Here is a 55,236-nt window from a genome sequence, read left to right as displayed (position 1 = left end):
CGCAGTGCGGAACCCTGCTGTCGGAGAATATGATCAACGGTCGGCCTATCTGCTTGTTTAAACTGGCGGAGCCGGTCTACGTGGCGCACTGGCGCTTTCATATCGTAGAGCTGCCGTGGCCGGGTGAAAAGCGTTATCCCCATGAAGGCTGGGAGCATATCGAAATTGTCCTACCCGGCGATCCGGCTACCTTAAATGCCCGCGCTCTGGCGCTGCTGGCCGATGACGGACTCAGCCAGCCGGGGATCGTCGTCAAAACCAGCTCGCCGAAAGGGGAACATGAGCGTCTGCCGAATCCCACCCTGGCGGTCACCGACGGCAGCGTGACGGTCAAATTTCACCCATGGTCTATTGAACAAATCGTCGCCAGCGAGCAAGCCGATACATAACAGTGTGAAGCCGCGCGGCGTCTGCCGCGTGAAATCATGACATGCTGAGAAGGTTGTCTGGATCAGGGAGTGAGCAATGGCGGTACTGGAAGTTTGTTGTTACAGCATGGCGTGCGCCCGGGAGGCTGAGCGCTGCGGCGCCGATCGTATTGAACTCTGCGCCGCGCCGCAGGAAGGGGGACTAACGCCTTCTTACGGGGTGCTGGTCTCGGTCCGCGAGGCGATTACCCTCCCGGTGCATCCGATTATCCGCCCGCGCGGCGGCGATTTCTGCTACACCGAAGAGGAGTTCGCCGCGATGCTTGGCGATATCCGCATGGTGCGGGAGCTCGGCTTTCCCGGGCTGGTGACCGGCGTGCTGAATGCCGATGGTCAGGTCGATATCCCGCGGATGAAAAAAATAATGGCCGCGGCCGGGCCGCTGGCGGTGACCTTTCATCGCGCGTTCGATCTGTGCGCCGACCCGCTTCAGGCCTGGGAGACGCTGGGTGAGCTGGGGGTTAAACGTATCCTGACTTCCGGTCAGCAATCCTCGGCGGAGAAAGGTATTTCATTAATTACGGAACTTATTGCCGCAGGGGATACTCCAATCATTATGGCCGGTGCGGGAGTGCGCGCCGCGAACCTGCCGCTGTTTCTGCAGGCGGGGGTGAAAGAGGTTCATAGCTCTGCAGGCCAGTGGTTGCCATCGGAAATGCGCTTTCGGCATCCAGGCGTTTCGATGTCAGCCGATCCCGATGCGGACGAATACAGGCGCTACGCCGTCAATGGCGCAGCGGTGGCGGAGATGAAAAAGATAATTTCCGCTGACAGAAGTTAAACGGTTTTTGCTGCACATCATGTCGCCCAATATGATGATTGCCCGTACCAGGCCCCTGCCCATTAAACAGGGGCCTTTTTTTATCTCGCTTTCTTCGCCAGCGACTGCTGCGTTTCCGGTTTGGTGGCGATAATCACCGCGCGCAGCGGCGCCGGATAGCCTTCCACGGTTTTGCGCTGATCCTGTGGGTCGAGGAAATCGGCCAGCGATTCGCTGGTCATCCATTCGGTGCGCCGCTGCTCTTCCGTCGAGGTGACGCAGGCGTCGACGATGCGCACATCGATAAACCCGCACTTCTCCAGCCACATTTTCAGGGCCGCCGCTGAGGGAATAAAATAGACGTTGCGCATCTGCGCATAGCGGTCGCCCGGAACCAGCACCGTATTTTCATCGCCTTCGACCACCAGCGTCTCCAGTACCAGCTCGCCACCCGGCGCCAGCTGATCTTTCAGCTGCCACAGGTGGTCCAGCGGCGAGCGGCGATGGTAGAGCACGCCCATCGAGAACACGGTGTCAAAGGCCTCCAGCGCCGGGAGCTGCTCGATGCCCAGCGGCAGGAGATGCGCCCGCTGGTCGTTGCCAAGCAGCTTACGCACCGCTTCAAACTGGCACAGGAACAGCTGGGTGGGATCGATGCCGACCGCCAGATGCGCGCCCGCGCCGATCATCCGCCACATGTGATAGCCGCTGCCGCAGCCCACGTCGAGGATGGTCCGTCCGCTAAGATCGGACAGATGCGGCAGGACGCGCTCCCATTTCCAGTCGGAGCGCCATTCGGTATCGATGTTGATGCCATACAGCGAATAAGGGCCTTTGCGCCATGGCATCAGGTTTTTAAGCAGGTTTTCTACCCGCAGCCGATGGCCTTCGCTGAGCGGCGTTTCGCTTTCGGCGGTGACGCTGTGCAGGAGGTCCAGACGCCAGGGCGTTAATTCCGGAAGAAACTCAACGGCGCGCTCCCATTCGCGAAACTTGCCGTGCAGGGCCTCGCGCTGCCAGGCGGCTACCCGGGCAGGCAGCGTCTCCAGCCAGTGAGACAGCGGGCTTTTGGCGATCAGCTGATAAAAGTTACTGAAGTCGATCATGCCTGCTCCCCGGATTTTACTGCCACCAGCGAGCCAAAGTTAAAGCACTGGAACCACAGTTCAGCATGTTCGAACCCCGCCTGACGCAGGCGTTTTTTATGGGTTTCCACAGAGTCGGTCAGCATCACGTTTTCCAGCATGCTGCGTTTCTGGCTAATCTCCAGCTCGCTGTAGCCGTTCGCGCGCTTAAAGTCATGATGCATATTGAACAGCAGCTCACCGACGTGGGCGTCTTCGAAGCTGAATTTCTCCGAAAGCACCAGCGCGCCGCCGGGATTCAGCCCCTGATAGACTTTATTCAGGATCGCCTGACGATCGCCCGGCTCAAGGAACTGAATGGTAAAGTTCAGGATCACCAGCGAGGCGTTTTCAATGGCCACATCGCGGATATCCCCTTCAATCACCTCGACCGGCGTCGGCGCTTTATAGGCGTCAATATGGCGACGGCAGCGCTCCACCATCGCCGGGGAGTTGTCGATGGCGATAATGCGACATCCCGGATGGCTAATATTGCGGCGCACGGAGAGGGTGGCGGCGCCCAGCGAACAGCCAAGATCGTAAACCTGGGTGTAGGGCTGAACGAAGCGCTCGGCCAGCATGCCGATCATCGAGATGATATTGGAGTAGCCAGGCACAGAACGCTGGATCATATCGGGGAAGACTTCAGCAACCCGTTCATCAAAGGTCCAGTCGCCAAGGCTGGCAATCGGCGCGGAAAAAAGCGTATCGCGGTGAGACATAACGTTAAACCCGAAAAAACGAAAACGGCGTATTGTGCGCTAACGGAGGGAGAAAACCAACTCCCAGGGCATATACCAGAGATTGGCCAGCACCATCAGCAACAACGCGCACCAGGTGGCGCTCATGCCGGAGCGGCGCCAGTGGTAGACGCGGTGATGAAAACCCCAGGAGTGCATCAGTCGTCCGACGATCAATAAAATGCCGCAAACGTGCACCATCCAGGTCTGGGCGCCGTTCATCTCCATAAATAACAGTAAAATGAGGCCAATCGGCACATATTCGACGGCATTGCCGTGAACGCGGATGGCGACCTGCAGCTCGCTGAAGCCGCCGTCGCCGTAGCCTACATGGTATTGGGTGCGCAAACGCACCACGTCAAATGAGAACTTCACTAACAATAACGCACCTAAAACGGCATACAGCGCGCTGACCATACGAAAACTCCCTTTAACTCTGGCAGATGGCTCCGGATATGATAGCAGGATATCAGAAAAGAGAAGATTGCTGCGGAATCGACGGCGCATTTCCTGCCGCCGGCAGGGCGGCGCGCAGATCGCCCCACAGGGTATCGACCAGCGCCGGCGCGTAGGCAATATCGGGAGTATGCAGGAACAGCCACGGAGTCCCTGTCTGATGCCATTTCGGCAGCGTCTGCAGCCAGACGCGAAACAGTTCCCGGTTATGGACCATATCGTCGCCGCCGATAAAGCGCACCATTGGCTGCCGGGCGGTCATCACCGCATGCACCGGCACCTTCGGTTTCTTTTGTTGCGCGTCGATCATCGCCGGACTGGTGGCCGCGGCGCTATGGACCGGGCGGCTGTCGAGGATCACGCGGTTGACGTTGCGCTGGTGCAGCCCACGGTTGAGCTGCTGTTCCGCTTCCCCTTTGGCGAAGAACTCGGGGTGACGAACTTCGACGCCGTAGGTGAAATCCTTCGGCAGTGCGTCGAGAAAATGCCATAGCGCCGGGAGATCGCGAGGGCCGAAGGTCGCCGGCAGCTGCAGCCAGTACTGGCCGATGCGCGAGGCCAGCGGCGCCAGGCGGGTGAAGAATTCACGGCTTAAATCGTCGCAGTGGCGCAGGGCGGCCTGGTGCGAGATAGTCGCCGGGAATTTAAAGCAGAAGCGGAAGTCATCGTGGGTCTGCTCGTACCAGCGGGCGACAATCTCCGGCTTCGGTAGCGCATACAGGGTGGTGTTGCCCTCGACGCAATTGAAGTGGCGGGCGTACTCTTCAAGGCTGGTGATGCCAAGGCGCACCCATTTCGGGTGCGACCACTGGGGAAGCCCAATATAAATCATAACGCGGCGAGGATCTCCTCGGTGCTGCGCACGCGGCCGATGCGCGGGAAAATATGCGTCATGCTGCCCTGATGCTGCTCGGCGGAGCCGGCGCTGCAGGCATCTTCGGCAATGACCAGGTTAAAACCCAGCTCCCAGGCGTTGCGGGCGGTGGATTCGACGCCGATGTTGGTGGCGATGCCGCAGAGAATAATGGTGTCGATACCGCGGCGACGCAGCTGTAGCTCAAGGTCGGTGCCATAGAACGCGCCCCACTGGCGTTTGGTCACTTCGATATCGCTCTCCTGCTTACCCAGCGTGGCCGGATAGGTCCACCAGTTCTCAGGCAGCGTATGCGCCCCGGCCTGCGCGTCGACAGGCTGTTTCAGCGCTTCGGCGAAATCGGCCGACCAGCCGACGCGGACCATGATGACCGGCGAACCCTGTTGTCGGCACTTGTCTGCCAGGCGCGCGGCGCGCGCCACCACCTCGTCAGCCCGATGTGGGCCGCCGGCAAAAGGCAAAATGCCTTCCTGCAGATCGATCACCACCAGCGCCGTGTTTTTCGCATTGAGTTCTAACATGGTATCCCCGTATCTTCATCTGTTGTCAGGCGGCTACAATACCTTTGCGGCTTCAGCAAAAGGGTAACAAATTTTGTTAATTTATGTGAGTGTGGACGTTAAGCGCGCAGCAAAGCAGCGTACATCGTGCGTCGGACTTATCGAACGACAGAATTTCCAGTATAATAGCCGCCTTTTTTCATTCAGTTGTGACATCAGCTAAAGCTGCGACCTCGTCGCCTGCAGGGCAGACGACAATCCGCCGACGGCTAAGTTAAGGGATATCTCATGCGTACAGAATATTGCGGACAGCTTCGACAGTCCCACGTTGGGCAGCAGGTGACTCTGTGTGGTTGGGTCAACCGCCGTCGCGATCTCGGTAGCCTCATTTTTATCGATATGCGCGACCGCGAAGGCATCGTTCAGGTGTTTTTCGATCCGGATCGTGCGGATGCGTTGAAGTTAGCCTCTGAACTGCGTAATGAGTTCTGCATTCAGGTCACTGGCACCGTTCGCGCGCGTGAAGAGAAAAACATCAACGCGGACATGGCCACCGGCGCTATCGAAGTGCTGGCTTCCGATCTGACGATCATTAACCGCTCAGAATCGCTGCCGCTGGACTCCAATCACGTCAACACCGAAGAAGCGCGTCTGAAATACCGCTACCTCGACCTGCGTCGTCCGGAAATGGCGCAGCGTCTGAAAACCCGCGCGAAAATCACCAGCTTTGTGCGCCGCTTTATGGATGACCATGGCTTCCTCGACATCGAAACCCCGATGCTGACCAAAGCCACCCCGGAAGGCGCCCGCGATTACCTCGTGCCTTCCCGCGTGCATAAAGGCAAATTCTACGCGCTGCCGCAGTCGCCGCAGCTGTTCAAACAGCTGCTGATGATGTCCGGCTTCGACCGCTACTATCAGATCGTCAAATGCTTCCGCGATGAAGACCTGCGTGCCGACCGTCAGCCTGAATTTACCCAGATCGACGTGGAAACCTCCTTTATGACCGCGCCGCAGGTGCGTGAGATCATGGAAGCGATGGTGCGTCAGCTGTGGCTGGAGATTAAAGGCGTCGATCTGGGCGATTTCCCGATCATGACCTTCGCCGAAGCCGAACGTCGCTACGGCTCCGATAAACCGGACCTGCGTAACCCGATGGAGCTGGTGGACGTCGCTGACCTGCTGAAATCAGTGGAGTTCGCGGTCTTTGCCGGCCCGGCCAACGATCCGAAAGGGCGCGTGGCGGCGCTGCGCGTGCCGGGCGGGGCTTCTCTGACCCGCAAGCTGATCGACGAATACGGCAACTTTGTCAAGATCTACGGCGCGAAAGGGCTGGCCTATATTAAAGTGACCGAACGTGCCAAAGGCATGGACGGGATCAACAGCCCGGTGGCCAAGTTCCTGACCGCTGAAATCGTGGAAGCGATCCTCGACCGCACCGGCGCGCAGGACGGAGACATGATCTTCTTCGGCGCCGACAACAAGAAAGTGGTGGCCGACGCGCTGGGCGCGCTGCGTCTGAAGCTGGGCAAAGATCTGAGCCTGACTGACGAGAGCAAATGGGCGCCGCTGTGGGTGATCGACTTCCCGATGTTCGAAGACGACGGCGAAGGCGGCCTGACGGCGATGCACCATCCGTTCACCTCGCCGAAGGATATGACGGCGGACGAGCTGAAAGCTGCGCCGGAAGAGGCCGTGGCCAACGCCTACGATATGGTCATTAACGGTTATGAAGTCGGCGGCGGTTCGGTGCGTATCCACCGCGGCGACATGCAGCAGACGGTATTTGGTATTCTGGGCATTAACGAACAGGAACAGCGTGAGAAATTCGGCTTCCTGCTCGATGCGCTGAAATACGGTACCCCGCCGCATGCGGGCCTGGCGTTCGGTCTTGACCGTCTGACCATGCTGCTGACCGGCACCGATAACATCCGCGACGTTATCGCTTTCCCGAAAACCACCGCGGCCGCCTGCCTGATGACCGAAGCGCCAAGCTTCGCCAATCCGGCGGCGCTCAGTGAACTGGGTATTCAGGTTGTGGAGAAAGAGGCAAAAGCGTCTCTGGAGAACAAGTAATATGTCATTTAAGCTGCCCGTTTCGGTGCTGGTGGTGATTTACGCCGAAGATACCAAACGGGTGCTGATGTTGCAGCGGCGCGACGATCCCGCGTTCTGGCAGTCGGTCACCGGCAGCCTGGAAGCAGGAGAGACCGCGCTGCAGGCCGCCGCGCGTGAAGTAAAGGAAGAGGTCGCCATTGACGTTGCCTGCGAGCAACTGACCTTAATCGACTGTCAGCGCACGGTGGAGTTCGAGATATTTTCTCATTTGCGTCATCGCTATGCGCCGGGAGTGGAGCGTAATACGGAATTTTGGTTCTGTCTTGCGCTGCCTCATGAGCGGGAAATTACCTTTACCGAACATCTGGCCTACCGCTGGGTCAGCGCGACGGAAGCCGCTGCGCTAACCAAGTCGTGGAGCAACCGGCAGGCGATTGAAGAATTTGTAATTAACGCCGCCTGAAAGGGCGCGCTTTTTGGAGAGTTTTTTATGGCAGGTCATAGTAAATGGGCCAACACCAAACACCGCAAAGCGGCACAGGATGCCAAGCGCGGTAAAATCTTTACGAAAATCATTCGCGAACTGGTTACCGCAGCGCGTCTGGGCGGCGGCGATCCGGCGTCCAACCCGCGTCTGCGTGCGGCGGTGGATAAAGCGCTGTCTAACAACATGACCCGCGACACCCTGAACCGCGCCATCGCGCGCGGCGTCGGCGGCGATGAAGACGCGAACATGGAAACCATCATTTATGAAGGCTATGGCCCTGGCGGCACCGCGGTGATGGTGGAATGTCTGTCCGACAACCGTAACCGTACCGTTGCGGAAGTGCGTCACGCCTTCACTAAAACCGGTGGTAACCTCGGCACCGACGGTTCCGTCTCCTACCTGTTCAGCAAAAAAGGCGTCATCTCCTTCGAGAAAGGCGATGAAGACACCATCATGGAAGCGGCGCTGGAAGCTGGCGCTGAAGACGTGGTGACCTATGACGACGGCGCGATCGACGTCTACACCGCCTGGGAAGAGATGGGCGCCGTGCGCGACGCGCTGGAAGCCGCTGGCCTGAAAGCCGACGCTGCCGAAGTCTCGATGATCCCGTCCACCAAAGCGGATATGGATGCCGAGACGGCGCCGAAGCTGCTGCGTCTGATCGATATGCTCGAAGACTGCGACGACGTGCAGGAAGTGTACCATAACGGCGAGATCTCCGACGAGGTCGCAGCCACCCTGTGATGCAGTCGCATCCACGGTTAACCGGAGGCGCGTGATGGCTATTATTCTCGGCATTGACCCGGGGTCGCGCGTTACCGGTTATGGCGTGATTCGTCAGGTTGGCCGGCAGCTGAGCTACCTTGGCAGCGGCTGTATCCGCACCAAAGTGGACGATTTGCCGTCGCGGCTGAAGCTGATCTACGCCGGAGTGACGGAGATCATCACCCAGTTCCAGCCTGACTTTTTCGCCATTGAGCAGGTCTTTATGGCCAAGAATGCCGACTCGGCGTTAAAGCTCGGGCAGGCGCGCGGGGTGGCGATCGTGGCGGCGACCAATCAGTCGTTACCGGTGTTTGAATATGCCGCCCGCCAGGTTAAGCAGACGGTTGTCGGCATCGGCAGCGCTGAAAAGAGTCAGGTCCAGCACATGGTGCGCACCCTGCTCAAGCTGCCTGCCAATCCGCAGGCGGATGCGGCGGATGCGCTGGCGATCGCCATCACCCATTGCCATGTCAGCCAGAATGCCGCGCAGATCAGCGAGACCCGGCTCAATCTGGCGCGAGGGCGCTTACGATAATCGCAAATCAGGCTGGATATCTATCCAGCCTTTTTTTATGATACCGCCAGATACTTAGACCATAATGCAGGAGCCCCACGTGATAGGCAGACTCAGAGGCATCATTCTCGAAAAACAACCCCCGCTGGTGTTGCTGGAAACGGCGGGCGTCGGCTATGAAGTGCACATGCCAATGACCTGCTTCTATGAGCTGCCGGAGGCCGGGCAGGAGGCGATTGTCTTCACCCACTTTGTGGTGCGTGAAGATGCCCAGCTGCTGTATGGGTTTAACAACAAACAGGAGCGTACCCTGTTTAAAGAACTGATCAAAACCAACGGCGTAGGGCCAAAGCTGGCGCTGGCGATCCTCTCCGGCATGTCGGCGCAGCAGTTCGTCAACGCCGTTGAGCGGGAAGAGGTCGCCTCGCTGGTGAAGCTGCCGGGGATTGGCAAAAAAACCGCTGAACGCCTGATCGTTGAGATGAAAGACCGCTTCAAAGGGCTGCACGGCGATCTGTTCACCCCGGCCGCCGATCTGGTACTGACCTCACCGGCAGGCCCGACGGCGGACGATGCCGAGCAGGAAGCGGTTGCCGCGCTGGTCGCGCTGGGCTATAAACCGCAGGAGGCCAGCCGGATGGTCAGCAAGATCGCGCGTCCGGACGCCAACAGTGAAACGCTAATCCGCGAAGCGCTGCGCGCCGCGTTGTGAGGTAAGGGATGATTGAAGCAGACCGGCTGGTATCGGCAGACAGCAGCGGCTTCGAAGAGGCCGCTGACCGCGCCATCCGCCCAAAATTGCTGGCAGAGTATGTCGGCCAGCCGCAGGTGCGTTCGCAGATGGAGATTTTTATCCAGGCGGCGAAGCTGCGCGGCGACGCCCTCGATCACCTGCTGATTTTTGGCCCGCCAGGGTTGGGGAAAACCACCCTGGCCAATATCGTCGCCAATGAAATGGGGGTGAATCTGCGTACCACCTCCGGCCCGGTGCTGGAGAAAGCGGGCGATCTCGCCGCGATGCTCACCAACCTTGAACCGCATGATGTGCTGTTTATCGATGAGATCCATCGCCTCTCGCCGGTGGTGGAAGAGGTGCTCTATCCGGCAATGGAAGATTACCAGCTGGATATCATGATTGGCGAAGGTCCGGCGGCGCGCTCGATTAAAATCGACCTGCCGCCGTTTACCCTGATCGGCGCCACCACCCGGGCCGGTTCATTGACTTCGCCGCTGCGCGACCGCTTTGGCATCGTGCAGCGTCTGGAGTTCTATCAGATCCCCGATCTGCAGCATATTGTCAGCCGCAGCGCCCGCCATATGGGGCTGGAGATGAGCGACGAGGGCGCGCTGGAAGTGGCCCGCCGTTCACGCGGCACGCCGCGTATTGCCAACCGTCTGCTGCGTAGGGTGCGTGACTTCGCGGAAGTGCGCCACGACGGCACCATCTCCGCCGACATTGCCGCCCAGGCGCTGGATATGCTCAACGTCGATGCGGAAGGGTTCGACTATATGGACCGCAAGCTGCTGCTGGCGGTGATAGATAAGTTCTTCGGCGGACCGGTGGGGCTGGATAACCTCGCCGCCGCGATTGGCGAAGAGCGGGAAACCATTGAAGATGTGCTGGAGCCCTACTTAATTCAGCAGGGTTTTCTGCAGCGTACGCCGCGGGGAAGAATGGCGACGGTGCGCGCCTGGAATCATTTCGGGATTACGCCGCCGGAGATGCCGTAGTTCGCTACGGATGTGTCGTTCATCGGGAGACCCGGTCAGCAGCGCGACCGGGTTTTTCATTTTTAGCTGGCGGCTTTTTTCGTCATGCTGAGAATAAACAGCACCGCGGCGCACAGCACCACCGATGGACCGGCCGGCGTGTCGTAGAAAGCCGAGAAGGTTAACCCGCCGGTGACGGCCAGCATGCCCACGCCCACCGCCACGGCGGCCATCTGCTCCGGCGTGCGGGCAAAACGGCGGGCGGTGGCGGCCGGGATAATCAGCAGGGAAGTGATGATCAGCGCCCCGACGAACTTCATCGCCACGCCGATAGTCAGGGCGGTGACCAGCATCAACAGCAGCTTGACCCGCTGCAGCTTCACGCCATCGACAAACGCCAGGTCCGGACTGATGGTCATCGCCAGCAGATTCCGCCACTGCCAGAGCAGAGTGCCAATCACAATCACCACGCCCATGGCAATGGCGATCAGGTCCTGCGGGGTGACCGCCAGCAGATCGCCGAACAGGTACGCCATCAGATCGACGCGGACGTTAGACATCAGACTGACCACCACCAGCCCCAGAGAGAGCGCGCTGTGCGCCATGATGCCCAGCAGGGTATCGATCGCCAGATGCGGCCGTTTTTCCAGCCATACCAGCCCGCCGGCCAGCAGCAGGGTGACGGCGATCACCGCATAAAACGGATTGACGTTCAGCAGTAAACCGAAAGCGACGCCGAGCAGCGAGGCATGCGCCAGCGTGTCGCCGAAATAGGACATACGGCGCCAGACCACAAAGGAGCCCAGCGGGCCAGCGGCGCAGGCCAGCATCATCCCGGCCAGCCAGCCAGGTAACAAAAGTTCAATCATTAGCGGCTGTTTCCCCGACGCAGTACAATTCGCCCCTGAAGATCGTGGCGGTGATTATGGTGATGGCGGTAGATCCCCAGCTGTTCCGCGCCGCGCGGGCCGAACATGGAGATAAACTCCGGATGCATTGAGACGACCTCTGGTGCGCCGGAGCAGCAGATATGCTGGTTCAGGCACAATACCTCGTCGGTTTTGGCCATGACCAGATGCAGGTCGTGGGAGACCATCAGCACCGCGCAGTCCAGCTCATGGCGCAGCTGGTCGATAAGATCGTAGAGCGCAACCTGACCATTGACGTCGACGCCCTGGGTCGGTTCATCCAGCACCAGCAGTTGCGGGCGATTGAGCAGGGCGCGGGCCAGCAGCACGCGCTGGGTTTCTCCGCCGGAAAGTTTTTGCATCGGGGCGTCGATCAGATGCCCGGCCTGCACGCGCTTCAGCGCCGGCAGGATGTCGTCTTTGCGGGTGCCAGGACGCAAACGCAGGAAGCGGCTGACGGTCAGCGGCAGCGTGGCGTCGAGATGCAGTTTCTGCGGCACATAGCCGATCCGCAGGCGTTCTTCGCGCTTGATAACACCCTCTGTCGGTGCTACCAGCCCCAGAACCACCCGCACAAGCGTCGATTTGCCGGCGCCGTTGGGGCCCAGCAGGGTCAATATTTTGCCTGGCGTGAGAGCCAGCGAGATGTCAGACAGCACGCGGCGTTGGCCAAAGGCCACCGAGACATTTTCCAGCGTTACAAGGTTTGTCATAATCATTTAGGGGTTGCACAAGCTAGTGAATGTTATAATATCACATCACACTCACTCGTTTCGATGACTAGACGCATTATGTTACATAAAAATACGCTTCTTTGCGCTGGACTTGGCGCTGTTTTTTTGTTCGCACAGGTACCGCAGGCCAGTGCCGCCGTGGTGACTTCCATGAAACCGCTGGGCTTTATCGCGGCGGCTATCGCTGATGGGGTTACCGACACCCAGGTGCTGCTGCCCGATGGCGCCTCCGAGCATGATTATTCTCTCCGTCCTTCCGATGTAAAACGCTTACAGAACGCAGACTTAGTGGTGTGGATCGGTCCGGAAATGGAAGCCTTTATGGATAAGTCGACGCAAAGCATTGCGGCGAATAAAAAGGTGACTATCGCAGAGCTGGATGGGGTCAAACCGCTGCTGATGACCGGCGCTGACGACGATGACGATCATCATGGTCATGACCATGGCGCAGCGGAAAAAAGTGACGGCGATCACCATCACGGTATCTACAATATGCATCTGTGGTTATCCCCAGAGATAGCGCGGCTTTCGGCGGTTGCAATCCACGATAAATTATTGGAACTTATGCCGCAGAGTCGAGCCAAACTCGACAGCAACCTGCAGCAGTTCGAGGCCGCGCTGGCGGCGACCGACAAGCAGGTTAGCAATGAGCTGGCACCGCTGAAAGGAAAGGGCTATTTCGTTTTTCATGACGCCTACGGTTACTTTGAAAAACACTACGGTTTGACCTCGCTGGGGCATTTTACCGTCAACCCTGAAATACAGCCCGGTGCGCAGCGTTTACACGAAATCAGAACACAACTGGTTGAGCAGAAAGCCACTTGCGTTTTTGCTGAGCCACAGTTCAGGCCAGCGGTTATCGAAGCTGTTGCCCGGGGCACGTCTGTGCGCATGGGGACCCTGGATCCACTGGGTAGCGGAATTAAGCTGGGTAAAGCGAGTTACCCGCAATTCCTCACCCAGCTGGCGAATCAGTATTCGAGCTGCCTGAAAGGAGATTAACGAGGAAGTGAATACGTGCAACAGATAGCCCGCGCTGTCACTCAGGCATTTAACAATCTGCCACGACCTCATCGCGTCATGCTGGGGTCGCTTAGCGTTCTTACCTTAGCGGTCGCCGTCTGGCGACCCTACATTTACCACCCGGAATCCGCCCCCATCGTCAGAACCATTGAACTGGAAAAAAGCGAGATCCGCTCCCTGCTGCCGGAAGCCTCCGAGCCGATCGACCAGGCCCCGCAGGAAGAAGAAGCCATTCCTCAGGATGAACTCGACGAAAAAGCCGATAGCGATGCCGGCGGGCACGAATACGTGGTGTCAACCGGCGATACCCTCAGCAGCATCCTGAACCAGTACGGTATCGATATGGGTGATATCGCCCAGCTCTCCTCCGCCGATAAAGAGTTGCGTAATCTGAAGATTGGCCAGCAGCTCTCCTGGACCCTGACCGCCGACGGCGATCTGCAGAGTCTGACCTGGGAGATGTCCCGTCGCGAAACCCGCACCTACACCCGCGTGGCTAACGGCTTTAAAATGAGCAGCGAGCTGCAGAAAGGCGACTGGGTCAACAGTGTGCTGAAAGGCACCGTCGGCGCCAGCTTTGTCTCCAGCGCGCGCGATGCCGGGCTGACCAGCACGGAAATCAGCGCGGTGATCAAGGCCATGCAGTGGCAGATGGATTTCCGTAAGCTGAAGAAAGGCGATGAGTTCTCGGTATTGATGTCGCGCGAAATGCTTGATGGCAAACGCGAGCAAAGCCAGCTGCTTGGCGTGCGTCTGCGTTCTGACGGGAAGGACTACTTTGCCATCCGTGCCGAAGACGGAAAATTCTACGACCGCAACGGGACGGGGCTGGCGAAAGGCTTTATGCGCTTCCCGACGGCGCGTCAGTTCCGCGTCTCCTCTAACTTTAACCCGCGTCGTCTGAACCCGGTCACCGGGCGCGTCGCGCCGCACCGTGGCGTCGATTTCGCGATGCCGCAGGGGACGCCGGTGCTGGCGGTGGGTGATGGCGAAGTGGTGGTGGCCAAGCGTAGCGGCGCCGCCGGGTATTACGTGGCCATCCGCCACGGCCGTACCTATACCACTCGCTACATGCACCTGCGTAAGCTGCTGGTGAAGCCGGGGCAGAAAGTGAAGCGCGGGGATCGTATTGCGCTGTCGGGGAATACCGGACGCTCAACCGGGCCGCACCTGCACTACGAAGTGTGGATCAACCAGCAGGCGGTCAACCCGCTGACGGCGAAACTGCCGCGTACTGAAGGGCTGAGCGGTTCCGACCGTACCGATTATCTGGCGCAGGTCAAAGAGGTCGTTCCGCAGCTGCGGTTTGACTAACCACCGGTCAGTGGAAAGCCGGTGCCCCAGGGCGCCGGCTTTTTATTTTGTAGGATACCCAACGTCTCGCTACACTATCCCATTATCTTGATTAAGCAGTCGATCTGCGGATTGGGCATGGAAACGAAAAAAAATAATATTGAGTTTATCCCTAAGTTTGAAAAATCTTTTTTACTGCCGCGCTACTGGGGCGCCTGGCTGGGGGTCTTTGCCTTCGCCGGTATTGCGCTGACGCCGCCTTCCTTTCGCGATCCGCTCCTCGGCAAACTCGGTCGTCTGGTCGGGCGTCTGGCGAAAAGCTCGCGCCGCCGGGCGCAGATTAATTTGCTGTATTGCTTCCCGGATAAAAGCGAGCACGAGCGGGAAGCGATCATCGACGCCATGTACGCCTCGGCGCCGCAGGCGATGGTGATGATGGCCGAGCTGGGCCTGCGCGATCCGCAGAAAATTCTCGCCCGCGTCGACTGGCAGGGTAAAGCGATCATCGACGAGCTGCAGCGTAATAATGAAAAGGTGATTTTCCTCGTCCCGCACGCTTGGGGCGTGGATATCCCGGCGATGCTGATGGCCTCCGGCGGGCAGAAGATGGCGGCGATGTTCCACAACCAGGGTAACCCGGTCTTCGATTACGTGTGGAATACCGTACGTCGTCGTTTTGGCGGAAGGATGCACGCGCGCAACGACGGGATCAAACCGTTTATTCAGTCGGTGCGCCAGGGTTACTGGGGCTACTATCTCCCCGATCAGGATCACGGCGCCGAGCACAGCGAGTTTGTGGATTTCTTCGCGACCTATAAGGCCACGCTGCCGGCGATTGGCCGTTTAATGAAGGTATGCCGCGCCCGCGTCGTTCCGCTGTTCCCGGTCTACGATGGCAAAACGCATCGCCTGACGGTGCTGGTGCGCCCGCCGATGGACGATCTGCTGGACGCTGACGATACAACGATCGCCCGGCGGATGAACGAAGAGGTGGAGGTGTTTGTTACGCCGCACACCGAGCAGTACACCTGGATCCTGAAGCTGCTGAAGACGCGCAAGCCGGGTGAAATCGAGCCCTACAAACGCAAAGAGCTGTACCCTAAGAAGTAGTCTGCAAGCGCCAGTGGGCATTCCCGGCTCACTGGCTATATTGCGTCAGCAACATCATGTTCTCAGCCGCAAGCCGGTAACGATACTCCGGTCGGCCGGTGATACCGTAGTGATTGCTGGTGAAGAGCACGTTGATCTGCTCCAGCCAAATCAGGTATTTGCGGCATGAAACTCTGGAGATCTGCAGTGCCGCCGCCAGCTCATTGGTTGAAAAATCTCGCGCCTGATGAGCGATTATCCACCGGCACACCAGGCGAAGCGTTTGCGGCGTCAGCCCTTTCGGCAAGCGGCGGGGGCCGTCCTGTTGTTGAACCCCGCGGCGTAGCAGGGTGTCGATATCCGCCTGGGCGTAGCAGGATTTCGCTTGCTTCGCATCGCGTTTATTGCGCCAGGTTCGCAGGGCTTCCTCAAAGCGCGGAAACTGAAACGGTTTAATCAGGTAATCAACCACGCCATAGCGCAGCGCCGTCTGCACGGTGAGCGCATCGGCGGCGGACGTCATCATGATGACATCAATATTCCGCCCATCAGCGCGAAGCGCCGGCAGCAGGTCCAGGCCGCTCTCCTGTTGCATATAGACATCCAGCAGCAGCAGATCGATCGGCGCCAGATGGCTCAGCATCGCGTTAGCATCGGCGATCGTCGCCGCGACTCCGCAGCAGTGAAAATCAGCTACCTGGCTGATAAACAACCGGTTCAGTTCGGCCACCATAGGATCATCATCGACAATCAGCACATTGAACATGGGTGGTTCCCCCGAGTGGCGGGAAGCCAGCCGGCTTCCCGCGAGATGAGCGATCACAATGACGAACGTTTATACGCGGTGTAGCGCGCTCGCCAAAAGGTTTTATCGATATTCGCCGCCAGCTGCGCCTCGTCAATCTGCGGCGCTACGCCGTCGAGTTGAGCCGCGCGGGCGACCTCTGCGGCAATAGCCCGTGAGATCATCTCGATCTCTTCCACCGGCGGCAGTAAACCGCCGGTTTCGCGGGTCGCCAGAGGCGAGTGGGCGGCCAGCGTTTTACTGCAGGTGATAAGCATTGCTTCGGTGACGCGCTCGGCTTTACTGGCAAGGATCCCCAGCCCCAGACCGGGGAAAATATAGGCGTTGTTGCACTGGGCAATGTCGTAGGTTTTGCCGTCATAGAAGACAGGGTCGAACGGGCTGCCGGTGGCGATGAGCGCGCTACCCCGGGTCCACGCCAGCAGATCCTTCGGCTGGGCCTCGGCTCGGGAGGTGGGGTTAGAGAGCGGCATAATAATCGGACGCGGGCAGTGCCGATGCATCTCTTTCACTATCTCTTCGCTAAACAGCCCCGGCTGGCCTGACACGCCGATCAGCACGGTAGGGTGGACGTTGCGTACGACATCCATCAGCGACAGCTGGGCCGCCTCGGTATCCCAGTGGGCAATACTGGCTCGGGGGGTGACCAGCTCGCGCTGAAAATTGAGCAGATTAGGCATCTCATCAGTCAGCAGACCAAAGCGGTCAACCATAAAGATGCGGCGACGTGCTTCCGTTTCTGAGAGCCCATCATCCACCATCAGCGCAATGATTTTTTCCGCAATGCCGCATCCGGCCGAACCGCCGCCAAGGAAAACCACCCGCTGGTCGCGGAGCGACGTCCCGGCGGCGGCAGCGGCGGCGATCAGGGTTCCCGAGGTCACGGCGGCGGTTCCCTGAATATCATCGTTAAAACAGCACAGCTGGTGTCGATAGCGGTTGAGCAGTCGCGTGGCATTCTTTTGGGCAAAATCTTCAAACTGGAGCAAGACAGTCGGCCAGCGCTGCTGAATGGCATGGACAAACATGTCCATAAACTCCAGGTACTGCTCATCGCTGATGCGCGGATGTCGCCAGCCCATATACAGCGGATCCTCCAGATGCTGCGGATTGTTGGTCCCGACATCTAACATAATGGGCAGCGTTGATGCCGGGTGAATGCCCCCGCAGGCGGTATATAACGAGAGTTTGCCAATGGGGATCCCCATACCGCCGATCCCCTGGTCGCCCAGCCCCAGAATACGCTCGCCATCGGTTACCACGATGACTTTGATATCGTTGCGGGAAAACCCCTGCAGCATCTCGTCAATATGGTGACGGTTGGGCCAGGAGATGAACAGGCCGCGTCCCCGGCGATATATTTCTGAAAAGTGTTCGCACGCTTCACCCACCGTCGGGGTATAAATAATGGGCAGCGTCTCTTTCATATGGCTGCGCAGCAGGTTATAGAATAACGTCTCGTTTGTGTCCTGAATATTTCTGAGATAAATATGGCGCGAAATGCTTTTTTTGAACTGACAAAACTGACCCCATGCGCGCTCGGTTTGTTCCTCAATGGTTTCCACATTGTGCGGTAACAGTCCCTGAAGATTAAACGCTGTGCGTTCGCTTTCCGTAAACGCGAGGCCTTTATTTAATAACGGGTTTTCCAGCAGGACAGCACCGTTATAGGGGGTGTATAAGGTTTCTGTGGCTAACATTACGTGACTCCTGAATATCAAATTAAAACATTGCCTGATGTCTTGGTGTTTTATTTCTGTGATTACGAAATGAGATAAATCATGACGCCTTCGGTGACCACGCCGATGGCGGTGCCCAGCAAAATAGAAGATGAGGCGGGTTCAATATAGGTATCGCTGCGCAGGGCAAACATCCCCGCCGCGATAGCGGAAGGCGTGGCGCCAATGATAATAACCTGTTGCATCAGGGTATGACTGAGCCCAAAGGCCAGCCCGGCCAGCGCCATCATGGCCGGCTGGATCAGGTTTTTAATACTAATGTTGGTGCAGGTTTGAATATTGACCGTCGGACGTTCACCGTAAAACAGCAGCCCAAGGGCGAACAGTGACAGACCGCCGGCGATTTTACCCACCATTTCGACGGGCACGCTGAGCAGAGGCGGCAGCTGGATCCCGGCCAGGCTGAGCAGCACCCCGGAAATGGGGATCCAGACAATGGGATTTCGCACGGCGTTAAGCAGGTTTTGCAGGATCAACTGCCCGGCGTGGAGCTGGGGAGCCTCAGCGTCTCCGGGCTGGTCTCCCATGCGGATCAGGATGATGGTCAGAGGGATCATCAACACGCTGGTCACCAGGTTTCCGATAAGCACCCCGAGAAAGCCCTCCGGACCTATCAGCACCGCCAGCACGGGGGCGCCAAAGTAGGCCATATCGGGGAAGGCGCAAACCAGCGACTGAATCGCGCTGGTTTTAATATCATGACGAAAAACGTAGCGCGAGATCAGTAGCGTAAGAAAATACGACCCCATCAGACCAATAACCAGCACCGCCATAAAGGTGAAGTTTTTTATTTTATCCGGGCTGGTATGTAATGCGCCGATAAAAAGATGAAAAGGAAGGGCAAAGCGGATAACCACCGTGGCAAGAACGGAGGCGTCCTCACGGCGGGTATAGCCGAGTTTGCCGCTAAGCCATCCGAGCAGCATGATAAATACCAACGGGAAAAGAGATTGCAAGAGCAGTGAAGGCATAAAATGTCCTGACATATATTATCGGATTGTTGTGCTGCCAATCTAACGATCCCCTAATATTTAAAAGGTGATAGCCATCACAGTCATCTGGCTTTAAATAATTTCGCCTTGGCTACTTTACTTACAAATAGAGAAAAGAGGATTAAATCATAGCGTTGTATTAACAGAGTTCATTATTTTAGCTGGCGATAACTTTAGCTTCGCGATAATAAATTAAATTACTTAAAATAAACTTTATGGCTCAGTCACAAAGCCGGCAGCGTGAATACGGTTGTCGTTTTTAGTTTTAAAGTCCTGTGCTACCGTTTCGGTGTATTTAGTTGATACGGCGTTTAGTGCTTTTTAGTTCATAGTGCTGCGAGATTTTAATATTGCATCCTGACCCTACGTGACCTCCTTATTATTCAGGTAAAAATATGAAAAATAATTCACTCAACCACCCGATAGATAAAACGTTGCCGAACGGGCAAGCGACACGACTTTTCGCCAATATCGAAGTCGGCGCCGTGCCGTTAACGCTGTTTATAGGTATCGCCGCGATAGTGGCGCTCTCCGCTGGCGCGGGGTTGTTGCCAAAAAACATGATTGGCGGACTGGCGGTCATCATGACCCTCGGGTTCGCACTGGCGAAAATTGGCCGCATGGTGCCGGTGTTAAAAGATATTGGCGGTCCGGCGATTTTGTGTCTGATGACGCCCTCAGTGCTGGTCTACTTTGGCGTATTTGAAGCGCATACGCTCGATACCGTGCATTTGCTGATGAAGGAGGCCAATCTCCTCTATTTCGTCATCGCCTGCCTGGTGGTCGGCAGTATCCTGGGCATGAACCGCACGATCCTGATCCAGGGGATGGTGCGCATGTTTGTCCCGTTGGTGGTCGGAACCGGCGCGGCAATCGTAACCGGCCTGCTGGTGGGCAGCTTATTCGGCTACAGTATGTATCACACCTTCTTCTTTATCATTGTGCCGATTATCGGCGGCGGCATCGGCGAAGGGATCCTGCCGTTGTCGCTGGCTTATTCGGCGATCCTCGGACAGGCGCCAGATGTCTACGTGGCCCAACTGGCGCCGGCGGCGGTGGTGGGTAACATCTTCGCCATTATCTGCGCCGGCTTTCTGGCCCGCATGGGCGCCCGTCGCCCGGCGCTGTCCGGCAACGGGATGCTGATCCGCAGCCATGAAGATAATAGCGTCTTTGCGCAGAATCAGAGTACGCAGCCCACTGATTTTCAGCTCATGGGCGCCGGGTTGCTGATGATTTGCGCCTTTTTCATCATCGGCGGTCTGCTGGAGAAGGTGGTGCATATTCCGGGGCCGGTTCTGATGATTCTGGCGGCGGTATTCTGCAAATATACAAAAGTTATCCCGGCGGCGATGGAGCTGGGGGCGCACAGTTGCTACAAGTTCGTCTCCGCCGCGCTGGTGTGGCCGCTGATGATCGGCCTGGGCATGCTGTATGTACCGCTGGAGAGCGTGGTCTCGGTCTTCTCCGTTGGCTACGTCGTGGTGTGCGGCTCCATTGTCATTGCCATGGCGCTGAGCGGGTTCTTTATCGCTTCACGTCTTAATATGTATCCTGTGGAAGCCGCCATCGTTACCAGCTGCCACAGCGGGCTGGGCGGAACGGGGGATGTCGCCATTCTCTCGGCCTCAAACCGCATGGGATTGATGCCGTTTGCACAGATTGCGACGCGTATCGGTGGGGCGTCGACGGTGATCGCTGCGACGCTATTGCTGAGCTGGATGGTGTAGCCTGCCGGGCGTTGGGCAAAAAAATACCTGCCAGCCGTAGCGCTGGCAGGTAGAGACCGAGGCTTACTCGACGGTGAGGATACGCGTGGTATTGGTGCTGCCGATGGTGCTCATCACGTCACCCTGGGTAACGACCACCAGATCGCCGGAGACCAGGTAGCCTTTGTCCCGCAGCAGATTGACGGCATCGTGCGCAGCGGCCACCCCGTCATTCTGGCTGTCGAAGAACACCGGCGTCACCCCGCGGTAGAGGGCGGTCAGGTTCAGGGTGCGCTCGTGGCGGGACAGGGCGAAAATCGGCAGACCGGAGCTGATGCGCGAGGTCATCAGCGCGGTGCGGCCCGATTCGGTCATGGTGATGATGGCCGTGATGCCTTTCAGATGGTTGGCGGCATACATCGCCGACATGGCAATCGCTTCTTCCACGTTGTCGAACTGGACGTCCAGACGGTGTTTGGAGACGTTGAGGCTCGGGATTTTTTCAGCTCCCAGACAGACGCGCGCCATCGCGGCCACGGTTTCCGACGGGTACTGACCGGCAGCGGTTTCCGCGGAGAGCATCACCGCATCGGTACCATCCAGCACGGCGTTGGCCACGTCCATGACTTCCGCACGGGTCGGCATCGGGTTGGTGATCATCGACTCCATCATCTGGGTGGCGGTGATGACGGAACGGTTCAGCTGACGCGCACGACGAATCAGCGCTTTCTGGATGCCCACCAGCTCCGGATCGCCGATTTCGACGCCGAGGTCACCGCGGGCAACCATCACCACATCGGAGGCGAGGATCACGTCGTCCATGGCGTCCTGGTCGCAGACGGCTTCCGCACGCTCGACTTTGGCGACGATTTTCGCATCGCAACCGGCATCGCGCGCCAGGCGACGGGCGTAGTTCAGGTCTTCGCCGCAGCGCGGGAAGGAGACGGCGAGATAGTCGACGCCGATTTTAGCGGCGGTGACGATATCGGCCTTGTCTTTGTCAGTCAGCGCTTCGGCAGACAGGCCGCCGCCCAGCTTGTTAATCCCTTTGTTGTTGGACAACGGGCCGCCGACGGTCACTTCGGTGAACACTTTCATCCCCTGAACTTCGAGGACCTTCAGCTGCACGCGACCATCGTCGAGCAGCAGGATATCGCCGGGCACGACGTCCGCCGGCAGGCCTTTATAGTCGATTCCGACTTTCTCTTTGTCGCCTTCGCCCTTGCCGAGGTTGGCGTCGAGCAGGAATTTGTCGCCGACGTTGAGGAAAATTTTGCCTTCTTTAAAGGTCGATACGCGAATTTTTGGTCCCTGGAGGTCGCCGAGGATGGCTACGTGACGGCCCAGTTTTGCCGCAATCTCACGCACTTTATCGGCACGGAGCTGATGATCTTCCGGGGTGCCGTGAGAGAAGTTCATACGCACTACGTTTGCGCCCGCGGCGATAACTTTTTCCAGGTTGTTATCGCGGTCAGTTGCCGGGCCTAAGGTAGTAACGATTTTGGTTCTGCGAAGCCTTCTGGACATGTAATACTCCGTTGACTGATACAACTTTGGTGTTGCGTGAACATGGATTCGGTAGCGCCAGCCTGCAACGTCGCACAGCCGGATCGTTATCGAAGGTGTAATGGGGTACTGCTTGTTATCAACTTTTATTGATTATCACTGGGTACGAACGGTTCTTTATCAAAACGCGATTCCTTCAGCGCTTCCTTGACCCTCTTCAAGTTATCTCTGAATTTTGCTCCCCGGCGCAGGGTAAAGCCAGTCGCCAGCACGTCAATGACGGTCAACTGGGCCAGACGCGAGACCATTGGCATATAGATGTCGGTATCTTCCGGCACATCCAGGGTAATGGCCAGCGTGGCTTCCCGGGCCAGCGGCGAGCCGGGGGAGGTGAGGGCGATCACCATGGCATCGTTTTCACGGGCCAGCTGCGCCAGCTCCACCAGGCTCTTGGTCCTTCCGGTATGCGAGATAATCACCACCACATCATCGTCATCGCAATTCATACAGCTCATGCGTTGCAGGACAATGTCGTCGGAATAGATGACCGGCACGTTAAAGCGGAAAAATTTGTTCATCGCGTCATGAGCGACCGCCGCCGAAGAGCCCAGGCCGAAAAAGGCGATTTTTTTGGCCTGAGTCAGGAGATCCACCGCGCGATTCACTGCCGACATGTCGAGAGAATGATGGACCTGATCTAAACTCGCCATGGCCGATTCAAATATTTTTCCCGTGTATGACTCAACGCTGTCGTCTTCATCAACATTGCGGTTAACATAGAGTGTGCCGTGCGCAAGGCTCTGGGCGAGATGCAGTTTGAAATCAGGAAAGCCACGGGTTTCGAGACTGCGGCAAAAGCGATTGACGGTCGGTTCGCTCACCCCGGCCTCAAGGGCGAGGGCGGCGATGCTCGAATGAATAGCCTGCGCGGGGGTGGCAAGGATCACTTCCGCCACTTTGCGTTCAGATTTGCTAAGGTGTTCCAGTCGGGACTGGATTTTTTCCAGCATGTTCATTAGTAACAGGGCGCTCATCAATGGAAACGATTTCATTAATGGGTGAAATCATCGGGCGTTTTAGCAAGAATATACCCCTCCGCAAGCGCAAGCGGTGAGGAATGACGGGAAAAAATGTTGTTTTTTTTCATTACATGATCAGAGTCGTATTTTACTGACCTGAAACAGGTACAAACAACGAACAATATCAGCCAGATGCCCAAATCATCGCCGAATGTTTTCACCCTGTGCGGTTTTCCCGCCGCAAACGGAGGGGAAGGCTTTCGGGAAATACGTAAACACAGTACAGTGCAGTGTAAGAAAATTACAAATATAGCCTGGCAAAAGCACCAGACTATCAACTGAGGAGAATGACATGGCGGTAACGCAAACGGCCCAGGCATGCGACCTGGTCATTTTCGGCGCGAAGGGCGACCTGGCGCGGCGTAAATTGTTGCCTTCCCTGTATCAGCTTGAAAAGGCGGGCCAGATCCACGCCGACACCCGGATCATTGGCGTCGGCCGTGCCGACTGGGATAAAGCGGCTTACACCAAAGTGGTGCGCGAAGCGCTGGAAACCTTCATGAAGGAAAAAATTGATGAAGGTTTGTGGGATTCCCTGAGCGGACGCCTGGAGTTCTGTAATCTTGACGTCAATGACACCAGCGGCTTCACCCGCCTGGGCGACATGCTGGACCAAAAGAATCGCGTCACCATCAACTATTTCGCCATGCCGCCGAGCACCTTTGGCGCCATCTGTAAAGGTCTGGGCGAAGCGAAGCTCAATGCCAAGCCTGCGCGCGTGGTCATGGAAAAACCGCTGGGCACCTCGCTGGAAACCTCGCGGGAAATCAACGATCAGGTCGGCGAGTTTTTTGAAGAGTGCCAGGTCTACCGTATCGACCACTACCTCGGAAAAGAGACGGTGCTCAACCTGCTGGCGCTGCGCTTTGCCAACTCCCTGTTCGTCAATAACTGGGACTGCCGTACCATCGATCATGTGGAAATCACCGTCGCGGAAGAGGTAGGCATTGAAGGGCGCTGGGGGTACTTCGACCAGGCCGGACAGATGCGCGACATGATCCAGAACCACCTGCTGCAGATCCTGTGCATGATTGCCATGTCGCCGCCGTCCGATCTCAGCGCCGACAGCATCCGTGATGAAAAGGTTAAAGTGCTGAAATCCCTGCGCCGTATTGACCGCTCCAACGTGCGCGAGAAAACCGTTCGCGGCCAGTACACCGCCGGCTTTGCCCAGGGCAAAAAAGTGCCAGGCTACCTCGAAGAAGAGGGGGCGAACAAAACCAGCAACACCGAAACCTTCGTGGCGATCCGCGTTGATATCGATAACTGGCGCTGGGCTGGCGTACCGTTCTATCTGCGCACCGGCAAACGTCTGCCGACCAAATGTTCCGAAGTGGTGGTTTATTTCAAAACGCCGGAGCTGAACCTGTTTAAAGAGACCTGGCAGGAGCTGCCGCAGAACAAGCTGACCATTCGTCTGCAGCCGGACGAAGGGGTGGATATCCAGGTCCTGAACAAAGTGCCGGGCCTCGACCACAAGCATAACCTGCAGATCACCAAGCTGGATCTGAGCTACTCCGAAACCTTCAACCAGACGCATCTGGCCGATGCCTATGAACGTCTGCTGCTGGAGACCATGCGCGGTATCCAGGCGCTGTTCGTCCGCCGTGATGAAGTGGAAGAGGCGTGGAAGTGGGTGGACTCCATCACAGAAGCCTGGGCAGCCGACCGCGATGCGCCGAAACCGTATCAGGCCGGGACCTGGGGACCCGTGGCCTCGGTGGCCATGATCACCCGCGATGGTCGCTCGTGGAACGAGTTTGAGTAAGCTCGCGGTCTTATCCGTCAGGGGTATTTTACCGGTAACATGATCTGGCGCAGAAAGTCGCACGCTTTTTAATCTTTTAAGCCCCGTGAGGATTCACCCACGGGGCTTTTTTTATTACACTGCCTGCAGACATTTTGCCCCTGAGCGCTGGTGTTGGTGGCTTCGGGCACCAAAACACGTCATCTCGCAGCGGCCGGACAGATAAAATTTTGAGGAGCCTTTATGAATTCGACAATGTTACGGGTAACAAATCGCATTATCGAACGGTCGCGTGATACCCGCGCGGCTTACCTCGCAAGGATTAACCAGGCCAAAACCGACACCGTGCATCGTGCGCAACTGGCCTGCGGCAATCTGGCTCACGGTTTCGCGGCCTGTCAGGCCGACGACAAAGCCTCCCTGAAAAGCATGTTGCGCAACAACATCGCCATCATCACCTCCTACAACGATATGTTGTCCGCGCATCAGCCCTACGAACACTACCCGGATATCATTCGCAAAGCGCTGCACAGCGCCAATGCGGTCGGCCAGGTGGCCGGCGGCGTGCCGGCGATGTGCGACGGCGTGACCCAGGGACAGGACGGCATGGAGCTCTCTCTCCTGAGTCGCGAAGTGATCGCCATGTCCGCGGCCATCGGCCTGTCGCATAACATGTTCGATGGCGCGCTGTATCTCGGCGTGTGCGATAAAATTGTGCCCGGACTGACCATGGCGGCGCTCTCATTCGGCCACCTGCCGTCGGTCTTTATTCCCTCCGGTCCGATGGCCAGCGGCCTGCCTAATAAAGAGAAGGTTCGCATTCGCCAGCTATACGCTGAGGGCAAAGTTGACCGCATGGCGCTGCTGGAGTCCGAAGCCGCTTCTTACCACGCTCCGGGGACCTGTACGTTCTACGGTACGGCGAACACCAACCAGATGGTGGTGGAGTTTATGGGCATGCAGTTGCCGGGATCGTCCTTCGTCCATCCGGATGCCCCGCTGCGGGAAGCGCTGACCGCTGCCGCCGCGCGCCAGGTCACCCGCATGACCGGCAATGGCAACGAGTGGATGCCGTTGGGCAAAATGTTTGACGAAAAAGTGGTGGTCAACGGCATTGTGGCGCTGCTGGCGACCGGCGGTTCCACCAACCACACCATGCACCTGGTGGCGATGGCCCGCGCGGCGGGCATCATCATTAACTGGGATGATTTCTCCGACCTGTCAGACGTGGTGCCGCTGCTGGCGCGCCTCTACCCCAACGGCCCGGCGGATATCAACCATTTCCAGGCGGCGGGCGGCGTTCCGGTTCTGGTGCGCGAGCTGCTGAAAGGCGGCCTGCTGCATGAGGACGTTCACACCGTCGCCGGCTTCGGCCTGTCGCGCTACACCCTCGAGCCGTGGCTCAACAACGGCGAGCTGGACTGGCGGGAAGGCGCGACGGCGCCACTTGACGATCAGGTCATCGCGACTTTCGAGAAACCGTTCTCCCGTCACGGCGGCACCAAGGTGCTGAGCGGTAACCTCGGCCGTGCGGTCATGAAAACCTCGGCAGTCCCGGTAGAGAACCAGGTGATTGAAGCGCCGGCGGTGGTGTTCGAGAGCCAGCACGACGTGTTGCCGGCCTTTGAAGCGGGTCTGCTGGACAAAGACTGCGTGGTGGTGGTCCGTCATCAGGGGCCAAAAGCGAACGGGATGCCAGAATTACATAAACTTATGCCGCCACTTGGTGTATTATTGGACCGCCGTTTCAAAATAGCGCTGGTGACCGATGGCCGACTCTCTGGCGCCTCCGGTAAAGTCCCGTCAGCCATCCATGTCACGCCTGAAGCCTATGATGGTGGGTTGCTGGCGAAAGTGCGCGATGGCGATCTTATTCGCGTGAACGGGCAGACGGGGGAACTGACGCTGCTGGTGGACGATGCCGAACTGGCGGCGCGTCAGCCGCATATCCCTGACCTCAGCGCGTCGCGCGTAGGAACCGGTCGGGAGATGTTTGGGGCGCTGCGTGAGAAGCTCTCTGGCGCGGAGCAGGGCGCAACCTGCATCACTTTTTAAGACGATTTAATTTCTAGATCTGGCGAGAGAAAATCCTGATGAAAAACTGGAAAACAACAGCAGAAGCAATCCTCACCTCCGGTCCGGTTGTCCCGGTTATCGTAGTGAAAAAGCTGGAACACGCGGTACCGATGGCGAAAGCGCTGGTCGCGGGCGGCGTGCGCGTCCTGGAAGTGACTCTGCGCACCGAGTGCGCCCTGGAGGCGATCCGCGCGATTGCTAAAGAAGTGCCAGACGCGATTGTCGGCGCGGGCACCGTCACCAACGTCGAGCAGCTGAAAGCGGTAACAGAAGCCGGCGCGCAGTTCGCTATCAGCCCGGGGCTGACCGAATCTCTGCTGAAAGCGGCGACCGAAGACGGCACTATTCCGCTGATCCCGGGGATCAGCACCGTCTCCGAGCTGATGCTGGGCATGCAGTACGGTCTGAAAGAGTTTAAATTCTTCCCGGCGGAAGCCAACGGCGGCGTGAAAGCGCTGCAGGCGATTGCTGGTCCGTTCGGTCACATTCGTTTCTGCCCGACCGGCGGTATCTCCCCGGCCAACTACCGTGATTACCTGGCGCTGAACAGCGTGCTGTGCATCGGTGGATCCTGGCTGGTGCCGGCCGACGCCCTGGAAGCTGGCGACTACGATCGCATCACCACCCTGGCGCGTGAAGCGGTGGAAGGCGCGAAGTAAACCGCGCCTCAAGGTCAACAACCCGGTCAGCGGCAACGCGACCGGGTTTTTTGTTTTTACCCTTCGACGATAACCGCCGCGGCGGCGGTTTTAGCCCGCGCTACGGCCTCTTCCACTGAATCGGCGACGGCGAGGGTCACCCCCAGACGACGGGTGCCGTCAATCTCCGGCTTGCCGAACAGACGCAGCTGCAGGCCAGCTCCGACGGCCGACTGCAGCTGGCCGAAGCTGACGTTCTGGCTGGTCAGCTGCGGAAGGATCACCGCGGAAGCGGCTGGGCCATACTGGCGGATGGCGCCGACGGGCAGCCCAAGAAAGGCGCGAACGTGCAGGGCGAATTCCGAGAGATCCTGCGAAATAAGCGTCACCATTCCGGTGTCGTGCGGGCGCGGGGAGACTTCGCTGAAGATCACCTCGTCGCCGCAAACGAACAGCTCCACGCCGAACAGGCCATGCCCCCCCAGCGCCAGCACCACCTTACGGGCGATATCCTGAGCGCGCTCAAGGGCCAGGTCGCTCATCTGCTGCGGCTGCCAGGATTCACGATAATCGCCATCTTCCTGACGATGGCCGACCGGGGCGCAGAAATGCACGCCATCGACGGCGCTGACGGTGAGCAGGGTGATTTCAAAGTCGAAATTCACCACCCCTTCGACGATCACCCGCCCGGCGCCGGCGCGGCCGCCCTGCTGGGCGTAGCGCCAGGCTTCGCTGAGCTGGTCAGCCGAGCGGATAAAGCTCTGTCCTTTACCGGAGGAGCTCATCACCGGTTTGACGATGCACGGCAAGCCGATCTCCGCGACCGCCGCGCGGAAGGCGTCTTCACTGTCGGCGAAACGGTAGCTGGAGGTGGGGAGCTGCAGCTCTTCTGCCGCCAGACGGCGAATGCCTTCGCGGTTCATGGTGAGCTTCGCTGCCCGCGCCGTGGGGACCACTTTCTGCCCGGCCTGCTCCAGTTCGACCAGGGTATCGGTGGCGATAGCTTCGATCTCCGGCACGATGTAATCAGGTTTTTCCTGTTCGATCAGCGCGCGCAGGCTCTCGCCGTGCAGCATATTGATGACGTGGGCGCGGTGGGCGACCTGCATCGCCGGGGCATCGGGGTAGCGGTCGACGGCGATAGTTTCAATGCCCAGACGCTGACATTCAATGGCGACTTCTTTACCCAGCTCGCCGGAGCCTAACAGCATAACTTTGGTGGCTGCCGGGCGCAGCGCGGTGCCTAATACAGTCATAACTCTCTTCCGCAGTAAAAAAAGATGCGGTCGATTATAAACGAAAACGTTTGCGTCTGTCTTTACGCGCGTGAGTTGAGTCCGGAAGGGAAATTTGTTATACTGTATAAAAATACAGTATCAAGAGGCTGCAGAATGGCGGTTGAAATTAAATATGTGGTGATCCGCGAAGGTGAGGAAAAAATGTCTTTTGCCAGCAAAAAAGAGGCCGACGCTTACGACAAAATGCTCGATCTGGCAGAGGTGCTGAATGACTGGCTGGTAGCATCGCCGCTGGAAATGGACGATGCCCAGCGCGATACCATGGCGATGTGGCTGGCGGAGCGTAAAGAGGCGCTGCAGCATATCCTGCGCGCCGGCAAACTGCCGGAGCAGGATGCGACTGCGCACGATGCGCCCGCGCCGTCAACGGACGCAGAGGCTACCCCGGCGGAAGATGCCGCCGCGCCGGCTGCCAAAACGCGGAAAGCCAAAGCGGCCTGATGGCTGGCGGTCAGCCACTGGCGGGCAGGCAGGCTGGCGGGTTGGCGGGCTGGCGGGCTGGCGGGCTGGCGGGCTGGCGGGCTGGCGGGTTGGTCGGTTGGTCGGTTGGTCGGTTGGTCGGTTGGTCGGTTGGTCGGTTGGTCGGCTGGTCGGTTGGTCGGCTGAACCCGGTACCGCCGCCGCGCGCACCTTTGCGCATCTTTAGCCATATCTAACATTTCCTGACATCGCGTCGTTTAGGCTGATAACAGTGTTTGTCACCTGAGAGGAAAACCATGGCTAACTGGCTAAATCAACTGCAGTCGCTGCTCGGACAGCAGGGCGCGTCGCCGTCCGGCGAATCGCCAAAAGGGAGCGCCCTGCTGCCCGGCGCCATCGGCGGGCTGGCAGGGCTGTTGGTGGCCAGCAAATCGTCACGCAAGCTGCTGGCGAAATATGGCGCCAGCGCGCTGCTGGCTGGCGGTGGGGCAGTAGCAGGTACTGTGTTGTGGAACAAGTATCAGCAGAAAATGCGCGCTCAGAACACGCCCGCCCCGACACCAGAGACGGCTGCGGCGCCGGCGGATGTCGATCCGCGCAGCGTGCGGCTGATCACCGCCCTGGTGTTTGCCGCCAAAAGCGATGGGCATATCGACGATCACGAGCGGGCGAGGATTGAAGCCCAGCTTCGGGAAGCCAATATTGACGTTCAGGCGCGGGTGCTGATTGACCAGGCGCTGGCTCAGCCGCTGGATCCGCAGCGTCTCGCCGAGGGCATCGTTGACCCGCAGGAGGCGCTGGAGATCTACTACGTCAGCTGCGCGGTGATCGATATCGACCACTTTATGGAGCGCAGCTATCTCAACGCCCTGGGTGAGGCCCTGGCGTTGCCAAAAGATGTCCGGGCCGACATCGAACAGGATATCCAGTCACAAAAACAGGCGCTAAGCGTTTAAATTATCACGTTTCGCTTGCATCGCCCGCGTCTTTTGCCACCCTTATAGACACGTCATCATTCAGGCGCCACCCTGCGGCCTGAATGCTCTTGTGTCACGAAAAAGCAGCAGAAGAATAACATGCCACCTAAAGCCAAACGGATCCCTCACGCCATGACCTTGCATGGCGATACACGCATCGATAACTATTACTGGCTGCGCGACGATGAACGCGCGCGGCCTGATGTGCTGGAATATCTGCACGCGGAAAACGCCTACGGCAAGCAAGTGATGGATTCGCAGCTCAGCCTGCAGGAGCGTCTGCTGAAAGAGATTATCGACCGCATTCCGCAGCGGGAAGTCTCGGCCCCCTACAGCAAAAACGGCTTTCGCTATCGTCAGGTGTACGAGCCGGGCTGCGAATACGCTATCTACCAGCGCCAGTCGGTGCTGAAAGAGGAGTGGGACGAGTGGGAGATCCTGCTTGATGCCAACCAGCGGGCGGCGAAAAGCGAGTTTTACACCCTGGGCGGGCTGGGCATTGCGCCCAACAACCAGCTGATGGCGGTGGCGGAAGATTATCTTTCCCGCCGCCAGTACGGCCTGCGCTTTTGCGATCTCAGCAACGGCGAGTGGTATCCGGAGACCCTGGAAAATGTCACCTCCGGCTTTGCCTGGAGCAACGATTCACGCTTTGTGTGGTATGTGCGTAAACATCCCACCACACTGCTTCCTTATCAGGTCTGGCGCCACACCGTCGGGACGCCGGCGCAGAGCGACGCGCTGGTCTATGAGGAAAAAGATGAGACCTTCTACGTCAGCGTGCATAAAACCACATCCCAGCAGTTCGTGGTGATCTATCTCTCCAGCGCCACCACCAGCGAAGTGCTGCTGCTCAACGCCGAACTGCCAGACGCCGAACCGGTCTGCTTCCTGCCGCGGCGTAAAGATCATGAATATAGCCTCGATCACTATCAGCACGCTTTTTATCTGCGATCCAACCGGGAGGGGAAGAATTTTGGCCTCTACCGTACCGTGCTGCGCGATGAAGAGCAGTGGACCACGCTGATCCCGCCGCGTCACGACGTAATGCTCGAAGGATTTACCCTGTTTACCGACTGGCTGGTCGTCGAGGAGCGTCAGCGCGGCCTGACCAGTTTGCGGCAGATTAACCGCAGGACCCGGGAGGTGGTAGGGATCGCCTTTGACGATCCGGCCTATGTCACCTGGCTTGCCTATAACCCGGAGCCTGAAACGTCGCGCCTGCGCTACGGCTACTCCTCGATGACCACGCCCGACACCCTGTTTGAGTTGGACATGGATACCGGCGAACGACGGGTGATCAAGCAGCAGGAGGTGAAGGGGCTGGACACCCGCTGCTATCAGAGCGAGCACCTGTGGGTAACCGCCCGTGATGGCGTCGAAGTGCCGGTCTCGCTGGTCTATCATCGCGACCATTTTCGTAAAGGGAGCAATCCGCTGCTGGTCTATGGCTATGGCTCGTATGGCGACAGTATCGATGCCGATTTCAGCGCCAGCCGGCTGAGCCTGCTCAACCGGGGATTTGTCTACGCTATCGCCCACGTCCGCGGCGGCGGCGAGCTGGGCCAGCAGTGGTATGAGGACGGTAAATTCCTGTGTAAGAAAAATACCTTCAACGACTATCTGGACGTCTGCGACGCGCTGCTGGCCCAGGGGTACGGCGACCCGCAGCTCTGCTATGGCATGGGCGGCAGCGCCGGCGGAATGCTGATGGGAGTGGCCGTTAACGAGCGTCCAGAGCTGTTCCACGGCGTAATAGCTCAGGTGCCGTTCGTCGACGTGGTGACCACCATGCTGGATGAGACCATTCCGCTGACGACCGGCGAATTTGAAGAGTGGGGGAACCCGCAGGATGAAACCTATTACCACTACATGAAAAGCTACAGCCCCTACGACGGCGTGAAGGCGCAGGCGTATCCGCATATGCTGGTGACCACCGGGCTGCACGATTCCCAGGTGCAATACTGGGAGCCGGCGAAGTGGGTGGCGAAACTGCGTGAACTGAAAACCGACGATAACCTGCTGCTGCTCTGCACCGATATGGACTCCGGCCATGGCGGAAAATCCGGGCGCTTTAAAAGCTATGAGGGAGTGGCGCTGGAGTACGCCTTTTTCATCGCCCTGGCGCAGGGGACACTGCCGGGGAAAGCGGCAGTGTAGGGGCTATTCCCCGAGGTAATGCTTGAGCGTGAGGCGCAGCTCGGGGCTCATGCGGTCGAGATTGTTGAATAACCAGCGCAGATAGCCTGGATCGTTTTCAGCAATCTCGGCGACGGCTTTACCGCGGTATTTGCCGAAGGTAAAGGTGGTGAGCAGCGCCGGCCGACCGGTGATATCGGCCATTTCGTCAGGCGTCCAGCCGGAAACGTTGATGATATCCAGCAGCAGCGCAGCGGTGATATAGCAGTCATACAGCGCACGGTGGTGATGCAGCCCCGGCGGCGTGGCCACGTTCAGCTTACGTGATTTATAGAGCCCCATATTGCTGTATTTGATCCCCGGCCACAGCCGGCGGGCCAGCTTCATGGTACAGATCCACTCGCCATGCATCTCCGGTAACACCCGACGATCGAAGCTGGCGTTATGCGCGACATACCACGGGCTGCCATGATAGTGCGGAATAATCTCCTCAATCCATGGCTTATTGGCGACCATCTCTTCGGTAATCCGGTGAATAGCCATCGCCTGCGGGCTAATGGGGCGGTCAGGACGCACCAGATGACTCATGGGATTGGTGATCTGCCCGTCGACAATGTCGACCGAGGCGACTTCAACGATGCCCCCCTGCAGTCCGCAGGTTTCGGTATCAATGACGCGCAGCATGGCTCGCTCCAGAGCAAAACAATAAGCGTAAAGCAATTGGCCAGGCTTGCCAACCGACGGCGAGGGGGGAAGTAGGCATTATTTCTGTTTCGGCTCCCAGGGCAGGCGGGACAGCGAGACGGAGGCCAGCCGATGGGCGATCAGTCGTTCGCGGAACCAGTCGCGCAGATGGGCGGGCTGTTCACGCTCGACCAAATCAGCGACCACCGGCATATTATACCGCTCTTTAAAGGCGACGCCGGCGGCGGCGAGATCGACGTTGACTTTATCCATCTCATCTTGCGAAATTTTGGCCAGATTTCTTTCCATCATACACTCCACTCTGCTTGTAAACCCGGTCAGGGCCTGACGCCCGGCTCGACTCTGCCATTATACAGGGTTATTCTCTGTGCTACAGACATAACAAAAGGGAATGACGAATATGCGACTTCTTGCTGGACGCGCGATGCGCCTCTCCGTTGCGTTTGCCGGGCTATTAACCGCGACGGGCGCGCTCGCCCACGCTCACCTGCAGCAGCAGATCCCCGCCGCCGGTGCGCAGCTGGCGGCTTCTCCGCAGACGCTGACGCTCAGTTTCTCCGAAGGCATTGAACCCGCGTTCAGCGGGGTGTCCGTCACCGGTCCGCAGCAGCATGCGGTGGCCACCGGCAAACTGACCCGCAGCGCCGACAATCCCACCCAGGTCACCGTGCCTGTGGCGGAAACCTTGCGGCCGGGAGAATACACTGTGGCATGGCATGTAGTTTCAGTGGATGGCCATAAAACCAAAGGGCAATACACCTTTAGCGTGAAGTAAGCGATGCTGACCGGGCTCTATATTACCCTGCGTTTTGGGCATTTTATCGCCCTGATGCTGGCTTTTGGCTGCGTGCTGTATGGCGCCTGGTGGGCGCCGGTGCCGCTGCGACGCGTACTGATGCTGCGCTTCTATCCGCTGTTGCGCCCGCTGCTGCTGATCGGCGCGCTCTCTACCCTGGCGCTGTATCTGCTGCAGGGGGGGATGATGGGCGAGGGCTGGGCGGATGTCTGGCAACCCGCCGTCTGGCAGGCGGTAGCGGGTACCCGCTTCGGCGGGGTGTGGATCTGGCAGATCCTGCTGGCGTGGATCGCCCTCGCTGTGGTGTGGATCCGTCCCCGCCACGGCGCTCGCCAGCTGGTGGCCCTGCTGGCGGCCCAGCTGCTGCTTTCCGCTGGGGTAGGGCATGCCGCCATGCATGATGGTTTACTCGGCGCCCTGCAGCGGACTAATCATGCTGTCCACCTCTTCTGCGTTGCCAGCTGGTTCGGCGGCCTGTTGCCCTTTATCTATTGCCTGCGCCTGGCGCAGGGGCGCTGGCGGCAGGCCGCGGTCTATACCATGGCGCGCTTTTCACGCTACGGGCATCTGGCCGTCGCCGGCACCCTTGCCAGCGGGGCAATCAATGCGCTGTTGATCCAGGGAGGATTGATTGGCGCATCGCCCTGGGGACGTCTGCTGTTGATCAAATGTGCGCTGGTGGCCGGGATGGTGGTAATTGCGTTAGTGAACAGGTATGTTCTGGTACCGCGCATGTCGGCAAGCGGTTCGCGGGCGGAAAGCCTGATCCTGCGAACCACGCAGGCCGAGATAGGGCTGGGCGCGCTGGCGCTGCTGGCCGTCAGCCTGTTTGCCACCTGGGAACCTTATTGAATTAACTGGCAAAATCATGAAAAAAATTGTTCTGACCATGTTGTTACTGGCAAGCTCCGGCGCTGCTCTGGCGGCGCCGCAAATTATCACCGTGAGCCGCTTTGAGGTAGGAAAGGAGAGCTGGGCGTTCAACCGTGAAGAGGTGATGTTGACCTGTCGTCCGGGCAATGCCCTCTACGCTATCAACCCGAGCACCCTGGTCCAGTATCCGCTCAATGAGGTGGCTGAGCAGCAGGTCAAAGCCGGCAAAACCACCGCCCAGCCGATCTCGGTTATCCAGATCGACGATCCGCAGCACCCGGGGCAAAAAATGAGCCTCGCGCCGTTTATCGAGCGCGCGCAGAAGCTCTGCTAGATTTTCGCGCTATCTCGCTGTAATGACATAAAAAAAACCGCCCTTGCCGGACAACGGCAGTGGCGGTTTTTTCGCTAACAGCGCCCTCTTTTCCAGGAATTATTCGGCCACATTGGTCGCAGACTGGAAAAGCTGACGCGTTAAACTATTCTTATAGTGCAAGGCGACTTAGCCTGCATTAATGCCAACTTTTAGCGCACGGCTCTCTCCCAAGAGCCATTTCCCTGGACCGAATACAGGAATCGTATTCGGTCTCTTTTTATCTTAATCTGTCTGCTTTCGCGATGACCAGCGACATCCTGTCAGTCAATCACCAGGCTGGCCTCTGGATGTCCCGTTATAGCACACCGTTTTTAGCATACACAATTCATTTACACACAAATTGCATCCTGCGGAAGAACGATATGGGGAAGGCGGAACCGTAAGCGAGGGGAGAGGAAAAGAAAAAACCTGCACCTAAACAGGCCCGGCGTGCAGGTTAACTGGCGGGCCAACATCGGAAGTCTGCTAGTATACCCATTTGTATGATAAATAGAATAAACAAAACCTTATTGATTTGGCAATTCATGCGATTAGTCGTCCGCGCCCCACGACGTGGCGGGAAATAATATTCAGAGGTGTAGTTTCGGGCAAACAGTATTATTCCGGAACGCTGAAGGTGGGAAATATCTGACTCTCCAGATAGCAGAGTAAAAGCCAAATTTCATCGCTGAAAATAAACCATATGCTGCCCAGCAGCACGACCGCCAGAATAATCAGCAGAAAAATTTCGGTTTTACTCATCATGCTAACGACTATCCAATGGCCTGCGGGACCATGATAGTAGCGAAATAAGAACATAATAAGCAAACGCTGCGTAACGGGGCGGGTTCGCTGGTCGCGAAATTTACATGCCAGGCAGCGGCTGCGTCAATATTGCCACCTGCTCCGCCAGCTGATCCAGCAGCTGGAATCGACGCCGGTATTCGGCCCGTTTTTTACTGGCGATGCTCTCCAGCGGTTTTCTTTCCAGACGCAGCGGTAGCTGCCAGCGCCAGAGGCTTTCCGGCTTGCCGTCGATGGATTGCCAGAACTCATCATAGCTGGCGTGGAAATGGCGCCCCTTGCTCAGGCGATAGCGCAGGGCGCGGAACACATGGCCGTTATCGCTGACGCCGTAAATCGCCGCGATATGGCTGCGAGCGGCCAGCAGCCAGATAAACTCCAGCAGCAGGCGCTTCGGGAACAGACCGTAGCAGGCGCGGGTCGCCTGCTTGATCACCTCATGAGAAACGTGGCGTCGCGGTCCCTGTAAACCGCCGATGACCAGCTGCCAGGCGTCGCCCTCCCGGGTCACGCTGAAGGTCGCGCTGGCCAGCAGGGTATGGTCGCTGTCGCGCAGCCATAGGGTGGTTTCACCCTCACGCTCGGCCTTCCCGGCCGAAGAGGCCGAGAGGGTAAACTGGCGTTCATCCTTTCCATTGAGCGTCAGCAACGGGACCTCGCACACCGCGGTCATGGCATGCGCCAGCCGCGACCCGCGCAGGGTATCGACATAGCGATAATGGCTTATGACCGCCATCGCCCGCTGCCAGGCGTTGAGATCGCGCGTCAGATATTGACGGTGCACTTTCCCCGGCAGCGTCGCCTGCGCCGTCAGCAGCTGGTTAAAATCGTCACGAGCGCTCAGCGCCTCCAGCATCGCTTTGGTAGGGCTATAAAATAACGCCGTGCGCAGCAGAAACTTAAAGCGGTAATTTTTCTGCCGCCAGATAGGTGCGGGTGTTAATCTGCCCATCACCAGATCGGCAATGAGATGCGAGCGCGGCGTAAGCACGCTGGATGAATGCAGGCTATTGTCTGTCACGATAAACACCTCGTTGTTATTTCCTGCTATTTTAAAGCGAGGCACTGATAAGCTTAATGCTCTGGCCGACTATATTTGCCGTTTGTTTAAAATCGATTGAGGTGTAAATAAAAAACAGCGGCTGTAAGCTGGAATTACCTATAATTACGGCAGAGAGGTAATTATATGTATCAGCGTATTAATGGCAGCGACTGGCGTAATATCTGGCTGATGGGCGATCTGCATGGCTGCTTTGCGCTGCTGATGGAGCGCCTGCGCCGGCTGCGCTTTGATCCCTGGGCCGATCTGCTGATCTCGGTTGGCGATCTGATCGATCGCGGGCCGCAAAGCGCTGACTGTCTCGGCCTGTTGCGCAGCCGCTGGTTCAGGGCCGTGCGCGGGAATCATGAGCAGATGGCGCTGGAGGCGCTGGAGAGCGGAGATATGACGCTCTGGCAGATGAACGGCGGCGACTGGTACGCCCGGAGCAACGTGCGGCAGCGAGCTGACGTCGATCGGCTGCTGGCGCGATGTCAGCGGCTGCCGTTGATTATTGAAGTGGAGTGCGCAAAGTCGCGGCATGTGATCGCCCATGCCGATTACCCGGCGCCGGTCTATCGCTGGCAGCAGCCGGTGGATCCCCAGCGGGTCCTGTGGAGCCGCCATCGTCTGAGTGAACATCTGGCGGGGCGTCATGGCGCTATCGCCGGGGCTGACCATTTCTGGTTTGGCCATACCCCGCTTCGCGCGCGTTGTGACTACGACAATCAACACTATATTGACACCGGCGCCGTGTTCGGCGGCACGCTGACCCTGGTGGCGCTGCAGTCGGCAGGCTAAAAGTCACTGTATTCGCTGGCGGGTTGCCAGAAGCCGTCAATAAAATCTTCTATCGGGTAGCAGCCGCCGTGGCGGATCCGCTGATCTTCCATCGCCACCAGGCACTGCGTTTCCTCGCGGTAGACGTCAACCACAATGTCCTCGCAGCCGCCATCCAGATAGCAAATAAACAACACTAAGGCAAACATCCTGGCCTCATGTCCGGGGGCACATACTCTTTAGTGTAGGGGATGACGGCGGGACGGGGAAATAAATAACCCGTCTCAGGCGACGGGTTCATTGGTGTCAGGCAAGGCGCATGACCCAGGCATCGGACTGGCGGTCGTAATGTTTACGGTAGAGGACGGAATGTTCACCATTGAGAATCGCGGGAACGCTGGTATCGGCATCCCAGGCGTCAAGCTGCATACATAAATCTGGATCGGATTTGCAGGGAATGCTTAACGTTCGCTCACCCTGATGTTCACCATGCAGTTCGGCATCGTCTATCTCAAACGCGCCGATGCGGACATTGGTTTTACTCATCGCTTCACCCCATTTTTCAGCTGAGTTGTGGTACGACCAGTTGCGGCCGTCATTTTTCAGCGTAGTCAATGGGGGGAAAACCGCCAGTCAAAAAGTGCGTATTTTTTGCGCGGCGTCACACCTTGCCGGCAAAAAGTTTCCCATCGCGTACCAGCTCGCGCGGATAACTGTTCTTCAGACGGGAGCCGACGCGCTTGGCCAGGCCCAGCGGCACGCCCTGGAAGGTGACAATGGCTTCGTCCTGCGCTGGCGGGGTTTGCGGATAGACATCGCGTCCGCGATACCACGCTTCCGCCTCCTCCAGCGTCAGCTCGAAGGCGCGCTGTGGCGCGGCAAAGGCAATAACCGCCTCATGCTGCCAGCGATAACCCTTATTGTGCAGCTCCGCCAGGCGCACGCCAATGCGCGAAAACCGCACCCGACCAAACAGAGGCTCCATAGACTGCGGAAACAGCCACAGCTCTTTATCTCGTTGCCACAGCGTGTGGCTCGCGTCCCATTCCAGGCCGACAGCGCGGGCGGCGGCGGTCGCCGCGGCGGCTTCCCGGCCCTTCAGCGGCACAAACGGGAACTTGCCGACCTTATAGCCCGGCGCCGGGAGCGGATCGATCGCCGCAGTCTTGCGCAGGCGAGCGACAAAGAAGCCTTCACAATCGTAGATCTGCGGGAAGACATGCAGAAATCCCTCCGCGGTTAGGGCATCGGCCGCGCCGGGAAACAGCGCTTCCAGCGGCTGGATCTCTACCGCCTGCGGGTAACGGGACAGCAGCCAGTGAATGACTGACTGATTTTCTTCGCGGTTCAAGGTGCAGGTCGAATAGACCAGCGTCCCGCCAGGGCGCAGGGCATGGAAAGCGCTGTCGATAAGCTCGCGCTGGGTGGCGGCGATGTCGAGGTTGCTCTCCGGCGACCAGTTTTTCAGCGCGTCGGCATCTTTGCGTACCACCCCTTCGCCGGAGCAGGGGGCATCAAGCAGAATGGCATCGAAGGCTTCGGGCAATGCCGCGCCGAACACCCGCCCGTCGAAATGGGTCAGGCCGACGTTGCTGATGCCGCAGCGGCTGATGTTGGCATGCAGCACTTTCACCCGGCTGGCGGAGAACTCATTCGCCAGGATGCCGCCCGCATTGCCCATCCGGGCGGCGATCTGGGTGGTTTTCGACCCCGGGGCGGCGGCAACGTCCATAACCCGTTCAGGCTGCGGGTTGTCGGCGAACAGGGCGGCGACCGGCAGCATTGAGCTTGCTTCCTGAATATAGAACAGCCCGCTGAGGTGTTCGGCGGTGCTGCCCAGCGGCAGCGCATCGTCGTCCCGCTCGATCCAGAATCCCTCCTCACACCAGGGGACCGGCGTCAGCTGCCAGCCATAGGGAGCGACCAGAGAGAGGAAATCATCGACGCTAATTTTCAGCGTATTGACGCGAATACTACGGCGTAGCGGGCGCTGACAGGCGGCGATAAAGTCGTCGAAAGAGAGGTGCGCCGGCATCGCCGCGCGCATTTGAGCGAGAAACGCTTCAGGGAAATAGACAGTATTTTCGGCCACGGGCAGCGCACCACAGAAAAAAAGGGTGCGCAGTTTAGCACAAACGCCCCGGTGCAGGACACCGGGGCGTGCGGTTTGTCGTCTGCCCGCCGCCGGCGTTTGCCGGGGCGGGAGAAGGGGAGGCGAGGATTACTGCGGCAGGGCGGTGCCCCACTCCCGCCACTCTTTCGGCTCGCTCTCCAGCAGCAGGAAGTGCTTGCCGTCCTGGGCCTTCGGCGCCAGCGGCGTACCCGGCGGCGTGGCAAAGGCGATCCCGCCGCGGATAAACTGATTGAAGGTCCCGGTTTTCACCACGCCGCCAACCAGGCCGAAGTCGAGGCTGTAACCTGAGGCCAGCCAGAACACCGAGTTATTGCGCACCAGGTACTGGTAGCGCTTGCTGATGCGCATCTTAACCATGACCCGGTCAGACATTGATCCCAGCGACAGACCGGTCACCGTCCCGACTTCCAGGCCGCGGAACAGCACCGGCGTACCGATGCCAAGCGATCCGGCCTCCGGCGCTTCCACCACGATATTCAGACCGTCGATATAGCGCGAGTCGCTGATCGTCGTATCCTGGATCTCAAAGTCGCGACGCGCCGGGCCGCGTCCGGGCTCAACGTTAATATAGGACTGGAACAGGGTGTCGAGATGCTCCACGCCTGCCGCGGAGATCTGCGGGGTGATCACCGAGAAGCGAGTCCCGGCGCGGGCAAACGTGCCGACGTATTCCGGGTAAAGCACGGCTTTCGCCTGCACCTCGTTTTTGGCGGTGATCAGCTCCAGGGACTGGATCTGACCGATATCAATGCCGAGATAGCGAATCGGCATCCCGGCCGCCATCTTCCCGGCGTCAAACGCATGCAGGGTGATCTGGCCGCCCACGGCGCGCGCCGCCGTTTCAGAAGCGTAAAGGATGCGTTTATTATTCAGCCGCGCGTTGGCGCTGCTGCCGTTGAGGTTATCGAAACTGATCGCTCCTTTAATGGCGCGGGCCAGCGGCGAGGCCTGAACGGTGAGCCCGTTGCCGTCAAGTTTGACCTTCGCACCCCCTTCCGCCCAGAAGACGCTGTTGTTGGTCAGCAGGTAGCGGTACTCCGGCTTGATATGCAGATCGATATCGAAAGCGTCTTTGCGCGGTTTGACGGCGATGATCTCGCCGACGGCGAATTTACGATACAGCACCACCGAGCCAGCCTGAACGTCAGGCAGCGTCTCAGCGGAGAGGCTCAGGGTGGTGGTCGGCACTTCGCTCAGGCTGTTTTCCTGCGCCTTTTCGAGGTTGGCATACAGCGGATAGCTGCTCTGCATTTCGCCTTTTTCACCCGGGATCACCCGGATCCCGCCGTTCACCCATTCGCTGGCGCTGGCGCCCAGCACCTGCACGCCATCGAGCCCCACTTTGACATCCAGACGACTGTTCACCACAAACTTGCTGTCGCCGCGAATCAGATCGCGGTATTCCGGGGCAATCGCCACCTGGAAGGTCACCCCTTTGGCCGTCAGCTTGCGCTCCAGCACCTGGCCGACTTTCACCCCGTGCAGCACCAGCGGCTGGCCGCCGTCGATCCCGTAGCTCTCCGGCGCCGAAAGGGTGACGGTGGCGACATTGGGCTCCTCCAGCAGCGCTTTATCCGCTGGCATGACGGAGAAGTGATTACGCGGTTCGCCTTCGCCGGGAACCAGCTCAAAGGTATTGCCGGTGAGCAGGGCGCTGACGCTGGGGTTATCAAGGGAGATCTTCGGCTTCTTCATCTGAATCAGCGTTTTCTCCCGCAGCAGGGTCACCACGCTCGGGTCGACGGTCATCTCGCCCGTGACTTTGCCGCCAGGGTTAAGATTCAGTTTGCTTAACTGGCCCACTTCCAGCCCCTGATACATCAGCGGCGTCGAGCCCGCTTTCAGGCCGTCGCCGTCCGGCAGGTCGAGGGTCACCACCACCCCGCGCTGACTGTGCGCCAGGTCTTCGTACAGATGATAGTCATCGTTTTGCGACGCGACCTGCGAATCGGCAGGGGAGTCAAAGGCGATGGCGCCGTTCACCAGCGCGGAAAGGTTCTCCAGCTGCACTTTGGCCCCGCTCAGGCCGACGTCGGCTTTGATCCCGGAGACGTTCCAGAAACGGCTGCCTTTTTTCACCAGGTTGGTAAACCGGCGCTCGATCAGCACATCAATGGTGACCCCCTGGTTATTGTCATTCAGCGTGAAGTCATACACCCGCCCGACCGGGATCTTACGGAAGTAGACCAGCGAGCCGCTGCTCAGAGAGCCAAGGTCGGGCGCCTGCAGGTGGATCATCAGCTCGCCGTTGTTGATGCGGTATTTGGGCTGGGTGTCGAGGGCGACGAAGTGATCTTCGGGTTCGCCCTTGCCCGGCATCATGCCGATATAGTTCCCGCCTACCAGGGCATCCAGTCCTGACACGCCGGCCAGAGAGGCTTTCGGCGTCACCAGCCAGAACTGCGTATCTTTGCGCAGCGCCTCTTTCATATCGCGTTTGATGCTGGCGGAAACTTCAATTTTACTCAGGTCTTTACTGAGACTAATGTCCTGGACGGTACCGACTTCCACCCCCTGATAGCGGATAGGCGTCCGCCCCGGCACGATGCCGTTAGCAGACTGGAAATCGATAGTGATCGTCGATCCACGGTCGTCAAAGCTGGTCCAGATGAGCCAGGCGGCAATCAGCAGCGCGATGACCGGCAGCAGCCAGAATGGCGAGATACGACGTTTGGTTTTTATTCTGGCTTCAGTCTGCGAAGCGGGCGTTTCCTGACTCATGTGCGTCCCAAAGTAAGCGGCTGTCCAGCCATTCAACTGCAAGAATAGTTAAAATTACCGCGCCGCCGAAGTAAACCGCGGCCGGCCCCATCGTAAAGGCGAGGAGCTGATCGCGATTGATTAGCGACATGGTGAGTGAGATAACAAACAGATCCAGCATCGACCAGCGGCCAATCCAGGTTATCAGCCGCAGCAGCAGGATGCGGGTGCGCAGCCCCTGCTCGCATTTGAATTGTATGCTGAGCAGCAGGGTAAATAACACTATAACTTTGGTGAATGGCACCAAAATACTGGCGATAAACACCACGCCGGCGATGGCGATATTACTGCTGGCGAGGGAGATGATCCCGGAGAGGATGGTGTCTTCCTGGCGCGCGCCGTTAACGTAAATGATGGAGATCGGCAGCAGGTTGGCCGGTAAGAGCAAAATCAGCGAGGCAATCAGCGCCGCCCAGCTGCGCTGCAGGCTCTGCGGCCGGCGATGGTGCAGCGGCGTGTGGCAGCGCCGGCAGCGGCCGCGGGCGTCGCGGTAGCCGGTGTAGTGGCAGCCGGTGCACACCTGCAGATTGTTATCGGCGCGGGTCGCCGGCCGTTCGGGATAGAATCGCTCCCACAGCTCTTCGACGTTCATATGGATAAGCGTCAGGATGCTCAGCAGCGTCAGGGAGATAAATGCCACGAGGCCGATGCCGGGCTGCAGAAAGGCGTAATCCTGCACCTTGATGGAGGCGACGCCGATGCCCACCAGATAGATATCCAGCATGACCCACTCCTTGAGCTTACCGAGCATTAGCAACACCGGACGCAGGTTCATCCCCAGCACGTTGCCCAGCCACAGATAGCTAATCGAAACCACCAGCAGCACCGGGGCGACCACCGCGCAAAACAGCACCATCGCGGCGGTAAGCGGGTCGCCCTGCGCGGTCATCTGCCAAATGCCATGCAGGACGTTGGCGTCAATGCGAACCCCCAGCAGGTGAAGGCGCAGCAGGGGTTCGGACCAGGCAAAGGGCATTAACAGCAGCATCGCCAGGGCCATGCTGCCCAGACGGGTCAACGACCAGTCGCGGCCATCGCGCACCTTCGCGTTACAGCGCGGACACCAGGCGCTTTGGTTGCGTTTAAGCACTGGTAAGCGAAAGAGCATGTCACACTGCGTACAGCGCTGATAATGCGCATAGGGAAGCGGTGTGCTCACGGCATGCACGACCATCTTATTCGCAGGCTTAAGGGTGGATGTTTTTATCGGCATTTAATACGTACAGGAATGAATGTATCCCACTATCTTAACCTATGAATGAATTCATCTTGAGCCCAAGCGCATTTAATGCTTATTTTAGTAGGCTGTACGTATCAGGCAGTAAGACAACCAAGTGAAGATATAATGAGCAAAACAGAATTTTACGCGGATTTGAACCGCGATTTCCAGGCATTAATGGCAGGTGAAACCAGTTTCCTGGCGATGATCGCCAATACCAGCGCGCTGCTGTTTGAACGACTGGGCGAGGTCAACTGGGCCGGTTTCTATCTTCTGGAAGGCGATACCCTGGTGCTGGGGCCGTTCCAGGGCAAACTGGCCTGCGTGCGGATCCCGGTCGGGCGCGGCGTATGCGGCGCGGCGGTGGCGCAAGCCCAGGTGCAGCGCGTCGAGGACGTCCACGCGTTTGACGGCCACATCGCCTGCGATGCCGCCAGTAATTCGGAAATTGTCTTCCCCCTGCGCGTGAACGACCAGATTATCGGCGTGCTGGATATCGACAGTCCGGCTTACGGCCGCTTCACTGCTGAAGATGAGCAGGGGTTGCGCACGCTGGTCGAGCATCTGGAAAAACTCATCGCGGCCACTGATTATCAAAAAATCTTTACCCGTGTCGTGGGATAATCAACGGATAACGTAGCATTTAGCGAGGACGTCATTATAATGTCGCCTGTTCATGCCTGCGGCTTGTTGGCTACGTCCGTTGTAATCAGGAAATTTCATGGAAAATCAACCTAAGTTGAATAGCAGTAAAGAAGTTATCGCCTTTCTGGCCGAACGTTTCCCTCAGTGCTTCAGCGCTGAAGGCGAAGCGCGCCCCCTGAAAATCGGAATTTTTCAGGATCTCGTTGAGCGAGTGGGTGGTGAGATGAATCTCAGCAAAACCCAGCTTCGCGCTGCATTACGTCTCTATACCTCGAGCTGGCGCTATCTCTACGGCGTAAAAGCCGGCGCTATCCGCGTTGACCTGGACGGCAACCCGTGCGGCGAACTGGAAGAGCAGCACATTGCCCATGCGCGTCAGCAGCTGGAAGAAGCGAAAGCTCGCGTTCAGGCGCAGCGCGCTGCCCAGCAGGCGAAAAAACGCGAAGCCGCTGCCGCTGCAGGCCAGCCGGATGAAGGCGTTCGCCGCGAGCGTAAACCGCGTCCTCAGCAACCGCGTCGTAAAGAGGGTGCTGAACAGCGTAAACCGCGTCCTGTTGCAGCCAAAGCTCCGCGTGAAGAGCGTCTTACTCCGGTATCGGATGTTTCCGTTCTGACCGTCGGCCAGGCGCTGAAGGTAAAAGCAGGCAATAACGCAATGGACGCCACCGTTGTGGAAATCACCAAAGATGGCGTTCGTGTACAGCTGACTTCTGGTATGTCAATGATTGTACGCGCAGAACACCTGGTGTTCTGAAACGGAGGCCGGGCCAGGCATGAACACATTTTTTAAAATCACCGCGCTTGCGGGCCTGCTGGCAATAGCAGGCCATGCGTTCGCTGTTGATGAAATAACCCGTGCAGATCAAATCCCCGTGCTGAAAGAAGAGCCGCAGCACGCGACGGTGAGCGAGCGCGTGACATCGCGCTTTACCCGCTCTCACTACCGTCAGTTCGATCTCGACAACGCCTTCTCGGCAAAGATTTTTGACCGTTATCTGAACCTGCTGGATTACAGCCATAATGTGCTGCTGGCCAGCGATGTGACGAAGTTCGCGGCGAAAAAAGACCAAATCGGCGACGAACTGCGCACCGGGAAACTGGACGTCTTCTATGACCTCTACAACCTGGCGCAGCAGCGCCGCTTCGAGCGCTATCAGTATGCGCTGAAGGTGCTGGAACGTCCGATGGACTTTACCGGCAACGATAATTTCAACCTTGACCGCTCCAAAGCGCCGTGGCCGAAAGACGAGGCCGAGCTGAACAAGCTGTGGGACGCCAAGGTGAAATTTGACCAGTTAAGCCTGAAGCTGGCGGGGAAAGACGATAAAGAGATCCGCGACACCTTAACCCGTCGCTATAAGTTCGCTATCCGTCGTCTGGCGCAAACCAACAGCGAAGATGTCTTCTCGCTGGCGATGACCGCCTTCGCCCGCGAAATCGACCCGCACACCAACTATCTGTCGCCGCGCAATACCGAGCAGTTCAACACCGAGATGAGTCTCTCACTCGAAGGGATCGGCGCTGTGCTGCAGATGGATGATGACTACACGGTCATTAATTCGCTGGTGGCGGGGGGTCCGGCTGCGAAGAGCAAAGCGATCAGCGTCGGCGACCGCATTGTCGGCGTCGGCCAGACCGGGAAGTCGATGGTCGATGTGATTGGCTGGCGTCTGGATGACGTCGTGGCGCTGATTAAAGGGCCGAAGGGCAGCAAGGTTCGCCTTGAGATCCTGCCGGCCGGCAAAGGGGCCAAGACGCGTATCGTCACCCTGACCCGCGAACGCATCCGTCTGGAAGACCGCGCGGTGAAGATGTCGGTGAAAACCGTCGGTAAAGAAAAAGTCGGCGTGCTGGATATCCCGGGCTTTTACGTCGGCCTGACCGATGACGTGAAAGTGCAGCTGCAGAAGCTGGAAAAACAGAACGTCAGCAGCGTGGTTATCGATCTGCGCAGCAACGGCGGCGGGGCGCTGACCGAAGCGGTATCGCTCTCGGGGCTGTTTATTCCGTCCGGCCCGGTGGTGCAGGTGCGGGATAACAATGGCAAGGTGCGCGAAGACAGCGATAACGATGGCGTAGTCTATTACAAAGGGCCGCTGGTGGTGCTGGTTGACCGCTTTAGCGCCTCAGCGTCTGAGATCTTTGCCGCCGCAATGCAGGATTATGGCCGCGCGCTGATCGTTGGCGAGCCGACCTTCGGTAAAGGTACCGTACAGCAGTATCGCTCGTTGAATCGTATCTACGATCAGATGCTGCGTCCGGACTGGCCGGCGTTAGGTTCCGTTCAGTACACCATCCAGAAGTTCTACCGCATTAACGGCGGCAGTACTCAGCGCAAAGGCGTAACGCCGGATATCATGATGCCAACCGGAAATGAAGATCGCGAAACCGGCGAGCAGTATGAAGACAACGCGCTGCCGTGGGATAGCATCAACGCGGCCACCTACGTGAAGTCCGGGGACCTCGCCCCGTTTGGACCGGAACTGCTCAAGCGCCACGACGAGCGTATTGCCCAGGATCCTGAGTTCCAGTACATCATGAAGGATATTGCCCGTTATAACGCGATGAAGGACAAACGTAACATCGTCTCTCTGAACTACGCGCAGCGTGAAAAAGAGAACGAAGAGGATGATGCGATTCGTCTGGCGCGGATTAACGATCGCCTGAAACGCGAAGGCAAACCGCCGCTGAAAAAACTGGACGATCTGCCGAAGGATTACCAGGAGCCGGATCCGTATCTTGATGAAACGGTCCATATCGCGGTAGACCTGGCGCATCTCGAAAAAGCGCGCCCGGCGGTGGAACCGCCGGCCAGCCAATAAGTCGCAACGGGCACCCTGAGAGGTGCCCGTTTTTTTTTGCGCCTGGTCATCGCCATTCAGCTCATCTAACAAAATGTCAACCTGCTCTGCCGCTGTCAGCAAGATGCTACAAAATGTAAAGTTGTGTTTTTATCGTGACTTAGCGGGGGCTGATGGTTGAAAATTGCAGCCTGACCCATACGATGTGGGTAATCGCATAGTGCGTTTTGTTAAATTGAGGTAAAAAGAAAATTATGATGCGAATCGCGCTTTTCCTGCTGACGAACCTGGCAGTGATGGTCGTGTTCGGGCTGGTGTTAAGCCTCACGGGGATCCAATCCAGCAGCATGACCGGTCTGTTGATTATGGCCCTGCTGTTCGGCTTCGGTGGTTCTATCGTTTCGCTGATGATGTCGAAATGGATGGCGCTGAAGTCTGTGGGTGGGGAAGTGATCGAGCAGCCGCGCAACGAAACGGAACGCTGGCTGATGAACACCGTTGCACAGCAGGCGCAGCAGGCGGGCATTGCCATGCCGCAGGTGGCTATCTATCACGCCCCTGACATTAACGCCTTCGCTACCGGCGCGCGTCGCGACGCCTCGCTGGTCGCCGTCAGTACCGGGCTGTTGCAAAACATGAGCCGTGATGAAGCGGAAGCGGTCATCGCCCATGAAATCAGCCACATCGCCAATGGCGATATGGTCACCATGACCCTGATCCAGGGGGTGGTAAACACCTTCGTTATCTTTATCTCCCGCGTTATCGCGCAGATTGCGGCCGGCTTCCTCGGCGGCAACCGGGAAGATGAAGGCGAGAGCAGCAATGGCAACCCGCTGATCTACTTCGCTGTCGCCACGGTGCTGGAGCTGGTGTTCGGTATTCTGGCCAGCATTATCACCATGTGGTTCTCTCGTCATCGCGAGTTCCATGCTGATGCCGGCTCGGCGCGCCTGGTGGGCCGCGAGAAGATGATTGCCGCCCTGCAGCGTCTGAAAACCAGCTATGAGCCGCAGGAAGCCAGCAGCATGATGGCGTTCTGCATTAATGGTAAAGCGAAATCCATGAGCGAGCTGTTTATGACCCACCCGCCGCTGGACAAGCGTATTGAAGCCCTGCGTAGCGGTGAATATCTGAAATAGTCCGTCATCTGACGCTGAAAATAAAAATCCGCAGCCCGAAGGCTGCGGATTTTTTTTGTCCTTCATCGTCAGGCTGCGCGCGGCTGGGTGACGCGCAGACCGCTAATCAGCGCAGCGACGGTCGCCAGGATGCCGGCCAGCAGCAGGGCGGTGTGGGTGCCGCTGTTGCCGAGCAGGTTGAACAGCAGGGCCACCAGCGCGGCGCCGGTGCTCTGGCCGAGCAGGCGAGCGGTGCCCAACATGCCGCTGGCGCCGCCGCTGCGATGGCTCGGGGCCGAGGCGACAATGGTGTGGTTGTTGGGCGACTGGAACAGCCCGAAGCCGGCGCCGCACAGCGCCATACGCCAGATAATATCCAGATCGGTGGGCGACGCCGGAAGCAGCGCCAGACCGAACAGGCCGCAGGCCATAACCAGCAGCCCAATGGCCCCCAGCAGCCCCGCATGGCATTTCTCGATTAAATAGCCGGCCAGCGGCGCCATCACCATCGTCGCCAGCGGCCACGGCGTCAGCAGCAGGCCGGTTTCCACTTCGCTGCGCCCCATCATCGTCTGCAGGAAGAAAGGCAGAGAGACCATCGCCAGCATCTGTGCGCAGAAGGAGCAGATGGAGGTGCAGATTGAGAGGGAGAAGAGCGGGATGCGCAGCAGATCGACCGGCAGCAGCGGGACGGGCATCGTGAGCTGACGGCGAACGAAGAAAAAGCCTACCACCAGCATAGCGGCGACCTCCGCCAGCACCAGCTGCGTGGACTGGCCCTGGGCGAAACCGCTCAGGGCGGTGATCAACAGCCCGAAGGTCAGCGCGTTCATGATGGCGCTCGGCAAATCGAAGCGGACGATTTTGCTGCGCGCGCTGTTGGGCGGCAGAAAGCGCATGGCCAGGACAAAGGCGACGATGCCGAGAGGCACGTTAATTAAAAACAGCCATTGCCATGAGGCGAGGGAGAGGATGGCGGCGGCGATCGTCGGGCCTGCCGCCGAAGAGACGGCGACGACAAAGGAGTTGATACCCATGCCGCGACCGAGAAAGCGCTGAGGATAAATCAGGCGGATCAACGCCGTGTTTACGCTCATCAGCGCAGCGCCGCCCAGTCCCTGGGCGACGCGGGCGAAGGTCAGCATTTCGAGGCTGCGCGACAGGGCGCAGGCCAGCGAGGTAAAGATAAACACCACCAGGCCTATCTTATAGATACGGCGATAGCCGACCATGTCGCCGAGGAAAGAGAGCGGCAGCAGGGCGATAACAATGGCGATTTGGTAGGCGTTAACGATCCAGATTGAAGCCGCCGGCGAGGCGTTAAGATCGCTGGCGATGGTTGGCAGCGCGACGTTGGCGATAGCCCCGTCGAGCACGGCCATGGTCAGCCCAAGCACAATGGTCAGAATGGCGCCATAGCGTTGCGGCAGCGGCACGCCATCGGATGAATTTTTATCCATGGTGAATATAAGTCTTAAATGAAACGGTTTTTTGAATGATGAGTTTAGCATTGATTATTCCGCAGTATGTCGCAGATTTGTAACGAAGTGGCAGAAGAATGATTGCGGCGCAGAGGCGGCGAATTTATAATAAAAACCGGTTCTAAATTTTATAAAACAGTTACGACGAGGTGATAAATGGCAGGTGCAGATTTGGATAAACAGCCAGATTCTGTCTCTTCGGTATTGAAGGTTTTCGGCATCCTGCAGGCGCTGGGTGAAGAGCGTGAAATTGGCATTACCGAACTGTCCCAGCGCGTCATGATGTCGAAAAGCACCGTTTATCGCTTTTTACAGACCATGAAATCACTGGGCTATGTGGCGCAGGAGGGAGAGTCTGAGAAATACTCCCTCACGCTCAAACTGTTCGAGCTGGGCGCGCGCGCGCTGCAGAACGTCGATCTGGTGCGCAGCGCCGATATTCAGATGCGGGAACTCTCCCGCCTGACGAAAGAGACGATTCATCTCGGCGCGCTGGATGAAGACAGTATTGTTTACATTCACAAGATTGATTCAATGTATAACCTGCGGATGTACTCGCGTATCGGCCGTCGCAACCCGCTGTACAGCACCGCGATTGGCAAGGTTCTGCTGGCGTGGCGCGATCGCAGCGAAGTGGAGCAGATCCTTGACGGCGTGGAGTATAAACGCAGCACCGAGCGGACCATCACCAGTACCGCTGAGTTGCTGAAGGTGCTGGATGGCGTTCGCGAGCAGGGGTATGGCGAAGATAACGAAGAGCAGGAAGAGGGGCTACGCTGCATCGGGGTGCCGGTATTCGACCGTTTCGGCGTGGTCATTGCCGGGCTGAGTATCTCTTTCCCGACCTTACGTTTCTCTGAAGAACGTTTGCATGAATATGTGGCGATGCTGCACCAGGCGGCGCGCAAGATTTCTGAGCAGATGGGATATAACGACTACCCCTTCTGATACGGCGCTGAAGCATTCGGCGACCGCGGCGCTATCGTCGCGGTCGCCGGTTCGATCTTAGCCGTTATCGACGACGGTTGCGCTTTTACGCAGCAGCGGGCAGCTGCTGACGCCGATCACGCCGCTATTGGAATGCACATAAAGTGCGGTACTGACCCCACGGGCGGTGAGATATTGACACTTCAGGCCCAGACCGCCGACGTTTTCTTCACTGTGGAATAATACCCCGTAGCCGCTTAATAATACGCCAATCCATAAGATAGCCACTACGACAATAGTACGAATGATTAATCGCATTGATGCCTCATTATTTGTAAGATCCTTGCCGTGATTTTGACACGAACACGTTTTGAAACAAGTCGATGATTCCTAAACTTGCCTTTCGTATTACAGTTAGCCGCGGTTTAAGAAGGCCGTGTTATCCTGGCGACATAAAGTACTGATGCGGAGAGTGGAGTGAAAAAATTACGGTGGGTTTTACTGATAGTCATCATAGCAGGCTGCCTGTTGCTGTGGACTCAGATGCTTAACGTAATGTGCGACCAGGATGTTCAGTTTTTCAGCGGCATTTGCACTATCAATAAATTTATCCCGTGGTAAGACATTTTTCTGACGACTGATTTCCTTCTGCGCCGCGGGTGGTAGAATGAACGCCTTCTCTTTGAGGTGGTGAAATGAGTGAGTTACTAAATCCTGGGATCTTAAATCTGGCATCGCTGGCCGTGTCTGTGGCGTTGCTGCTTGTCGGTCTGTTGTTATGGTTCTTCGTCAACCGCGCCAGCTCGCGGGCGAATGAGCAGATAGAACTGCTGCAGGCGCTGTTGGATCAGCAAAAGCGGCAGAATGCGCTGCTACGTCGCCTGTGCGAAGCCAGTGCGCCGGAAAAAGAGGACGTGGCTGAGCCGACCGTCGCCGGTAAGGCGAAAGGGGAGGACGAGTTTATCCGCCTGGTGGCAGAGCGCTAAGTACCTCGACAGGTGTGCATCATAAGATGCGCACCTGCATGATAGCGGTCGGTAATATCTTATTCTTATTCCATTATTCCATTATTCCATTATTCCATTATTCCATTATTCCTTTCTCAATGTACTATCCTCTTTTTTACACGCTGTAAATAAAGTGATCCCCGCCGCGTTTATTGTTGGATAATGTGACGCTGTCATCTTTTTTTCATTATTAAGGTGCAGAATTAGCACTATTTTTAGCGTGACGACTAACAGGTTTTATTATCACTACACTGGCGTGGCTTTAGCGATTTTTCGTCTGGGGTTATAACGAATTTTGCGCATCAATATTCATCATGGCCCGCCAGTCGCCCGTATACTGGCAGTTCGTATACGGACATACCTGGACGAAGCGAAGTTGTTGAGCTATGGTAAAAAAGTTGCCGTTACCGGGCTGCGCTATTGCGTTATTGATAAACGCCATAGCGCCTTGCCAGGGGCGACAAACACGCATAAATGTGCAGGCGATCAAAGGATTACCTTATAATTTGTGCGAACGATCGAGACACGTTTAAAAATGGCTTGCCATTATTTACGTAGTGTGTGATAACACCTTTCGGGTTAAACGAGGTACAGTTCTGTTTATGTGTGGCATTTTCAGTAAAGAAGTCCTGAGTAAACACGTTGTCGTTGAATACCGCTTCTCTGCCGAACCTTAAATTAGTGCCTCATGCAGTTATGTGTCAGTTTTATCTATGTAAACGCCAGCAGGCGAAGAAAACAGTCTAAGGAATTTTGCAAATGGCAAAGATTAAAGGTCAAGTTAAGTGGTTCAACGAGTCTAAAGGTTTTGGTTTCATTACTCCGGCTGATGGCAGCAAAGACGTGTTCGTACACTTCTCCGCTATCCAGGGTAACGGCTTCAAAACTCTGGCTGAAGGCCAGAACGTTGAGTTCGAAATTCAGGACGGCCAGAAAGGTCCGGCTGCAGTTAACGTAACTGCTATCTGATACAAGACCACTCTTCTTGTATAAAAGCCTCGCCTGCGCGGGGCTTTTGCGTTTTTATTGCAAAGCATGTCATTTTTCCCCCTCTCGTCGCGTCTTGTTGCAAATACTCAACTTTATTAGCATTGTGTAGCAGTCTGTTTTGCTAATTTTCTGTTAAATCAGTTGGTTGCAAAACAATGCCGGAGCTATGGTGCTAAATAAAAAAATGAAGTCCGCCGCCAGCTTTACCCCGATTCGCTTCGGGTTACTCTGCGTGGCCATACTCGGTTGTCTGGGACTGCTATTGGCCCGCGTGGGCTGGCTGCAGATTATTTCCCCCGATAATCTGGTAAAACAAGAGGATATGCGTTCTCTGCGCGAAGAGCCCGTTGCGGTTGAGCGGGGGATGATCACCGACCGGGAAGGACGACCGCTGGCGGTGAGCGTTCCGGTCAGCGCAATCTGGATCGACCCGCAGACCACCATGGAGAAGGGCGGCGTCGGCTACGGACCCCGCTGGCAGGCGATGGCCGAAGCGCTGCATCTCAACCTCGGGGAACTGGCCCAGCGGGTACAGAGCCATCCTCACGCCCTCTTTCTCTATCTGGCGCGGCAGATCAATCCCGAGCAGGCGGCGTGGATTGATAAACTGCATCTGCCAGGCGTCTACCTGCGCGATGAATCGCGGCGTTTCTATCCGGCAGGCCATGTGGCTGCCAATCTGCTGGGCTTTACCAATGTCGATAATCAGGGCATCGAAGGGGTGGAGAAAAGCTTCAACGCCCAGCTGACCGGTAAACCCGGGCGACGTCTGGTGCGGAAAGATAAACATGGCAATGTGATTGAGAACATTACCGAAGTACCGCCGGTGCCGGCGCATAATCTGCAGCTGAGTATCGATGAGCGCCTGCAGACGGTGACGGAAGATGCCCTCGACAACGCTGTTCGCTGGAATAAAGCCGAGTCCGGGGCGGCGGTGCTGATTAAAATCGATACCGGCGAGATCCTGGCGATGGCCAGCTATCCGGACTTCAATCCCAACAATCGCGATGCCGCAACGCTGGATGATTTTCGCAACCGGGCCATCAGCGATACCTTCGAGCCGGGGTCGACCGTCAAACCGCTGGTGATCATGACCGCGCTGCAGCAGGGGATTGTCCAGCCGGACAGCGTCGTGGACACTCATCCGTTTGTCCTCGACGGCCACCGTATCCGCGATGTCGGCTATTATCCGGAGCTGAGCCTGACCGGCATCCTGCAGAAATCCAGCGATACCGGCGTATCGCATCTCTCGCTTGCCATGCCGGTGCAGCATCTGATTGACACCTATACGGCTTTCGGCTTCGGCGAGCCGACGGGGTTGGGGTTGACCGGCGAAAGCGCCGGGCTGATGCCGCATCGTCGTTACTGGGGGCAACTGGATCGCGCCACCTTCGCTTTCGGCTATGGTTTGATGGTTACCCCGCTCCAGCTGGCGCACGTTTACGCCACCATCGGCGGCTTCGGCATACAACGACCGTTGTCGATCACCCGCATCGACCCGCCGGTGATTGGCACGCGCGTAATGCCGGAGAATATTGTTCACAGCGTGGAGCATATGATGGAGAGCGTGGCGCTCCCGGGCGGGGGCGGTACCAAAGCGGCGGTGCGCGACTACCGGGTGGCGGTAAAAACGGGGACGGCGAAGAAAATCGGTCCGGACGGCAAATATATCGACAAATATGTCGCCTATACCGCCGGCGTGGCGCCCGCCAGCCGTCCGCAGTTCGCGCTGGTTGTAGTGATGAACGACCCGAGCAATGGCTCCTATTACGGCGGGGCCGTTTCCGCCCCGGTATTCAGCCAGATTATGGGCGATGTCCTGCGGCTGGAGAACGTCATGCCGGACGGCATGCCACAAGGGGCGGAGAATCTGATCGTTATGCACGACAGCCACCCGCTGGCGCCGGCGCTGTAACAGTGGTCTGCAGGGGCGAATAGCGCTACACTTTCGCCCTTTCAGCGACACCGGAGCCGTCATGTCATACAGTTGCCCCCTTTGCCACGCGCCGCTCAGCCGTAGCGACAATCACTATTCCTGCCCGCAGCGGCACCAGTTCGATCTGGCGAAAGAGGGGTACGTCAATCTGCTACCGGTGCAGTTCAAACGGTCGCGCGATCCCGGCGACAGCGCTGAGATGATGCAGGCCCGTCGGGCGTTCCTCGACGCCGGGCATTATCAGCCGCTGCGAGACGCTATCGCTGAGCGACTGCGGC

Annotated in this window: 57 protein-coding genes and 2 pseudogenes (2 of these 59 only partly in view); 34 read left to right on the top strand and 25 right to left on the bottom strand. The window is 57.9% G+C overall.

Features of this window, described 5'->3' with window-relative positions:
• Both ACOI7D_RS20105 and cutC read left to right on the top strand, forming a co-directional pair.
• Nucleotides 1-389: the 3' portion of a VOC family protein gene (locus ACOI7D_RS20105; protein ID WP_109547159.1), read on the top strand. It extends 181 nt beyond the left edge of the window; 389 of the gene's 570 nt are visible here — the last part of the coding sequence; its start codon lies beyond the left edge, outside the window; the stop codon is at nucleotides 387-389.
• 76 nt (nucleotides 390-465) lie between these two features.
• Nucleotides 466-1,209: a copper homeostasis protein CutC gene (gene cutC, locus ACOI7D_RS20100; RefSeq protein ID WP_109547160.1), complete on the top strand. Its 744-nt coding sequence runs from the start codon at nucleotides 466-468 to the stop codon at nucleotides 1,207-1,209.
• Between the two features lie 80 nt (nucleotides 1,210-1,289).
• On the opposite strand, the gene cmoB is transcribed toward cutC, so the two are convergent.
• The 5 genes from cmoB to ACOI7D_RS20075 are packed head-to-tail and all read right to left on the bottom strand — an operon-like array spanning nucleotide 1,290 to nucleotide 4,903.
• Nucleotides 1,290-2,294 (bottom strand): tRNA 5-methoxyuridine(34)/uridine 5-oxyacetic acid(34) synthase CmoB, encoded by a 1,005-nt coding sequence (gene cmoB, locus ACOI7D_RS20095; protein ID WP_109547161.1) that lies wholly within the window; start codon nucleotides 2,292-2,294, stop codon nucleotides 1,290-1,292.
• The gene (gene cmoA, locus ACOI7D_RS20090; RefSeq protein WP_050533819.1) at nucleotides 2,291-3,034 is read right to left on the bottom strand and encodes a carboxy-S-adenosyl-L-methionine synthase CmoA; all 744 of its coding nucleotides are present in this window, start codon (nucleotides 3,032-3,034) and stop codon (nucleotides 2,291-2,293) included. Before cmoA ends, cmoB begins: the two co-directional genes overlap by 4 nt.
• A gap of 39 nt (nucleotides 3,035-3,073) precedes the next feature.
• Nucleotides 3,074-3,469, bottom strand: a complete 396-nt coding sequence (locus tag ACOI7D_RS20085) for an MAPEG family protein (protein ID WP_008804243.1) — start codon at nucleotides 3,467-3,469, stop codon at nucleotides 3,074-3,076.
• Between the two features lie 52 nt (nucleotides 3,470-3,521).
• Nucleotides 3,522-4,340: a DUF72 domain-containing protein gene (locus ACOI7D_RS20080; RefSeq protein WP_109547162.1), complete on the bottom strand. Its 819-nt coding sequence runs from the start codon at nucleotides 4,338-4,340 to the stop codon at nucleotides 3,522-3,524.
• Entirely contained in the window at nucleotides 4,337-4,903 is a 567-nt protein-coding gene (locus ACOI7D_RS20075; protein ID WP_049013741.1) for a hydrolase, read from the bottom strand. The genes ACOI7D_RS20080 and ACOI7D_RS20075 overlap by 4 nt, the downstream gene beginning before the upstream one ends.
• 267 nt (nucleotides 4,904-5,170) lie before the next feature.
• Here ACOI7D_RS20075 and aspS point away from each other — a divergent pair, with 267 nt between their 5' ends.
• The 6 genes from aspS to ruvB all read left to right on the top strand — a co-directional run bounded on the left by aspS (nucleotide 5,171) and on the right by ruvB (nucleotide 10,437).
• Complete coding sequence (aspS, locus tag ACOI7D_RS20070) at nucleotides 5,171-6,958, top strand: aspartate--tRNA ligase (protein WP_023290254.1); 1,788 nt, start codon at nucleotides 5,171-5,173, stop codon at nucleotides 6,956-6,958.
• 1 nt (nucleotide 6,959) lies between these two features.
• Complete coding sequence (nudB, locus tag ACOI7D_RS20065; protein WP_002911477.1) at nucleotides 6,960-7,403, top strand: dihydroneopterin triphosphate diphosphatase; 444 nt, start codon at nucleotides 6,960-6,962, stop codon at nucleotides 7,401-7,403.
• Between the two features lie 27 nt (nucleotides 7,404-7,430).
• Entirely contained in the window at nucleotides 7,431-8,171 is a 741-nt protein-coding gene (locus ACOI7D_RS20060; protein WP_002911459.1) for a YebC/PmpR family DNA-binding transcriptional regulator, read from the top strand.
• A 34-nt stretch (nucleotides 8,172-8,205) separates the two neighbouring features.
• Complete coding sequence (gene ruvC, locus ACOI7D_RS20055) at nucleotides 8,206-8,727, top strand: crossover junction endodeoxyribonuclease RuvC (RefSeq protein ID WP_004203412.1); 522 nt, start codon at nucleotides 8,206-8,208, stop codon at nucleotides 8,725-8,727.
• 79 nt (nucleotides 8,728-8,806) lie between these two features.
• On the top strand, nucleotides 8,807-9,418 hold the full coding sequence (ruvA, locus tag ACOI7D_RS20050; protein ID WP_002911454.1) for a Holliday junction branch migration protein RuvA: 612 nt from the start codon (nucleotides 8,807-8,809) through the stop codon (nucleotides 9,416-9,418).
• Nucleotides 9,419-9,426: 8 nt separating this feature from the next.
• The gene (ruvB, locus tag ACOI7D_RS20045) at nucleotides 9,427-10,437 is read left to right on the top strand and encodes a Holliday junction branch migration DNA helicase RuvB (protein WP_004148860.1); all 1,011 of its coding nucleotides are present in this window, start codon (nucleotides 9,427-9,429) and stop codon (nucleotides 10,435-10,437) included.
• A 62-nt stretch (nucleotides 10,438-10,499) separates the two neighbouring features.
• On the opposite strand, the gene znuB is transcribed toward ruvB, so the two are convergent.
• Nucleotides 10,500-11,285 (bottom strand): zinc ABC transporter permease subunit ZnuB, encoded by a 786-nt coding sequence (gene znuB / locus ACOI7D_RS20040; RefSeq protein WP_049013740.1) that lies wholly within the window; start codon nucleotides 11,283-11,285, stop codon nucleotides 10,500-10,502.
• Nucleotides 11,285-12,004 carry a zinc ABC transporter ATP-binding protein ZnuC gene (gene znuC / locus ACOI7D_RS20035; protein ID WP_228958578.1) on the bottom strand — a complete coding sequence of 240 codons (720 nt, stop codon included), beginning with the start codon at nucleotides 12,002-12,004 and terminating at the stop codon, nucleotides 11,285-11,287. The genes znuB and znuC overlap by 1 nt, the downstream gene beginning before the upstream one ends.
• A gap of 111 nt (nucleotides 12,005-12,115) precedes the next feature.
• Between znuC and znuA the strand changes: the two genes are divergently transcribed.
• From znuA to lpxM, 3 genes are all read left to right on the top strand, one after another.
• Nucleotides 12,116-13,060, top strand: coding sequence for a zinc ABC transporter substrate-binding protein ZnuA (gene znuA, locus ACOI7D_RS20030; RefSeq protein WP_032428922.1), 945 nt, complete (start codon nucleotides 12,116-12,118; stop codon nucleotides 13,058-13,060).
• 15 nt (nucleotides 13,061-13,075) lie between these two features.
• On the top strand, nucleotides 13,076-14,395 hold the full coding sequence (gene mepM / locus ACOI7D_RS20025) for a murein DD-endopeptidase MepM (protein ID WP_023290249.1): 1,320 nt from the start codon (nucleotides 13,076-13,078) through the stop codon (nucleotides 14,393-14,395).
• A gap of 117 nt (nucleotides 14,396-14,512) precedes the next feature.
• The gene (lpxM, locus tag ACOI7D_RS20020) at nucleotides 14,513-15,484 is read left to right on the top strand and encodes a lauroyl-Kdo(2)-lipid IV(A) myristoyltransferase (RefSeq protein ID WP_044523984.1); all 972 of its coding nucleotides are present in this window, start codon (nucleotides 14,513-14,515) and stop codon (nucleotides 15,482-15,484) included.
• 28 nt (nucleotides 15,485-15,512) lie between these two features.
• Here the strand turns inward: lpxM and dcuR are convergent, their stop codons facing one another.
• From dcuR to ACOI7D_RS20005, 3 genes are all read right to left on the bottom strand, one after another.
• On the bottom strand, nucleotides 15,513-16,229 hold the full coding sequence (dcuR, locus tag ACOI7D_RS20015) for a two-component system response regulator DcuR (protein WP_023290248.1): 717 nt from the start codon (nucleotides 16,227-16,229) through the stop codon (nucleotides 15,513-15,515).
• A gap of 53 nt (nucleotides 16,230-16,282) precedes the next feature.
• On the bottom strand, nucleotides 16,283-17,968 hold the full coding sequence (locus ACOI7D_RS20010) for an NAD-dependent malic enzyme (RefSeq protein ID WP_064154394.1): 1,686 nt from the start codon (nucleotides 17,966-17,968) through the stop codon (nucleotides 16,283-16,285).
• A gap of 62 nt (nucleotides 17,969-18,030) precedes the next feature.
• Nucleotides 18,031-18,978, bottom strand: a complete 948-nt coding sequence (locus ACOI7D_RS20005) for an AEC family transporter (RefSeq protein WP_049013981.1) — start codon at nucleotides 18,976-18,978, stop codon at nucleotides 18,031-18,033.
• Nucleotides 18,979-19,394: 416 nt separating this feature from the next.
• On the opposite strand from ACOI7D_RS20005, the gene ACOI7D_RS20000 reads away from it, so the two are divergent.
• Nucleotides 19,395-20,729: a 2-hydroxycarboxylate transporter family protein gene (locus ACOI7D_RS20000; protein ID WP_049013980.1), complete on the top strand. Its 1,335-nt coding sequence runs from the start codon at nucleotides 19,395-19,397 to the stop codon at nucleotides 20,727-20,729.
• Nucleotides 20,730-20,792: 63 nt separating this feature from the next.
• On the opposite strand, the gene pyk is transcribed toward ACOI7D_RS20000, so the two are convergent.
• Nucleotides 20,793-22,235: a pyruvate kinase gene (gene pyk, locus ACOI7D_RS19995; RefSeq protein WP_002911440.1), complete on the bottom strand. Its 1,443-nt coding sequence runs from the start codon at nucleotides 22,233-22,235 to the stop codon at nucleotides 20,793-20,795.
• Nucleotides 22,236-22,360: 125 nt separating this feature from the next.
• Nucleotides 22,361-23,266 carry a MurR/RpiR family transcriptional regulator gene (locus ACOI7D_RS19990; RefSeq protein ID WP_072096624.1) on the bottom strand — a complete coding sequence of 302 codons (906 nt, stop codon included), beginning with the start codon at nucleotides 23,264-23,266 and terminating at the stop codon, nucleotides 22,361-22,363.
• 159 nt (nucleotides 23,267-23,425) lie between these two features.
• Here ACOI7D_RS19990 and ACOI7D_RS19985 point away from each other — a divergent pair, with 159 nt between their 5' ends.
• The 4 genes from ACOI7D_RS19985 to ACOI7D_RS19970 all read left to right on the top strand — a co-directional run bounded on the left by ACOI7D_RS19985 (nucleotide 23,426) and on the right by ACOI7D_RS19970 (nucleotide 27,775).
• The gene (locus ACOI7D_RS19985) at nucleotides 23,426-23,575 is read left to right on the top strand and encodes a hypothetical protein (RefSeq protein WP_032453387.1); all 150 of its coding nucleotides are present in this window, start codon (nucleotides 23,426-23,428) and stop codon (nucleotides 23,573-23,575) included.
• A 10-nt stretch (nucleotides 23,576-23,585) separates the two neighbouring features.
• Entirely contained in the window at nucleotides 23,586-25,061 is a 1,476-nt protein-coding gene (gene zwf, locus ACOI7D_RS19980; protein ID WP_004203394.1) for a glucose-6-phosphate dehydrogenase, read from the top strand.
• Between the two features lie 222 nt (nucleotides 25,062-25,283).
• A complete protein-coding gene (gene edd, locus ACOI7D_RS19975; protein ID WP_023290242.1) occupies nucleotides 25,284-27,095 on the top strand; it encodes a phosphogluconate dehydratase in 1,812 nt (603 codons plus the stop codon).
• A 38-nt stretch (nucleotides 27,096-27,133) separates the two neighbouring features.
• Nucleotides 27,134-27,775 carry a bifunctional 4-hydroxy-2-oxoglutarate aldolase/2-dehydro-3-deoxy-phosphogluconate aldolase gene (locus ACOI7D_RS19970; RefSeq protein ID WP_002911423.1) on the top strand — a complete coding sequence of 214 codons (642 nt, stop codon included), beginning with the start codon at nucleotides 27,134-27,136 and terminating at the stop codon, nucleotides 27,773-27,775.
• Nucleotides 27,776-27,831: 56 nt separating this feature from the next.
• Here ACOI7D_RS19970 and purT read toward each other — a convergent pair whose 3' ends face one another.
• Nucleotides 27,832-29,010, bottom strand: coding sequence for a formate-dependent phosphoribosylglycinamide formyltransferase (gene purT, locus ACOI7D_RS19965; protein ID WP_032453377.1), 1,179 nt, complete (start codon nucleotides 29,008-29,010; stop codon nucleotides 27,832-27,834).
• A 135-nt stretch (nucleotides 29,011-29,145) separates the two neighbouring features.
• On the opposite strand from purT, the gene ACOI7D_RS19960 reads away from it, so the two are divergent.
• On the top strand, nucleotides 29,146-29,493 hold the full coding sequence (locus ACOI7D_RS19960; RefSeq protein ID WP_023290240.1) for a YebG family protein: 348 nt from the start codon (nucleotides 29,146-29,148) through the stop codon (nucleotides 29,491-29,493).
• 10 nt (nucleotides 29,494-29,503) lie between these two features.
• On the opposite strand, the gene ACOI7D_RS19955 is transcribed toward ACOI7D_RS19960, so the two are convergent.
• Nucleotides 29,504-29,692, bottom strand: a complete 189-nt coding sequence (locus ACOI7D_RS19955) for a PT domain-containing protein (RefSeq protein ID WP_244341697.1) — start codon at nucleotides 29,690-29,692, stop codon at nucleotides 29,504-29,506.
• A 76-nt stretch (nucleotides 29,693-29,768) separates the two neighbouring features.
• On the opposite strand from ACOI7D_RS19955, the gene ACOI7D_RS19950 reads away from it, so the two are divergent.
• Together ACOI7D_RS19950 and ptrB are read left to right on the top strand one after the other, a co-directional pair.
• The gene (locus tag ACOI7D_RS19950) at nucleotides 29,769-30,428 is read left to right on the top strand and encodes a tellurite resistance TerB family protein (protein ID WP_109547164.1); all 660 of its coding nucleotides are present in this window, start codon (nucleotides 29,769-29,771) and stop codon (nucleotides 30,426-30,428) included.
• A gap of 120 nt (nucleotides 30,429-30,548) precedes the next feature.
• Entirely contained in the window at nucleotides 30,549-32,609 is a 2,061-nt protein-coding gene (ptrB, locus tag ACOI7D_RS19945) for an oligopeptidase B (protein ID WP_032428920.1), read from the top strand.
• A 3-nt stretch (nucleotides 32,610-32,612) separates the two neighbouring features.
• Here ptrB and exoX read toward each other — a convergent pair whose 3' ends face one another.
• Entirely contained in the window at nucleotides 32,613-33,272 is a 660-nt protein-coding gene (gene exoX, locus ACOI7D_RS19940; protein WP_109547165.1) for an exodeoxyribonuclease X, read from the bottom strand.
• Between the two features lie 78 nt (nucleotides 33,273-33,350).
• The gene (locus ACOI7D_RS19935) at nucleotides 33,351-33,581 is read right to left on the bottom strand and encodes a DNA polymerase III subunit theta (protein ID WP_002911406.1); all 231 of its coding nucleotides are present in this window, start codon (nucleotides 33,579-33,581) and stop codon (nucleotides 33,351-33,353) included.
• Between the two features lie 112 nt (nucleotides 33,582-33,693).
• On the opposite strand from ACOI7D_RS19935, the gene yobA reads away from it, so the two are divergent.
• The 3 genes from yobA to ACOI7D_RS19920 are packed head-to-tail and all read left to right on the top strand — an operon-like array spanning nucleotide 33,694 to nucleotide 35,296.
• A complete protein-coding gene (yobA, locus tag ACOI7D_RS19930) occupies nucleotides 33,694-34,068 on the top strand; it encodes a CopC domain-containing protein YobA (protein ID WP_032453372.1) in 375 nt (124 codons plus the stop codon).
• Between the two features lie 3 nt (nucleotides 34,069-34,071).
• Nucleotides 34,072-34,941: a copper homeostasis membrane protein CopD gene (copD, locus tag ACOI7D_RS19925; RefSeq protein WP_048297809.1), complete on the top strand. Its 870-nt coding sequence runs from the start codon at nucleotides 34,072-34,074 to the stop codon at nucleotides 34,939-34,941.
• 16 nt (nucleotides 34,942-34,957) lie between these two features.
• The gene (locus ACOI7D_RS19920) at nucleotides 34,958-35,296 is read left to right on the top strand and encodes a YebY family protein (protein WP_002911404.1); all 339 of its coding nucleotides are present in this window, start codon (nucleotides 34,958-34,960) and stop codon (nucleotides 35,294-35,296) included.
• Between the two features lie 639 nt (nucleotides 35,297-35,935).
• Here the strand turns inward: ACOI7D_RS19920 and ACOI7D_RS19915 are convergent.
• Together ACOI7D_RS19915 and ACOI7D_RS19910 are read right to left on the bottom strand one after the other, a co-directional pair.
• Nucleotides 35,936-36,079: an Ecr family regulatory small membrane protein gene (locus ACOI7D_RS19915; RefSeq protein ID WP_032425946.1), complete on the bottom strand. Its 144-nt coding sequence runs from the start codon at nucleotides 36,077-36,079 to the stop codon at nucleotides 35,936-35,938.
• Between the two features lie 103 nt (nucleotides 36,080-36,182).
• A complete protein-coding gene (locus tag ACOI7D_RS19910; protein ID WP_072413392.1) occupies nucleotides 36,183-37,151 on the bottom strand; it encodes a VirK/YbjX family protein in 969 nt (322 codons plus the stop codon).
• Between the two features lie 156 nt (nucleotides 37,152-37,307).
• On the opposite strand from ACOI7D_RS19910, the gene pphA reads away from it, so the two are divergent.
• Nucleotides 37,308-37,961: a protein-serine/threonine phosphatase gene (pphA, locus tag ACOI7D_RS19905; protein WP_101994712.1), complete on the top strand. Its 654-nt coding sequence runs from the start codon at nucleotides 37,308-37,310 to the stop codon at nucleotides 37,959-37,961.
• On the opposite strand, the gene ACOI7D_RS19900 is transcribed toward pphA, so the two are convergent.
• The 5 genes from ACOI7D_RS19900 to yebS form a co-directional block, all read right to left on the bottom strand.
• Nucleotides 37,958-38,149, bottom strand: coding sequence for a YebW family protein (locus ACOI7D_RS19900; RefSeq protein WP_002911395.1), 192 nt, complete (start codon nucleotides 38,147-38,149; stop codon nucleotides 37,958-37,960). The two genes, pphA and ACOI7D_RS19900, sit on opposite strands and share 4 nt — an antisense overlap.
• 97 nt (nucleotides 38,150-38,246) lie before the next feature.
• Nucleotides 38,247-38,486, bottom strand: coding sequence for a YebV family protein (locus tag ACOI7D_RS19895; RefSeq protein WP_002911393.1), 240 nt, complete (start codon nucleotides 38,484-38,486; stop codon nucleotides 38,247-38,249).
• Nucleotides 38,487-38,601: 115 nt separating this feature from the next.
• Nucleotides 38,602-40,032 carry a 16S rRNA (cytosine(1407)-C(5))-methyltransferase RsmF gene (gene rsmF, locus ACOI7D_RS19890; RefSeq protein ID WP_032428917.1) on the bottom strand — a complete coding sequence of 477 codons (1,431 nt, stop codon included), beginning with the start codon at nucleotides 40,030-40,032 and terminating at the stop codon, nucleotides 38,602-38,604.
• Between the two features lie 129 nt (nucleotides 40,033-40,161).
• Entirely contained in the window at nucleotides 40,162-42,795 is a 2,634-nt protein-coding gene (locus ACOI7D_RS19885; RefSeq protein WP_017900210.1) for a PqiB family protein, read from the bottom strand.
• On the bottom strand, nucleotides 42,764-44,047 hold the full coding sequence (gene yebS, locus ACOI7D_RS19880) for a membrane integrity lipid transport subunit YebS (RefSeq protein WP_032428915.1): 1,284 nt from the start codon (nucleotides 44,045-44,047) through the stop codon (nucleotides 42,764-42,766). The genes ACOI7D_RS19885 and yebS overlap by 32 nt, the downstream gene beginning before the upstream one ends.
• Nucleotides 44,048-44,179: 132 nt before the next feature.
• Here yebS and ACOI7D_RS19875 point away from each other — a divergent pair.
• From ACOI7D_RS19875 to htpX, 4 genes and pseudogenes are all read left to right on the top strand, one after another.
• Nucleotides 44,180-44,693: pseudogene (locus ACOI7D_RS19875) on the top strand (GAF domain-containing protein).
• An 81-nt stretch (nucleotides 44,694-44,774) separates the two neighbouring features.
• The gene (gene proQ / locus ACOI7D_RS19870) at nucleotides 44,775-45,452 is read left to right on the top strand and encodes an RNA chaperone ProQ (protein ID WP_023290227.1); all 678 of its coding nucleotides are present in this window, start codon (nucleotides 44,775-44,777) and stop codon (nucleotides 45,450-45,452) included.
• Between the two features lie 19 nt (nucleotides 45,453-45,471).
• On the top strand, nucleotides 45,472-47,520 hold the full coding sequence (gene prc, locus ACOI7D_RS19865; protein WP_109547166.1) for a carboxy terminal-processing peptidase: 2,049 nt from the start codon (nucleotides 45,472-45,474) through the stop codon (nucleotides 47,518-47,520).
• Between the two features lie 233 nt (nucleotides 47,521-47,753).
• Nucleotides 47,754-48,638, top strand: coding sequence for a protease HtpX (htpX, locus tag ACOI7D_RS19860; RefSeq protein ID WP_023290225.1), 885 nt, complete (start codon nucleotides 47,754-47,756; stop codon nucleotides 48,636-48,638).
• 68 nt (nucleotides 48,639-48,706) lie between these two features.
• Here htpX and ACOI7D_RS19855 read toward each other — a convergent pair whose 3' ends face one another.
• Entirely contained in the window at nucleotides 48,707-50,077 is a 1,371-nt protein-coding gene (locus tag ACOI7D_RS19855; protein WP_044523967.1) for an MFS transporter, read from the bottom strand.
• Between the two features lie 177 nt (nucleotides 50,078-50,254).
• Between ACOI7D_RS19855 and kdgR the strand changes: the two genes are divergently transcribed.
• Nucleotides 50,255-51,046, top strand: a complete 792-nt coding sequence (gene kdgR, locus ACOI7D_RS19850) for a DNA-binding transcriptional regulator KdgR (RefSeq protein ID WP_004203369.1) — start codon at nucleotides 50,255-50,257, stop codon at nucleotides 51,044-51,046.
• Nucleotides 51,047-51,103: 57 nt separating this feature from the next.
• Here the strand turns inward: kdgR and ACOI7D_RS19845 are convergent, their stop codons facing one another.
• Nucleotides 51,104-51,343, bottom strand: a complete 240-nt coding sequence (locus tag ACOI7D_RS19845; protein ID WP_023290223.1) for a YobH family protein — start codon at nucleotides 51,341-51,343, stop codon at nucleotides 51,104-51,106.
• A gap of 159 nt (nucleotides 51,344-51,502) precedes the next feature.
• Here ACOI7D_RS19845 and mgrB point away from each other — a divergent pair, with 159 nt between their 5' ends.
• The 6 genes and pseudogenes from mgrB to rlmA form a co-directional block, all read left to right on the top strand.
• Nucleotides 51,503-51,646, top strand: coding sequence for a PhoP/PhoQ regulator MgrB (gene mgrB / locus ACOI7D_RS19840; protein ID WP_002911375.1), 144 nt, complete (start codon nucleotides 51,503-51,505; stop codon nucleotides 51,644-51,646).
• A 74-nt stretch (nucleotides 51,647-51,720) separates the two neighbouring features.
• Nucleotides 51,721-52,011: a YebO family protein gene (locus ACOI7D_RS19835; RefSeq protein ID WP_023290222.1), complete on the top strand. Its 291-nt coding sequence runs from the start codon at nucleotides 51,721-51,723 to the stop codon at nucleotides 52,009-52,011.
• A 623-nt stretch (nucleotides 52,012-52,634) separates the two neighbouring features.
• Nucleotides 52,635-52,706 (top strand): annotated as a pseudogene (locus tag ACOI7D_RS19830) (DUF2627 domain-containing protein); the annotation flags it as partial.
• An 85-nt stretch (nucleotides 52,707-52,791) separates the two neighbouring features.
• Nucleotides 52,792-53,001: a transcription antiterminator/RNA stability regulator CspE gene (cspE, locus tag ACOI7D_RS19825; RefSeq protein ID WP_001062678.1), complete on the top strand. Its 210-nt coding sequence runs from the start codon at nucleotides 52,792-52,794 to the stop codon at nucleotides 52,999-53,001.
• Nucleotides 53,002-53,188: 187 nt separating this feature from the next.
• Nucleotides 53,189-54,937 carry a peptidoglycan glycosyltransferase FtsI gene (gene ftsI / locus ACOI7D_RS19820; protein WP_244341696.1) on the top strand — a complete coding sequence of 583 codons (1,749 nt, stop codon included), beginning with the start codon at nucleotides 53,189-53,191 and terminating at the stop codon, nucleotides 54,935-54,937.
• A 61-nt stretch (nucleotides 54,938-54,998) separates the two neighbouring features.
• Nucleotides 54,999-55,236: the 5' end (the start) of a 23S rRNA (guanine(745)-N(1))-methyltransferase gene (rlmA, locus tag ACOI7D_RS19815; protein WP_023290220.1), read on the top strand. Its footprint extends 557 nt past the window's final position; the window shows 238 of its 795 coding nt (coding positions 1-238); its start codon is at nucleotides 54,999-55,001; the stop codon falls past the right edge of the window.

Source organism: Klebsiella sp. C360 (assembly GCF_048822415.1).
Lineage (GTDB): Bacteria > Pseudomonadota > Gammaproteobacteria > Enterobacterales > Enterobacteriaceae > Klebsiella > Klebsiella quasipneumoniae.
This window is presented reverse-complemented; position numbering and strand designations above follow the sequence as displayed.

Bases quoted from the DNA above. Each gene is read 5' to 3' on its own strand.
- copD (WP_048297809.1), top strand. From the start codon at position 34,072: ATGCTGACCGGGCTCTATATTACCCTGCGTTTTGGGCATTTTATCGCC.
- ACOI7D_RS19885 (WP_017900210.1), bottom strand. From the start codon at position 42,795: ATGAGTCAGGAAACGCCCGCTTCGCAGACTGAAGCCAGAATAAAAACC.
- edd (WP_023290242.1), top strand. From the start codon at position 25,284: ATGAATTCGACAATGTTACGGGTAACAAATCGCATTATCGAACGGTCG.
- znuB (WP_049013740.1), bottom strand. From the start codon at position 11,285: ATGATTGAACTTTTGTTACCTGGCTGGCTGGCCGGGATGATGCTGGCC.
- ACOI7D_RS19970 (WP_002911423.1), top strand. From the start codon at position 27,134: ATGAAAAACTGGAAAACAACAGCAGAAGCAATCCTCACCTCCGGTCCG.
- ACOI7D_RS20010 (WP_064154394.1), bottom strand. From the start codon at position 17,968: ATGTTAGCCACAGAAACCTTATACACCCCCTATAACGGTGCTGTCCTG.
- ACOI7D_RS19915 (WP_032425946.1), bottom strand. From the start codon at position 36,079: ATGAGTAAAACCGAAATTTTTCTGCTGATTATTCTGGCGGTCGTGCTG.
- cmoB (WP_109547161.1), bottom strand. From the start codon at position 2,294: ATGATCGACTTCAGTAACTTTTATCAGCTGATCGCCAAAAGCCCGCTG.
- zwf (WP_004203394.1), top strand. From the start codon at position 23,586: ATGGCGGTAACGCAAACGGCCCAGGCATGCGACCTGGTCATTTTCGGC.
- ruvC (WP_004203412.1), top strand. From the start codon at position 8,206: ATGGCTATTATTCTCGGCATTGACCCGGGGTCGCGCGTTACCGGTTAT.
- ACOI7D_RS19900 (WP_002911395.1), bottom strand. From the start codon at position 38,149: ATGTTTGCCTTAGTGTTGTTTATTTGCTATCTGGATGGCGGCTGCGAG.
- ACOI7D_RS20000 (WP_049013980.1), top strand. From the start codon at position 19,395: ATGAAAAATAATTCACTCAACCACCCGATAGATAAAACGTTGCCGAAC.
- ACOI7D_RS19935 (WP_002911406.1), bottom strand. From the start codon at position 33,581: ATGGAAAGAAATCTGGCCAAAATTTCGCAAGATGAGATGGATAAAGTC.
- purT (WP_032453377.1), bottom strand. From the start codon at position 29,010: ATGACTGTATTAGGCACCGCGCTGCGCCCGGCAGCCACCAAAGTTATG.
- cutC (WP_109547160.1), top strand. From the start codon at position 466: ATGGCGGTACTGGAAGTTTGTTGTTACAGCATGGCGTGCGCCCGGGAG.
- ACOI7D_RS19895 (WP_002911393.1), bottom strand. From the start codon at position 38,486: ATGAGTAAAACCAATGTCCGCATCGGCGCGTTTGAGATAGACGATGCC.
- htpX (WP_023290225.1), top strand. From the start codon at position 47,754: ATGATGCGAATCGCGCTTTTCCTGCTGACGAACCTGGCAGTGATGGTC.
- ACOI7D_RS20085 (WP_008804243.1), bottom strand. From the start codon at position 3,469: ATGGTCAGCGCGCTGTATGCCGTTTTAGGTGCGTTATTGTTAGTGAAG.
- znuA (WP_032428922.1), top strand. From the start codon at position 12,116: ATGTTACATAAAAATACGCTTCTTTGCGCTGGACTTGGCGCTGTTTTT.
- ftsI (WP_244341696.1), top strand. From the start codon at position 53,189: ATGGTGCTAAATAAAAAAATGAAGTCCGCCGCCAGCTTTACCCCGATT.
- prc (WP_109547166.1), top strand. From the start codon at position 45,472: ATGAACACATTTTTTAAAATCACCGCGCTTGCGGGCCTGCTGGCAATA.
- lpxM (WP_044523984.1), top strand. From the start codon at position 14,513: ATGGAAACGAAAAAAAATAATATTGAGTTTATCCCTAAGTTTGAAAAA.
- pyk (WP_002911440.1), bottom strand. From the start codon at position 22,235: ATGTCCAGAAGGCTTCGCAGAACCAAAATCGTTACTACCTTAGGCCCG.
- ACOI7D_RS19960 (WP_023290240.1), top strand. From the start codon at position 29,146: ATGGCGGTTGAAATTAAATATGTGGTGATCCGCGAAGGTGAGGAAAAA.
- pphA (WP_101994712.1), top strand. From the start codon at position 37,308: ATGTATCAGCGTATTAATGGCAGCGACTGGCGTAATATCTGGCTGATG.
- yebS (WP_032428915.1), bottom strand. From the start codon at position 44,047: ATGCCGATAAAAACATCCACCCTTAAGCCTGCGAATAAGATGGTCGTG.
- nudB (WP_002911477.1), top strand. From the start codon at position 6,960: ATGTCATTTAAGCTGCCCGTTTCGGTGCTGGTGGTGATTTACGCCGAA.
- ACOI7D_RS19985 (WP_032453387.1), top strand. From the start codon at position 23,426: ATGCCCAAATCATCGCCGAATGTTTTCACCCTGTGCGGTTTTCCCGCC.
- kdgR (WP_004203369.1), top strand. From the start codon at position 50,255: ATGGCAGGTGCAGATTTGGATAAACAGCCAGATTCTGTCTCTTCGGTA.
- ACOI7D_RS19955 (WP_244341697.1), bottom strand. From the start codon at position 29,692: ATGCGCAAAGGTGCGCGCGGCGGCGGTACCGGGTTCAGCCGACCAACC.
- yobA (WP_032453372.1), top strand. From the start codon at position 33,694: ATGCGACTTCTTGCTGGACGCGCGATGCGCCTCTCCGTTGCGTTTGCC.
- ACOI7D_RS19950 (WP_109547164.1), top strand. From the start codon at position 29,769: ATGGCTAACTGGCTAAATCAACTGCAGTCGCTGCTCGGACAGCAGGGC.
- aspS (WP_023290254.1), top strand. From the start codon at position 5,171: ATGCGTACAGAATATTGCGGACAGCTTCGACAGTCCCACGTTGGGCAG.
- dcuR (WP_023290248.1), bottom strand. From the start codon at position 16,229: ATGTTCAATGTGCTGATTGTCGATGATGATCCTATGGTGGCCGAACTG.
- proQ (WP_023290227.1), top strand. From the start codon at position 44,775: ATGGAAAATCAACCTAAGTTGAATAGCAGTAAAGAAGTTATCGCCTTT.
- ptrB (WP_032428920.1), top strand. From the start codon at position 30,549: ATGCCACCTAAAGCCAAACGGATCCCTCACGCCATGACCTTGCATGGC.
- cspE (WP_001062678.1), top strand. From the start codon at position 52,792: ATGGCAAAGATTAAAGGTCAAGTTAAGTGGTTCAACGAGTCTAAAGGT.
- exoX (WP_109547165.1), bottom strand. From the start codon at position 33,272: ATGCTGCGCGTCATTGATACCGAAACCTGCGGACTGCAGGGGGGCATC.
- ACOI7D_RS20005 (WP_049013981.1), bottom strand. From the start codon at position 18,978: ATGCCTTCACTGCTCTTGCAATCTCTTTTCCCGTTGGTATTTATCATG.
- ACOI7D_RS19845 (WP_023290223.1), bottom strand. From the start codon at position 51,343: ATGCGATTAATCATTCGTACTATTGTCGTAGTGGCTATCTTATGGATT.
- ruvB (WP_004148860.1), top strand. From the start codon at position 9,427: ATGATTGAAGCAGACCGGCTGGTATCGGCAGACAGCAGCGGCTTCGAA.
- ACOI7D_RS20080 (WP_109547162.1), bottom strand. From the start codon at position 4,340: ATGATTTATATTGGGCTTCCCCAGTGGTCGCACCCGAAATGGGTGCGC.
- ACOI7D_RS20060 (WP_002911459.1), top strand. From the start codon at position 7,431: ATGGCAGGTCATAGTAAATGGGCCAACACCAAACACCGCAAAGCGGCA.
- ACOI7D_RS20075 (WP_049013741.1), bottom strand. From the start codon at position 4,903: ATGTTAGAACTCAATGCGAAAAACACGGCGCTGGTGGTGATCGATCTG.
- ACOI7D_RS19920 (WP_002911404.1), top strand. From the start codon at position 34,958: ATGAAAAAAATTGTTCTGACCATGTTGTTACTGGCAAGCTCCGGCGCT.
- cmoA (WP_050533819.1), bottom strand. From the start codon at position 3,034: ATGTCTCACCGCGATACGCTTTTTTCCGCGCCGATTGCCAGCCTTGGC.
- ACOI7D_RS19855 (WP_044523967.1), bottom strand. From the start codon at position 50,077: ATGGATAAAAATTCATCCGATGGCGTGCCGCTGCCGCAACGCTATGGC.
- ACOI7D_RS19835 (WP_023290222.1), top strand. From the start codon at position 51,721: ATGAGTGAGTTACTAAATCCTGGGATCTTAAATCTGGCATCGCTGGCC.
- ACOI7D_RS19990 (WP_072096624.1), bottom strand. From the start codon at position 23,266: ATGAAATCGTTTCCATTGATGAGCGCCCTGTTACTAATGAACATGCTG.